Annotated in this window: 60 protein-coding genes (1 of these 60 cut by a window edge); 38 read left to right on the top strand and 22 right to left on the bottom strand. The window is 67.0% G+C overall.

Annotated features, from left to right (window positions below):
• Window positions 1–378, bottom strand: the 5' portion of a protein-coding gene (locus P1J78_RS11325; protein WP_275567466.1) for a CoA pyrophosphatase. The gene continues 222 nt to the left of window position 1, outside the view; the window shows 378 of its 600 coding nt (coding positions 1–378); its start codon is at window positions 376–378; its stop codon lies off the left edge, out of view.
• On the bottom strand, window positions 365–1363 hold the full coding sequence (gene hslO / locus P1J78_RS11320; RefSeq protein ID WP_275567465.1) for an Hsp33 family molecular chaperone HslO: 999 nt from the start codon (window positions 1361–1363) through the stop codon (window positions 365–367). The genes P1J78_RS11325 and hslO overlap by 14 nt, the downstream gene beginning before the upstream one ends.
• Window positions 1364–1442: 79 nt before the next feature.
• Between hslO and P1J78_RS11315 the strand changes: the two genes are divergently transcribed.
• Complete coding sequence (locus P1J78_RS11315; protein ID WP_275567464.1) at window positions 1443–1877, top strand: NUDIX hydrolase; 435 nt, start codon at window positions 1443–1445, stop codon at window positions 1875–1877.
• A 3-nt stretch (window positions 1878–1880) separates the two neighbouring features.
• On the opposite strand, the gene P1J78_RS11310 is transcribed toward P1J78_RS11315, so the two are convergent.
• Both P1J78_RS11310 and P1J78_RS11305 read right to left on the bottom strand, forming a co-directional pair.
• A complete protein-coding gene (locus P1J78_RS11310; RefSeq protein ID WP_275567463.1) occupies window positions 1881–2564 on the bottom strand; it encodes a PP2C family protein-serine/threonine phosphatase in 684 nt (227 codons plus the stop codon).
• A 42-nt stretch (window positions 2565–2606) separates the two neighbouring features.
• Window positions 2607–3116 (bottom strand): response regulator, encoded by a 510-nt coding sequence (locus tag P1J78_RS11305; protein WP_275567462.1) that lies wholly within the window; start codon window positions 3114–3116, stop codon window positions 2607–2609.
• A 157-nt stretch (window positions 3117–3273) separates the two neighbouring features.
• Here P1J78_RS11305 and P1J78_RS11300 point away from each other — a divergent pair, with 157 nt between their 5' ends.
• On the top strand, window positions 3274–3606 hold the full coding sequence (locus P1J78_RS11300) for an Hpt domain-containing protein (RefSeq protein WP_275567461.1): 333 nt from the start codon (window positions 3274–3276) through the stop codon (window positions 3604–3606).
• 3 nt (window positions 3607–3609) lie between these two features.
• Here the strand turns inward: P1J78_RS11300 and P1J78_RS11295 are convergent, their stop codons facing one another.
• Window positions 3610–4035, bottom strand: coding sequence for an acyl-CoA thioesterase (locus P1J78_RS11295; RefSeq protein WP_275567460.1), 426 nt, complete (start codon window positions 4033–4035; stop codon window positions 3610–3612).
• Between the two features lie 119 nt (window positions 4036–4154).
• Between P1J78_RS11295 and P1J78_RS11290 the strand changes: the two genes are divergently transcribed.
• From P1J78_RS11290 to msrA, 3 genes are all read left to right on the top strand, one after another.
• Window positions 4155–5381 carry an argininosuccinate synthase gene (locus P1J78_RS11290; RefSeq protein WP_275567459.1) on the top strand — a complete coding sequence of 409 codons (1227 nt, stop codon included), beginning with the start codon at window positions 4155–4157 and terminating at the stop codon, window positions 5379–5381.
• Between the two features lie 13 nt (window positions 5382–5394).
• Window positions 5395–6165: a sulfotransferase family protein gene (locus tag P1J78_RS11285; RefSeq protein WP_275567458.1), complete on the top strand. Its 771-nt coding sequence runs from the start codon at window positions 5395–5397 to the stop codon at window positions 6163–6165.
• A gap of 94 nt (window positions 6166–6259) precedes the next feature.
• The gene (gene msrA / locus P1J78_RS11280) at window positions 6260–6889 is read left to right on the top strand and encodes a peptide-methionine (S)-S-oxide reductase MsrA (protein WP_275567457.1); all 630 of its coding nucleotides are present in this window, start codon (window positions 6260–6262) and stop codon (window positions 6887–6889) included.
• A gap of 133 nt (window positions 6890–7022) precedes the next feature.
• Here the strand turns inward: msrA and P1J78_RS11275 are convergent, their stop codons facing one another.
• Together P1J78_RS11275 and P1J78_RS11270 are read right to left on the bottom strand one after the other, a co-directional pair.
• Complete coding sequence (locus P1J78_RS11275; RefSeq protein ID WP_275567456.1) at window positions 7023–8198, bottom strand: acetyl-CoA C-acyltransferase family protein; 1176 nt, start codon at window positions 8196–8198, stop codon at window positions 7023–7025.
• A gap of 36 nt (window positions 8199–8234) precedes the next feature.
• Entirely contained in the window at window positions 8235–8666 is a 432-nt protein-coding gene (locus tag P1J78_RS11270) for a MarR family winged helix-turn-helix transcriptional regulator (RefSeq protein WP_275567455.1), read from the bottom strand.
• A 158-nt stretch (window positions 8667–8824) separates the two neighbouring features.
• Here P1J78_RS11270 and hmgA point away from each other — a divergent pair, with 158 nt between their 5' ends.
• Entirely contained in the window at window positions 8825–10186 is a 1362-nt protein-coding gene (gene hmgA, locus P1J78_RS11265) for a homogentisate 1,2-dioxygenase (RefSeq protein WP_275567454.1), read from the top strand.
• An 81-nt stretch (window positions 10187–10267) separates the two neighbouring features.
• A complete protein-coding gene (gene fahA / locus P1J78_RS11260; RefSeq protein ID WP_275567453.1) occupies window positions 10268–11536 on the top strand; it encodes a fumarylacetoacetase in 1269 nt (422 codons plus the stop codon).
• Between the two features lie 41 nt (window positions 11537–11577).
• Here fahA and P1J78_RS11255 read toward each other — a convergent pair whose 3' ends face one another.
• Window positions 11578–12135 (bottom strand): DUF2585 family protein, encoded by a 558-nt coding sequence (locus P1J78_RS11255; protein ID WP_275567452.1) that lies wholly within the window; start codon window positions 12133–12135, stop codon window positions 11578–11580.
• A gap of 56 nt (window positions 12136–12191) precedes the next feature.
• Between P1J78_RS11255 and P1J78_RS11250 the strand changes: the two genes are divergently transcribed.
• From P1J78_RS11250 to P1J78_RS11235, 4 genes are read left to right on the top strand one after another with little or no spacing between them, the layout of a single operon-like run.
• Window positions 12192–13142 carry an MBL fold metallo-hydrolase gene (locus P1J78_RS11250; RefSeq protein WP_275567451.1) on the top strand — a complete coding sequence of 317 codons (951 nt, stop codon included), beginning with the start codon at window positions 12192–12194 and terminating at the stop codon, window positions 13140–13142.
• Between the two features lie 16 nt (window positions 13143–13158).
• Window positions 13159–13311, top strand: a complete 153-nt coding sequence (locus P1J78_RS11245) for a hypothetical protein (protein WP_275567450.1) — start codon at window positions 13159–13161, stop codon at window positions 13309–13311.
• On the top strand, window positions 13301–14851 hold the full coding sequence (locus P1J78_RS11240; protein WP_275567449.1) for an FAD-dependent oxidoreductase: 1551 nt from the start codon (window positions 13301–13303) through the stop codon (window positions 14849–14851). The genes P1J78_RS11245 and P1J78_RS11240 overlap by 11 nt, the downstream gene beginning before the upstream one ends.
• Window positions 14848–15048, top strand: a complete 201-nt coding sequence (locus P1J78_RS11235) for a DUF2783 domain-containing protein (protein WP_275567448.1) — start codon at window positions 14848–14850, stop codon at window positions 15046–15048. Before P1J78_RS11240 ends, P1J78_RS11235 begins: the two co-directional genes overlap by 4 nt.
• A 4-nt stretch (window positions 15049–15052) precedes the next feature.
• On the opposite strand, the gene P1J78_RS11230 is transcribed toward P1J78_RS11235, so the two are convergent.
• The 3 genes from P1J78_RS11230 to P1J78_RS11220 form a co-directional block, all read right to left on the bottom strand.
• Window positions 15053–15802: a metallophosphoesterase family protein gene (locus P1J78_RS11230; protein WP_275567447.1), complete on the bottom strand. Its 750-nt coding sequence runs from the start codon at window positions 15800–15802 to the stop codon at window positions 15053–15055.
• 6 nt (window positions 15803–15808) lie between these two features.
• Window positions 15809–17398: a phosphoglycerate dehydrogenase gene (gene serA, locus P1J78_RS11225; protein ID WP_275567446.1), complete on the bottom strand. Its 1590-nt coding sequence runs from the start codon at window positions 17396–17398 to the stop codon at window positions 15809–15811.
• A gap of 101 nt (window positions 17399–17499) precedes the next feature.
• Window positions 17500–18657 (bottom strand): phosphoserine transaminase, encoded by a 1158-nt coding sequence (locus P1J78_RS11220; RefSeq protein ID WP_275567445.1) that lies wholly within the window; start codon window positions 18655–18657, stop codon window positions 17500–17502.
• 228 nt (window positions 18658–18885) lie between these two features.
• On the opposite strand from P1J78_RS11220, the gene serB reads away from it, so the two are divergent.
• From serB to P1J78_RS11155, 13 genes are all read left to right on the top strand, one after another.
• A complete protein-coding gene (gene serB / locus P1J78_RS11215) occupies window positions 18886–19770 on the top strand; it encodes a phosphoserine phosphatase SerB (RefSeq protein WP_275567444.1) in 885 nt (294 codons plus the stop codon).
• A 297-nt stretch (window positions 19771–20067) separates the two neighbouring features.
• Window positions 20068–20595 (top strand): invasion associated locus B family protein, encoded by a 528-nt coding sequence (locus P1J78_RS11210; RefSeq protein ID WP_275567443.1) that lies wholly within the window; start codon window positions 20068–20070, stop codon window positions 20593–20595.
• Window positions 20596–20640: 45 nt separating this feature from the next.
• The gene (gene tsaE / locus P1J78_RS11205; RefSeq protein ID WP_275567442.1) at window positions 20641–21141 is read left to right on the top strand and encodes a tRNA (adenosine(37)-N6)-threonylcarbamoyltransferase complex ATPase subunit type 1 TsaE; all 501 of its coding nucleotides are present in this window, start codon (window positions 20641–20643) and stop codon (window positions 21139–21141) included.
• Window positions 21134–22144 carry an aminoglycoside phosphotransferase family protein gene (locus P1J78_RS11200; protein ID WP_275567441.1) on the top strand — a complete coding sequence of 337 codons (1011 nt, stop codon included), beginning with the start codon at window positions 21134–21136 and terminating at the stop codon, window positions 22142–22144. The genes tsaE and P1J78_RS11200 overlap by 8 nt, the downstream gene beginning before the upstream one ends.
• Window positions 22131–22817: a nucleotidyltransferase family protein gene (locus P1J78_RS11195; RefSeq protein ID WP_275567440.1), complete on the top strand. Its 687-nt coding sequence runs from the start codon at window positions 22131–22133 to the stop codon at window positions 22815–22817. Before P1J78_RS11200 ends, P1J78_RS11195 begins: the two co-directional genes overlap by 14 nt.
• Window positions 22810–25761, top strand: a complete 2952-nt coding sequence (locus P1J78_RS11190) for a PD-(D/E)XK nuclease family protein (protein WP_275567439.1) — start codon at window positions 22810–22812, stop codon at window positions 25759–25761. The genes P1J78_RS11195 and P1J78_RS11190 overlap by 8 nt, the downstream gene beginning before the upstream one ends.
• Window positions 25758–29132, top strand: coding sequence for a double-strand break repair helicase AddA (gene addA / locus P1J78_RS11185; RefSeq protein ID WP_275567438.1), 3375 nt, complete (start codon window positions 25758–25760; stop codon window positions 29130–29132). The genes P1J78_RS11190 and addA overlap by 4 nt, the downstream gene beginning before the upstream one ends.
• Before the next feature lie 59 nt (window positions 29133–29191).
• Window positions 29192–29512, top strand: coding sequence for a thioredoxin (gene trxA, locus P1J78_RS11180; protein ID WP_275567437.1), 321 nt, complete (start codon window positions 29192–29194; stop codon window positions 29510–29512).
• Between the two features lie 114 nt (window positions 29513–29626).
• The gene (gene hslV / locus P1J78_RS11175) at window positions 29627–30181 is read left to right on the top strand and encodes an ATP-dependent protease subunit HslV (protein ID WP_275567436.1); all 555 of its coding nucleotides are present in this window, start codon (window positions 29627–29629) and stop codon (window positions 30179–30181) included.
• Entirely contained in the window at window positions 30178–31263 is a 1086-nt protein-coding gene (locus P1J78_RS11170; protein ID WP_275567435.1) for a hypothetical protein, read from the top strand. The genes hslV and P1J78_RS11170 overlap by 4 nt, the downstream gene beginning before the upstream one ends.
• The gene (gene hslU, locus P1J78_RS11165) at window positions 31264–32571 is read left to right on the top strand and encodes an ATP-dependent protease ATPase subunit HslU (RefSeq protein WP_275567434.1); all 1308 of its coding nucleotides are present in this window, start codon (window positions 31264–31266) and stop codon (window positions 32569–32571) included.
• A 202-nt stretch (window positions 32572–32773) separates the two neighbouring features.
• Window positions 32774–33859 carry an alpha/beta hydrolase gene (locus P1J78_RS11160; RefSeq protein WP_275567433.1) on the top strand — a complete coding sequence of 362 codons (1086 nt, stop codon included), beginning with the start codon at window positions 32774–32776 and terminating at the stop codon, window positions 33857–33859.
• Window positions 33860–33911: 52 nt separating this feature from the next.
• Complete coding sequence (locus P1J78_RS11155; protein ID WP_275567432.1) at window positions 33912–35135, top strand: MFS transporter; 1224 nt, start codon at window positions 33912–33914, stop codon at window positions 35133–35135.
• Here the strand turns inward: P1J78_RS11155 and P1J78_RS11150 are convergent.
• From P1J78_RS11150 to P1J78_RS11140, 3 genes are read right to left on the bottom strand one after another with little or no spacing between them, the layout of a single operon-like run.
• Complete coding sequence (locus P1J78_RS11150) at window positions 35118–35708, bottom strand: Smr/MutS family protein (protein WP_275567431.1); 591 nt, start codon at window positions 35706–35708, stop codon at window positions 35118–35120. The two genes, P1J78_RS11155 and P1J78_RS11150, sit on opposite strands and share 18 nt — an antisense overlap.
• Complete coding sequence (gene mltA / locus P1J78_RS11145; RefSeq protein WP_275567430.1) at window positions 35705–36745, bottom strand: murein transglycosylase A; 1041 nt, start codon at window positions 36743–36745, stop codon at window positions 35705–35707. Before mltA ends, P1J78_RS11150 begins: the two co-directional genes overlap by 4 nt.
• Window positions 36742–37401 (bottom strand): Tim44/TimA family putative adaptor protein, encoded by a 660-nt coding sequence (locus tag P1J78_RS11140; protein ID WP_275567429.1) that lies wholly within the window; start codon window positions 37399–37401, stop codon window positions 36742–36744. The genes mltA and P1J78_RS11140 overlap by 4 nt, the downstream gene beginning before the upstream one ends.
• A gap of 106 nt (window positions 37402–37507) precedes the next feature.
• On the opposite strand from P1J78_RS11140, the gene P1J78_RS11135 reads away from it, so the two are divergent.
• Together P1J78_RS11135 and secB are read left to right on the top strand one after the other, a co-directional pair.
• Window positions 37508–38005, top strand: coding sequence for an FxsA family protein (locus P1J78_RS11135; RefSeq protein WP_275567428.1), 498 nt, complete (start codon window positions 37508–37510; stop codon window positions 38003–38005).
• 57 nt (window positions 38006–38062) lie between these two features.
• Window positions 38063–38590, top strand: a complete 528-nt coding sequence (secB, locus tag P1J78_RS11130) for a protein-export chaperone SecB (protein ID WP_275567427.1) — start codon at window positions 38063–38065, stop codon at window positions 38588–38590.
• A gap of 51 nt (window positions 38591–38641) precedes the next feature.
• On the opposite strand, the gene dnaQ is transcribed toward secB, so the two are convergent.
• From dnaQ to P1J78_RS11110, 4 genes are read right to left on the bottom strand one after another with little or no spacing between them, the layout of a single operon-like run.
• Window positions 38642–39334, bottom strand: coding sequence for a DNA polymerase III subunit epsilon (dnaQ, locus tag P1J78_RS11125; RefSeq protein WP_275567426.1), 693 nt, complete (start codon window positions 39332–39334; stop codon window positions 38642–38644).
• Window positions 39294–39920, bottom strand: coding sequence for a dephospho-CoA kinase (coaE, locus tag P1J78_RS11120; protein WP_275567425.1), 627 nt, complete (start codon window positions 39918–39920; stop codon window positions 39294–39296). Before coaE ends, dnaQ begins: the two co-directional genes overlap by 41 nt.
• A complete protein-coding gene (locus tag P1J78_RS11115; protein WP_275567424.1) occupies window positions 39917–40753 on the bottom strand; it encodes a shikimate dehydrogenase in 837 nt (278 codons plus the stop codon). Before P1J78_RS11115 ends, coaE begins: the two co-directional genes overlap by 4 nt.
• On the bottom strand, window positions 40750–41349 hold the full coding sequence (locus tag P1J78_RS11110; protein WP_275567423.1) for a Maf family protein: 600 nt from the start codon (window positions 41347–41349) through the stop codon (window positions 40750–40752). The genes P1J78_RS11115 and P1J78_RS11110 overlap by 4 nt, the downstream gene beginning before the upstream one ends.
• A 414-nt stretch (window positions 41350–41763) precedes the next feature.
• Here P1J78_RS11110 and hemJ point away from each other — a divergent pair, with 414 nt between their 5' ends.
• The 7 genes from hemJ to P1J78_RS11075 all read left to right on the top strand — a co-directional run bounded on the left by hemJ (window position 41764) and on the right by P1J78_RS11075 (window position 49137).
• Complete coding sequence (gene hemJ, locus P1J78_RS11105) at window positions 41764–42216, top strand: protoporphyrinogen oxidase HemJ (protein WP_275567472.1); 453 nt, start codon at window positions 41764–41766, stop codon at window positions 42214–42216.
• Between the two features lie 128 nt (window positions 42217–42344).
• Complete coding sequence (rho, locus tag P1J78_RS11100; protein WP_275567422.1) at window positions 42345–43616, top strand: transcription termination factor Rho; 1272 nt, start codon at window positions 42345–42347, stop codon at window positions 43614–43616.
• 28 nt (window positions 43617–43644) lie between these two features.
• Window positions 43645–44925, top strand: a complete 1281-nt coding sequence (gene mnmE / locus P1J78_RS11095; protein ID WP_275567421.1) for a tRNA uridine-5-carboxymethylaminomethyl(34) synthesis GTPase MnmE — start codon at window positions 43645–43647, stop codon at window positions 44923–44925.
• Window positions 44926–44937: 12 nt separating this feature from the next.
• Complete coding sequence (mnmG, locus tag P1J78_RS11090) at window positions 44938–46806, top strand: tRNA uridine-5-carboxymethylaminomethyl(34) synthesis enzyme MnmG (RefSeq protein WP_275567420.1); 1869 nt, start codon at window positions 44938–44940, stop codon at window positions 46804–46806.
• On the top strand, window positions 46806–47429 hold the full coding sequence (gene rsmG, locus P1J78_RS11085) for a 16S rRNA (guanine(527)-N(7))-methyltransferase RsmG (protein WP_275567419.1): 624 nt from the start codon (window positions 46806–46808) through the stop codon (window positions 47427–47429). The genes mnmG and rsmG overlap by 1 nt, the downstream gene beginning before the upstream one ends.
• Entirely contained in the window at window positions 47422–48231 is an 810-nt protein-coding gene (locus P1J78_RS11080; protein WP_275567418.1) for a ParA family protein, read from the top strand. Before rsmG ends, P1J78_RS11080 begins: the two co-directional genes overlap by 8 nt.
• Window positions 48232–48243: 12 nt before the next feature.
• Window positions 48244–49137, top strand: coding sequence for a ParB/RepB/Spo0J family partition protein (locus P1J78_RS11075; RefSeq protein WP_275567417.1), 894 nt, complete (start codon window positions 48244–48246; stop codon window positions 49135–49137).
• Here the strand turns inward: P1J78_RS11075 and hemW are convergent.
• From hemW to rph, 3 genes are read right to left on the bottom strand one after another with little or no spacing between them, the layout of a single operon-like run.
• On the bottom strand, window positions 49134–50306 hold the full coding sequence (gene hemW, locus P1J78_RS11070; protein WP_275567416.1) for a radical SAM family heme chaperone HemW: 1173 nt from the start codon (window positions 50304–50306) through the stop codon (window positions 49134–49136). The genes P1J78_RS11075 and hemW overlap by 4 nt on opposite strands.
• On the bottom strand, window positions 50284–50892 hold the full coding sequence (rdgB, locus tag P1J78_RS11065) for an RdgB/HAM1 family non-canonical purine NTP pyrophosphatase (protein ID WP_275567415.1): 609 nt from the start codon (window positions 50890–50892) through the stop codon (window positions 50284–50286). Before rdgB ends, hemW begins: the two co-directional genes overlap by 23 nt.
• Window positions 50892–51602 carry a ribonuclease PH gene (gene rph, locus P1J78_RS11060; protein ID WP_275567414.1) on the bottom strand — a complete coding sequence of 237 codons (711 nt, stop codon included), beginning with the start codon at window positions 51600–51602 and terminating at the stop codon, window positions 50892–50894. The genes rdgB and rph overlap by 1 nt, the downstream gene beginning before the upstream one ends.
• Window positions 51603–51719: 117 nt before the next feature.
• Here rph and hrcA point away from each other — a divergent pair, with 117 nt between their 5' ends.
• The 5 genes from hrcA to P1J78_RS11035 all read left to right on the top strand — a co-directional run bounded on the left by hrcA (window position 51720) and on the right by P1J78_RS11035 (window position 54718).
• A complete protein-coding gene (hrcA, locus tag P1J78_RS11055; protein ID WP_275567413.1) occupies window positions 51720–52784 on the top strand; it encodes a heat-inducible transcriptional repressor HrcA in 1065 nt (354 codons plus the stop codon).
• 9 nt (window positions 52785–52793) lie between these two features.
• Complete coding sequence (locus tag P1J78_RS11050) at window positions 52794–53360, top strand: nucleotide exchange factor GrpE (RefSeq protein WP_275567412.1); 567 nt, start codon at window positions 52794–52796, stop codon at window positions 53358–53360.
• A gap of 172 nt (window positions 53361–53532) precedes the next feature.
• A complete protein-coding gene (locus P1J78_RS11045; RefSeq protein ID WP_275567411.1) occupies window positions 53533–53907 on the top strand; it encodes a hypothetical protein in 375 nt (124 codons plus the stop codon).
• Between the two features lie 345 nt (window positions 53908–54252).
• Window positions 54253–54558, top strand: a complete 306-nt coding sequence (locus P1J78_RS11040) for a hypothetical protein (RefSeq protein ID WP_275567410.1) — start codon at window positions 54253–54255, stop codon at window positions 54556–54558.
• A 4-nt stretch (window positions 54559–54562) separates the two neighbouring features.
• Window positions 54563–54718, top strand: a complete 156-nt coding sequence (locus tag P1J78_RS11035; RefSeq protein WP_275567409.1) for a hypothetical protein — start codon at window positions 54563–54565, stop codon at window positions 54716–54718.
• Here the strand turns inward: P1J78_RS11035 and P1J78_RS11030 are convergent.
• Window positions 54715–55345 (bottom strand): IS1595 family transposase (locus P1J78_RS11030; RefSeq protein WP_275567408.1); only part of this gene is annotated, 631 nt, incomplete at its 5' end. The genes P1J78_RS11035 and P1J78_RS11030 overlap by 4 nt on opposite strands.

Raw genomic sequence — 55345 nt, 5'->3', positions numbered from 1 at the left:
CAGGAACGGCACCATTTCGAAGCCGGTCACCGTCTCGTGCCCCGGCAGTTGTCCCAGGATTTCCACGTTCGCGGGGTCGAGCCCGATCTCCTCGCGCGCCTCGCGCAGTGCGGCGGCCTTGGTATCGGCGTCACCGGCATCGACCTTGCCGCCGGGAAAGGCGATCTGGCCGGGATGGTGCATCAGCGCAGAGGACCGCTTGGTCAGGATCACCTGCAGACCGCGCGGCGTGTCGATCAGCGGCACCAGCACGCCGGCGGGGCGGTATCGCGTCCCCGCCGGCGGCCGAAAATCGGGGTTCAGGTCGAAGTCGGAGGAATCCGTGCCCGATCCGTCCAGGGCCGCCACGATCCGGGCGAACGGGTCACTCGCCGTCACCGGGGGACTCCTCGGCCTCGAACCCCAGCGTCTTGGGGTCGAACTCGTAATGCGCGCCGCAGAACTGGCAGTCGGCGGTCACGATGCCGTCCTCCGTGGTCATGTGGCCGATGTCCTTGGCCGAGTAGATCGACAGGCTTTCGCGCACCCGGTCGGCCGAGCAGGTACAGCCGAACTGCACCGGCTGCGGATCGAAGACGCGGGGCTGTTCCTCGTGGAACAGGCGCACCAGAAGGTCGGTGGACTGCACGGTGGGGCCGACCAGCTCGATCAGCTCGACCGTCTCCAGCAGGGTGTTCGCCCGCATCCAGTTCTCTTCGTCCTCGCCCTCGACGATATCCTGCGCCTCCAACAGCCCGCCCTCGCCCGAGCCGCCGCCGGTGGCGAAGGGCGAAGCCTTGGGCATGTGCTGCAGCATGACGCCGCCGGCCCGCCAATGGTCGGGCTGGCCGGGTTCCTGTGCGCGGCCGAAGCCCAGCGCGAAGCGGGTCGGCAGTTGTTCGGATTGCGCGAAATACGTCTCTGCACAGGCCGCCAGAGACCCGCCGGCGATGGGCGTGATGCCCTGATACGGCACCATGCCGCTGCCCTGGTCGATCAGGATGGCGAAATAGCCCTTGCCGATCTGCGAGAACGGCGCGGCGTCGGGGTCCAGCCGGTCGGCGTCGAAGCTGGCATAGGCGCGCACCCAGGCCGGCTCGCCCTCTTTCGACGGTCCGTAATAGTCGGTCGCGATCAGGCGGGCCGGGCCGTCGCCGCGCACCTGCAGCGACAGTTTCCAGCGCAGCTTGATGGTCTGGCCGATCAGCGCGGTCAGCAGCGCCGTCTCGGCCACCAGCGCCTCGATCGGGCGCGGATAGTTGTGCTGGGCCAGCAGCTCGTCGAGCACGCCGTCCAGCCGGGCGACCCGGCCACGGATGTCCGAGCGGTCGAGCTGAAACGGCAGGATGGTGTCATCCCAGGCGATCTGCGATCCAATGGTCATGGGGTTTCCTTGCGCCTCGCGTGTGGCATACCGCGTCCATATAGGTACGACAACCGCACAGCAAAGGCAGGGGGCGGCGATGATCCCGCGTTACGGCGAGACAGTGAGACCGGGCATACGCTATACGCCGCGGCCCGGGGTCTATGCGGTGCTGCCGCGCGGCGGCCGGGTGCTGGTGACCCATCAGGTGGAGCCGCGGCCCGAATATCAGCTGCCCGGCGGCGGCATCGACCCGGGCGAATCGCCGGTCGCCGCGCTGCATCGCGAGGTGTTCGAGGAAACCGGCTGGCGCATCGCCGCGCCGCGCCGGCTGGGCGCCTATCGGCGGTTTACCTATATGCCGGAATACGACCTCTGGGCCGAGAAGATCTGCCATATCTACCTCGCCCGGCCGGTGCGCCGCCACGGCCCGCCGGTCGAGGCGGGGCACACGGCGTGGTGGCTGGACCCCGGCGACGCACTGGGGCTGCTGGCGAATTCCGGCGACCGGGCCTTTGCGGCGCGGGTTCTGTGACGCTCAGCTGAAATCCAGCAGGATGGCCGAGACGTCGTCGGCGAAGTCGCTGTGCCCCATATGGCCCGCCAGCCTGTCGATCAGGCGGTCGAACAGGGCCTGCCCGCGCGACATCGCGTGATCGCGCAGAAAGGCCCGCAGCCCGGCATCGTCGAACATCTCGTGACCCGGCGACATGCATTCCGTGATCCCGTCGGAGCCGATCAGGATGCGATCGCCGGGCCGAAGCTGCAGCTCGGTGTCCGAGAAGCCGGCCGCGGGCAGAAGGCCCACGGGCATGCCGCCGTCGCCGGCAGACTCCACCGCGCCGTCGGCCCGGTGGATCATCGGGTGCGGATGGCCGGCCTGGGTCAGCGTCACGCGGCCGTCGTCCAGCGCGATCCGGGCCAGGATCAGGGTCAGATACTGCTCCGTCTCCATCTGGTTCAGGACGATGTCGTTGAGGCGCGCCACGGCCGCGCTGGGATTGCGCATCACCGGCTGACCGTCGCGGTCGCGGGTGATCGCGATATTCGTGCCCGGCGTGGTGCCCGCGAAATGCGCCGCCAGCCGCGCCGTCATCAGGGCCGAGGCGATCCCGTGCCCGGACACATCCAGCGCGAACACCCCGATCTCGCGCGCGTTCACCTCGAACATGCCGACGAGGTCGCCGCCGACGCGCCCCGCCGGCCGCAGGAGGAGGGACACGTCGACCCCCGGAAAGCTGCGGTCCCGGTCGCGCAAGAGGGATTACTGCAGTTTCTGAGCCTCGACCAGGTCGCGGTCGATGACGGCGTGCAGCTGTTTCATCTCGTCCAGCGCCAGGTTCAGCTCCCGCTCCATCCGGAGGACGCGCTGACCGGCCCGGATCCGGGCGCGCAGCTCGGCCGCATGCACGGGTTTCGTCAGGAAGTCGTCGGCCCCGGCGTCGAGGCCCACCGCGACCTCGTGCTTTTCGTCGTTCGACGTCAGCAGCACGAAATAGCCGTACCTGTCCCCGCGCATCGCCCGGAAGGCGCGGCAGAACGCCAGCCCGTCCATCCCGGGCATCACCCAGTCGCTGACGATCAGGTCCGGCTGTTCGATCTGACAGAGGGTCAGCGCCGCCTCGCCGGACGGTGCCTCGACCACGTTCAGACCCATCTTCTTGAGATAGGTCGCCAGCAGGCGCCGCTGCGCGCGGCTGTCGTCCACGACCAGCACGGTCGCGGGCGGCGCCGGTCGCTGACCCAGCCGGAGGATTTCGTTCTGTGCGGTCACGCCGGTCACACTCTGCCCGATCGGTTTGCCGCGGTTGAAGCAGGCCCGGCTTAACAGGCCGATAAGCAGCGCATTTTAAGAAGATGCCCGCCGGGATTAACCCGAGGCTCAATCGGCCCGTGTATCGTGGCCCTCCGCATCGATATGGGAGCGGCGGATGATCGACTGGCAGCGTGTCGACGAGTTGCGGCAGGAAATCGGCGCCGAGGAGTTCCTGGAGGTGGTCGAGATGTTCGTCGAGGAATCCGACGAGGTGGTGGCCGAATTGGAGACGTGCCAGGGGCCCGACGGCCTGAAGGAGCGTCTTCACTTCCTGAAGGGCAGCGCGCTGAACCTTGGATTTCAGCAGATGGCCGAAATCTGCCGCCAGGGCGAACGCCTGGCCGCCGCGGGGCAGCCCGAGCGAATCGACCTCGCCGCCCTGCGAGCGCTTTACGCCGACTCCCGCGCCGCGCTCGTCGCGCGTCTGCAGGCGTTCCCGGCCGCCTGACCGCTAGCCGGTCAGCTGATGCGCTTCCAGCTTGGCGCGGACCTCGGGGGGAATCGTCGCGGAGGACCGGGTTTCGGGATCGAAGAACACCTCCACGAGATCGTAGGTCGCGTGCAGCGCCCCGGTATCCGCGTGCAGCATCCGCAGGTGGAACGTCACGCTCTTGCCGCCGATCCGGGTGACGGCGCCGTCGATCCGGATCAGATCGCCCGCCACAAGTTCCTTGATGAAGGTCGTGGTCGCGGTGCCCGACACGGTATGCACCCCGTGCTCGGCCTGCATCTCGGAATAGGCCAGGCCCAGCAGGGTCCACATGTGATAGGTCGCGTCGTCGAAGAACGGCGCATAGTGGCGCACGTTCATATGCCCGAAATGGTCGTGGTGCCACGGATGCACCACCCCGCGAAACAGCTCCAGCCTGTCGCCCATCGTCCTCTCCTGTCCTGACCCGGTTCAGCCAAGCACCGGGCAGCGCCGGCCGCAACCCCGCCTTGCCGACCGGCATCCCCCGCGTTAAACGCGCTTCGACCATCAGACGGAGCCCGTACATGTCCGACGCACCCAGGAAAGTCGTCCTCGCCTATTCCGGCGGCCTCGATACCTCGATCATCCTGAAATGGCTGCAGACGGAATACGGCTGCGAGGTCGTCACCTTCACCGCCGACCTGGGCCAGGGCGAAGAGCTGGAACCCGCGCGCAAGAAGGCCGAGATGCTCGGGATCGCGCCCGAGAACATCTATATCGAGGACCTGCGCGAGGAATTCGTGCGCGACTTCGTCTTCCCGATGTTCCGCGCCAATGCCGTTTACGAGGGACTGTACCTGCTGGGCACCTCCATCGCCCGGCCGCTGATCTCCAAGCGGCTGATCGAGATCGCGGCGGAGACCGGGGCCGACGCCGTCGCCCATGGCGCGACCGGCAAGGGCAACGACCAGGTGCGGTTCGAACTGGCCGCCTATGCGCTGAACCCCGACATCAAGGTCATCGCGCCGTGGCGGGAATGGGACCTGACCTCGCGCACCAGGCTTCTGGATTTCGCCGAGCAGCACCAGATCCCCATCGCCAAGGACAAGCGCGGCGAGGCGCCGTTCTCTGTCGATGCGAACCTGCTGCACACCTCGTCCGAGGGCAAGGTGCTGGAAGACCCGGCACAGGACGCGCCCGATTACGTCTATCAGCGCACCACGAACCCCGAGGACGCGCCGGACACGCCCGAATACGTCGAGATCGGGTTCGAAAAGGGCGACCCCGTCTCGATCAACGGCCAGGCGATGTCGCCGGCGGAGATCCTGACGAAGCTCAACGAGCTGGGCGGCAAGCACGGGATCGGCCGGCTGGACCTTGTCGAGGGCCGCTTCGTCGGCATGAAATCCCGCGGCATCTACGAGACCCCGGGCGGCACCGTCCTTTTGGAGGCGCATCGCGGCATCGAGCAGATCACGCTCGACCGCGGCGCGGCGCATCTGAAGGACGAGCTGATGCCGCGCTATGCCGAGCTGATCTATAACGGTTTCTGGTTCTCGCCCGAGCGCGAGATGCTGCAGGCGCTGATCGACCGCAGCCAGGAGCACGTCACCGGCACGGTCCGGCTGAAGCTCTACAAGGGTCTCGCTCGCACGGTCGGCCGCTGGTCCGAGCACAGTCTCTATTCCGAGGCGCATGTGACCTTCGAGGACGATGCCGGCGCCTACGACCAGAAGGACGCGGCGGGGTTCATCAAGCTGAACGCGCTGCGCCTGCGGCTGCTGGCGGATCGCAAGCGGCGCATGACCTAGCGCCGCGCCGCAGATGACCTTCGCGCAGTACGACAACCGGCTGGTCGACGCGCTCAGCCGGTCGGTCAATCACGCGGTCAACCGGCTCAGCCCGTTCTACCGCGCCAATCCGTATCGCGGCCCGCTGTGGATTACCGAAGTCGATATGCGCGTGGCCGTCAGCCTGAGCCACGGCTTCCTGTTCAACCGCCTGCCGAAGAACGCCAACTCGACCGTCACGGCGATGCTGCACGACTATGCGTTCGGCGGCCAGGGCGACGCGATGGCCCGGACGGCGAAGCATGCCTTCGGGCGGCCGGTCTTCCTGGGCCGTCGGGGCGTCGCGGCGCTGGCCGATTGCTTCAAGTTCTGCATCGTCCGCGATCCCTACAGCCGCACCCTGTCGGCCTATCTCGACAAGATCGTCGGCCGCCAGCGGCAGTCCCGGCGGCCGCTTCGGCTCTTGCGCGACAAGCACGGGACCGATGCCCCGACATTCGAGCAGTTCTGCCTGTATCTCGCCGAGGGCGGGCTTTACGACGACAACCACTGGGCGCCGCAGGTGGCGGGCCTGGTCCTGCCGCCCGAGCGCTTCGACCATATCGGCCGGTTCGAGCGGCTTGACGAGGAACTGGACCTGATCGCGCGCCGCATCTTCGGCCGGGGATATGCCAGCGAGCGTCGCTACGGGCCGGCCAGCACCGACGCCGCCGCGCAGCTGGAGGCGCATTACACCCCGCGGGCGCGCGAGATCGTGCAGACCCTGTTTCGGCCCGATTTCGAGACGTTCGGCTACCCGGTCTGACCGAACGGCCGCCGCGCCGGGTGACGGATCACGCGACCGTGCCTTGCCCCACGGAGACTATGCGCCACTCTGGGGCGCAAAGAGGAGGCCCGATATGAGACTTGTTCTGACAGCCCTCGCGGTCACGCTCGCCGGCGCTGCCGCGCAGGCCGAGACCAGGACCGCCCTGTTCGCCGGCGGCTGCTTCTGGTGCGTGGAGGCCGATTTCGAGAAGGTCGACGGCGTGATCGAGGCCGTCTCCGGTTTCGCCGGTGGCACGGTCGAGAACCCGACCTACAAGGAAGTGACCCGCGGCGGCACCGGCCACCTGGAGGTGGCGCAGATCCGCTACGACGACGAGAAGGTGGGCTATGAGCGGCTGGTCGAGCTGTTCTTCCGCTCCATCGACCCGACCGACGCGGGCGGCCAGTTCTGCGACCGGGGCGAAAGCTATACCACGGCCATTTTCGTCTCTAACGCGGAGGAACGCCGCATCGCCGAAGCGGAGAAGGCGGAGGCCGAGGAAGAGCTGGGCCAGGAGATCGTCACGCCGATCCGCGACGACGCGACGTTCTACAAGGCCGAGGAGTACCATCAGGACTACTACAAGAAGAGCGACCTGATCCTGTCCCGCTTCGGCCCGATCTCGAAGGAGAAGGCGTATGAGCGCTACCGCGACGGCTGCAACCGCGACCAGCGCGTCCGCGAGCTCTGGGGCGACGACGCGCCTTTCGTCGGGGGCTGAGCGCCCGCGCCTTTTTCTGGCCGGACATACGCCAGGAGGCGTCGTCCTTGGTGCGCCATTGTGCAAGCACAATGGGCGACAGGGGGGACGTCGCCCCCCCAAGCGGATCGGACCGCCGAAGGCGGTTCGACCCTCAGAGGCGCTCGAAGGCCAGCGCGATCCCCTGGCCGCCGCCGATGCACATGGTCACCAGCGCCCGCTTGCCGCCGATCCGCTCCAGCTCGTACAGCGCCTTGACGGTCAGGATCGCCCCGGTGGCGCCGACCGGGTGGCCCAGCGCGATGGCGCCGCCGTTCGGGTTCACCTTGTCGGGGTTCAGGCCCAGCCCCTTGTTCACGGCCAGCGCCTGCGCCGCGAAGGCCTCGTTCGACTCGATGACGTCGAAATCCTCGGCCGACAGGCCGGTCTTCTCCAGCAGGCTCTCTACCGCCGGAACCGGGCCGATCCCCATGACCTCGGGCCGCACGCCGGCATGCGCATAGCCCAGCACCCGGGCCCTCGGCGTCAGCCCCGCCTTCTCCGCGGCGTCGGCCCGGGCCAGCACGATGGCCGCGGCGCCGTCGTTGATGCCCGAGGCATTACCGGCTGTCACGGTGCCGTCCTTCTGGAAGGCCGGGCGCAGACCCGCGAGCTTGTCCAGGCTGGTCTGCTTGGGGTGCTCGTCGGTCTCGAAGGCGACGGTGTCGCGCCTTACCTTCACCTCGACCGGCACGATCTGGTCCTTGAACCGACCCTCCGAGATGGCGCGCGCGGCGCGGTCCTGGCTTTGCATCGCGAAGGCGTCCTGCTCTTCGCGGCTGATCTGGTGCTCGGCCGCGACGTTCTCGGCCGTCACGCCCATATGCCCGGTGCCGAACGGGCAGTTCAGCGCGCCCAGCATCATGTCCTGCGCCGAGATATCGCCCATCTTCGCGCCCCAGCGCGCCTGCGGCAGGATATAGGGCGCGCGGCTCATGCTTTCCGCCCCGCCGGCAAGGCCGAACTCGGCGTCGCCCAGCGCGAGGGACTGGACCACCGAGACAACGGCCTGCGCGCCGGAGCCGCAGAGCCGGTTAACGTTCATCGCCGGTGTGGTGTCGGGAATCCCCGCCTCGATCGCCGCGGCGCGGGACAGGTACATGTCGCGAGGCTCGGTGTTGATGACGTGGCCGTACGAGACGTGGCCGATCTGGCCGCCCTCGACCCCGGCGCGCGCCATCGCCTCTTTCGCAACGGTCCCGCCCAGCTGGATCGGCGGGGTGCCGGCCAGCGCGCCGCCGAAGGTGCCGATGGCGGTGCGGGCGCCGTCGAGAATCACGATATCGTCCATGGTCTCCTCCTTTGTCCGGGGCCCGTAATACGCGGGTCAGGCACCGTTGTCCTGCGTCAATTTCTGCACTGCGGCGAGAAAGGTTGGCGCGTCGGTGCCCAGCCTGTCCAGCACCTTCGCCTCGTAGGCGCGGGCGAGCGGGGCCATATCCTCCATCAGCGCGACGCCCTTGTCTGTCAGGGCGAGCGAGACGAGGCGCTTGTCGGTCTCGTTCGCCTTTTTAGTCACGTATCCCGCCTTCTCCAGCCGGGTCGCGGCGCGGCTGACCTTCGGCTTGTCCAGTTCGGCCTGTTCGCTGATGTCGCGCACGCTGACCGCCTTGGCCTGGCTCAGATGCGCCAGGACGCGCCATTCCGCCCGGCTGATGCCATAGCGGGCACGGTAGATGGCGGCGAATTCGCGGCTCACCCGCTCGGACACCACGGCGAGCTGATACGGCAGGAATTGGCTGAGGTCGAAGTCGAGCATGGGCGGCCCTTTGATTGCATGCGCCATGTTCCACGGGAGCCGGGCGCGATCAACTTTCTAGCCGGCCCTTGACTTCATTTCAACTGCAACGATATGGGTGCCGCAAGCGTCGGGGCCTGTCCCTCTGCCCGATTCCCCGATGCCGCACGGAGGATCTGATGAACAAGCAATCCACACCCCGCGACATGGTGCGTGCCGCGAGCACTGTCGGCATCCACGAAGGCTATATGCCCGGCTTCGGCAACGACTTCGAAACCGAGGCCCTGCCCGGCGCGCTGCCCGAAGGAATGAACAGCCCGCAAAAGTGCAATTACGGTCTCTATGGCGAGCAATTGTCCGGCACGGCCTTCACCGCGCCCAGCCACCAGAACGAGCGTACGTGGTGCTATCGCATCCGGCCGTCGGTGAAGCATTCGCATCGCTACGAGAAGATCGACGTGCCGTACTGGAAGTCGGCACCTTGCGTGGACCCGGACGTGATCTCGCTGGGCCAGTACCGCTGGGATCCGGTGCCGATGACGGACGAGCGGCTGACCTGGATCACCGGCATGCGGACGATGACCACCGCCGGCGACGTGAACACGCAGGTGGGGATGGCATCGCATATCTACCTGGTGACCGAGTCGATGGTGGACGAGTATTTCTACTCGGCCGATTCCGAGCTTCTGGTGGTGCCGCAGGACGGCCGTCTGCGGTTCTATACCGAGCTGGGGATCATCGACCTGGAGCCCAAGGAGATCGCCGTCATTCCGCGCGGGCTGCTCTACCGGGTCGAACTGGTGGACGGGCCGGCGCGCGGATTCGTCTGCGAGAATTACGGCCAGAAGTTCGAGCTGCCGGGCCGCGGGCCAATCGGCGCCAACTGCCTGGCGAACCCGCGGGACTTCAAGACGCCGGTGGCGGCTTATGAGGATCGCGAGGTCGACTCGACCGTGACCATCAAGTGGTGCGGCCAGTTCCACGTCACCAAGATCGGCCATTCGCCGCTGGACATCGTGGCGTGGCACGGCAACTACGCGCCGTGCAAATACGACATGCGCAACTACTGCCCCGTCGGCGCGATCCTGTTCGACCATCCCGACCCGTCGATCTTCACGGTGCTGACCGCGCCGTCCGGCGTGCCGGGCACGGCGAATATCGACTTCGTGCTGTTCCGCGAGCGCTGGCTGGTGGCCGAGGACACGTTCCGCCCGCCGTGGTACCACAAGAACATCATGTCCGAGCTGATGGGCAACATCTATGGCCAGTACGACGCCAAGCCGCAGGGCTTCGTGCCGGGCGGTCTGAGCCTGCACAACATGATGCTGCCGCACGGGCCGGACCGCGAGGCGTTCGAGGGGGCGTCCAACGCCAATCTCGGGCCCGAGAAGCTGGAAAACACGATGTCCTTCATGTTCGAGACCCGGTTCCCGCAGCATCTGACCCCCTTCGCCGGAAACGAAGCGCCGCTGCAGGACGACTACATCGACTGCTGGGAGAGCCTGGAGAAGAAGTTCGACGGCACACCCGGCAAGAAGTGACTGGTTGCGATGCGCTGACGGCGCGCCCTACACAGACGTAGGGTGCGCCTGTCGCGCGCCGCAACGAACCGGAGAGACGACATGCCCCTGATGCGCAGCTGGGTCGAGAGCGCCAACGCGCCCGACACGGAATTCCCGCTGAACAACCTGCCCTACGGGTCGTTCTATGACGATCCCGAAGACCTGCCGCATTGCGGCGTGGCGATCGGCGACATGATCCTGGACCTCACGCAGATGGAGGAGGATCAGGTTCTCGACGTGCCCGAAGAGATGGAGATGGTGTTCTTCTCGGGCGTGTGGAACGAGTTCATGGCGATGGGCCCGGCCGTCTGGGATGCCTTCCGCACGCTGCTGGTCGAGATGCTGCGCGAGGGCGCGGCGGATGCGGCGGTGTATCGCGACTATCTCGTGCCGCAGGCCGACGTCGAGATGGCGCTGCCCTTCGTGGTGGCGGAATACACCGACTTCTACGCGGGCAAGCACCACGCCACGAATGTCGGCACGATGTTCCGGGGGGCGGAGAACGCGCTGCCGCCGAACTGGCTGTCGATCCCCATCGGGTATAACGGGCGCGCGTCGTCCGTGGTGGTCAGCGGTACGGATGTGCGGCGGCCGTGGGGGCAGCTGAAGGCGCCGGATCAGGATCTGCCGGTCTTCGCCCCGTGCAAGCGGTTCGACATCGAACTGGAGATGGGCGCCATCGTCGGCGTGCCCTCGGACGGGCCGGTGACGGTGCAGGAGGCCGACGACATGATCTTCGGCTACGTTCTGGTGAACGACTGGTCGGCGCGGGACATCCAGGCCTGGGAATACCAGCCTTTGGGACCGTTCCAGGCGAAGGCCACCGCCACCTCGATCAGCCCCTGGATCGTGACAAAAGCCGCGTTAGAGCCGTTTCGCTGCAACACGCCGGAGCGCGAGCGCGAGCTTCTGCCTTATCTGCAGGAGCCGGGGCCGATGCTGTACGACATCCCCCTGTCCGTCGCGATCCAGCCCGAAAACGGCGAGAAAACGGTGCTGTCGCGGACCAACTACAAGGAGATGTACTACTCCTCCGCCCAGCAGCTGGCGCATCACACCACCGCCGGGTCGCCGATGAATGTGGGCGACCTGCTGGGCTCCGGCACGATCTCCGGTGTCACGAAGGACGAGCGCGGCAGCCTTCTGGAGATCTCCTGGGGCGGGAAGGAACCGATAGAGCTGCCCGGCGGCCAGACGCGGAACTTCATCGAGGACGGCGACACGCTGACCCTGTCGGGCGCGGCCGCGGGCGACGGCTACAGGATCGGGTTCGGCGATTGCGTGGGCAAGGTGATTGCCGCGCTGGACGATCCCTACAAGCGGGACTGATGACCGCGCGCCCTGCATATCGCGGAAACGGCCAGGCGGGTCTAACCCGCCTGCTGCCATTGCAGGATGGCGTCGAGGGGCCAGAGCAGCATGACGACGTTCAGCACCAGCCCGTCGCGGATCAGGTAGGCCGTCAGAAGCTCGAACCCGATCACGAGGGCAACGCTGGCCCAGACCGGAATGACTCTCGCCAGGGCGAAGCCCACGACCATCGCCACGATATCGGCGAGCGCGTTGACGATGCTGTCGCCGTTATAGTCGAAGGATACGGTGACCGAGCGATAGCGCTCGATCACCCAGGCGGAATTCTCGACGAGCTCCCAGCCGCATTCGACCAGCATGGCGATGGCGAAGCGCCACGAAATCGGCATCCGGGGGGCCACCAGCCACAGCGCGGCATAGAACAAAAGGCCGTGCAGCAGGTGGCTGGGGGTGTACCAGTCGGCGATGTGCTGGCTGCTTTGCTCGGGCGGCGCGTCGCCGGCCCAGAGTTCGACATATCCGCAGGGGCAGATCAGATCGCGCCCCATCAGATAGAGGATCACGCCCGTCCCGAGAAACAGGGCAAGCGAGATCCAGTATGGCGTGGCGCGGGTCATGCCGCCCACGCAAGCACCGAAACACACGCGCGTCCAGAGACTTGAAAGGAACCGGAATGGCGAAGGCATTCGCATCGCAAGGCGACATGGAAGAAAAGCAGGTCAGCTTTACCCAGATCGGGGAGGGCCTGTACGCCTTTACCGCCGAGGGCGACCCGAACTCGGGCGTCATCATCGGCGACGATTCGGTGATGATCGTCGAGGCGCAGGCGACGCCGCGGCTGGCGAACAAGGTGATCGAATGCGTGCGCTCGGTGACCGACAAGCCGATCACGCATCTGGTCATGACGCATTATCACGCGGTGCGGGTGCTGGGCGCCTCGGCGTTCCAGGCACCGACGATGATCATGTCGGAAAAGGCCCGGTCGATGGTGGTCGAGCGCGGGCAGGAGGACTGGGACAGCGAGTTCACGCGCTTCCCGCGCCTGTTCCAGGGGCACGAGGACATCCCGGGGCTGACCTGGCCGACCACGACGTTCAACGGGCGGATGAGTGTCTATCTCGGCAACCGGCGGGTCGATATCATGCAGCTGGGCCGCGCCCACACGGCCGGCGACGCGGTGATCTACGTGCCCGACCAGAACGTGATGTTCACCGGCGATATCGTCGAGTACAAGTCCGCCTGCTACTGCGGCGACGGGCATTTCCACGACTGGCCCGGCACCATCGAGAACATCCGCGCCTGGGAGCTGGACGCCATCGCACCGGGCCGCGGCGACGCGCTGGTCGGGACCGAGATGGTGAACGCGGCGCTGGATTCCACGACCGATTTCGTGAAGTCGACCTATGCGCCGGCGGCCAAGGTCGCGCTGGGCGGCGGCTCGCTGAAGGAAGCGTGGGACGCGGTGCGGGCGGAATGCGACCCGAAGTTCAGCGACTACGCGATCTACGAGCACTGCCTGCCCTTCAACGTTGCCCGCGCCTATGACGAGGCGCGCGACATCGACACGCCGCGCATCTGGACCGCCGAGCGGGACGCGGAGCTGTGGGAGCAGTTGCAGGGCTAGGCCCTGTGCCGGAACGATGGTGCTGGTTCGGTTCGCATCGCCGGTTCTGGGGGATCCCCTGGAGCAACTGCTGCGGTTCCTGCGACTCGTCGCGATCTTCTATGCCGCCGGGCATGTGGTGCCCGGCGTGACCATCTGGCTGATCGGGAGGACGGCCCATGCCTTATGACTATCAACCCTTTCCCTACACCGCCCCGCCGGGCCTGACCGCGCCGGAGCCGCGGCACAAGGTGGTCATCGTGGGGGCCGGGCCGATCGGCGTGGCGATGGCGCTGGAGCTGGCGAATTACGGGGTGCCGTCCGTGGTGCTGGACGACAACAACGTGGTCTCGGTCGGCTCGCGCGCGATCTGCTGGTCGAAGCGGAGCCTGGAAATCCTCGATCGCCTGGGGATCGGCGACAAGTCGGTCGAGAAGGGCGTGACCTGGAAGGTCGGGCGCACGTTCCACCGCGACAAGGAGGTGTTCAACTTCGACCTGCTGCCGGAAGAAGGGCACAAGATGCCCGCCTTCGTGAACCTGCAACAGTATTACGTCGAGGAGTTCCTGGTGCGGGCCGCCCTCGACAACGATCTGGTGGACGTGCGGTTCAAGAACGAGGTGGTGGAGGTCGACCAGACTGCCGAGGCCGCGACGGTGCGGATCGAGACGCCGGATGGCGAATACAGTCTCGAAACCGAGTACCTGATCGCCTGCGACGGGGCGAAGTCGCCCATCCGCGAGATGATGGGGCTGGATTTCGCGGGCGAGCTCTTTGAGGAGCGGTTTCTGATCGCCGATATCGAGATGACGGCCGATACGCCCTCGGAGCGGTGGTTCTGGTTCGAGCCCACGTTCCATCCCGGCCAGTCGGCGCTCTTGCATAAACAGCCGGACAACATCTATCGCATCGACCTGCAGCTCGGCTGGGACGCCGACCCGGTCGAGGAGAAAAAGCCCGAGAAGGTGATCCCGCGGATCGAGAAGGTCGTGGGGCATTCGGATTTCAAGCTGGACTGGGTCAGCGTCTATACCTTCCAGTGCCGGCGGCTGGAGCGCTTCGTGCATGACCGGGTGCTGTTCGTGGGCGACAGCGCGCATGTCGTGTCGCCCTTCGGTGCGCGCGGCGGCAACGGCGGGCTGCAGGACGTCGACAACCTGGGCTGGAAGCTGGCCGCCGTGCTGGAGGGTCGCGCGGATTCGGGCCTGTTAGAGACGTATAACACCGAGCGAACCTACGGCACGGACGAGAACATCCTGAATTCGACCCGGTCGACGCGCTTCATGACCCCGGCCGACGGGGCCGAACGGTTGTTCCGCGACCAGGTGCTGGCCCTGGCCGCCAAGGCGCCTTTCGCGCGGAGCTGGGTGAATTCCGGCCGGCTGTCAGTGCCCTGCGTCTATCCGGTGAACGGCGCCGACGACAAGGCGCTGCCGCGCGTGTCGCGGCCGGGCGCCGTGGCGCCGGATGCGCCGATGGGCAACGGCTGGCTGCTGAATGCGCTGGGCGGCCGTATGGTCGTGCTTGCGCTGGGGTGCCAGGCGCCGGAGGTGGCGGGCGCCGAGGTGCTGACGCCGGAAATCACCGACGAGATTCGCCGCCGCTACATGGGCGAGGCCGAGAAGACCGTGTATCTGATCCGGCCCGACCAGGTGATCGCGGCGCGCTGGCCCTATGTCGACCGCACCGCCGTCGAGGCCACCATCGAGGCAATCTGGAGGGGCGAATGACCGCATTGATCGACACGCCGAACCTGGCCGATCACGACGGGTTCTACGAGGAGCTTCTGGCCACGCATAAGGGGCTGAGCGAGGCGGAGAGTCAGGCTCTGAACGCCCAGTTAGTGATGATTCTGGCGAACCATATCGGTGACCGGACCGTGCTGAGCGAAGCGCTGGCCCTGGCGCGGAAGACACCGCTGGGCTGAGCGGCTACAGATCCCAGATCAGCGGCAGCCGCGTGCGGCCGTTGTCGGTCAGGATGAAAGGCTCGCGTCCTTCGAAAACGGCGGCGGTCAGCGGACGGCCATAGCCAGCGCCGGTGTCCAGGTTGATCCGGTTGCCGTGGTTTTCCGGGGCTTCGGCCGGCGTGTGGCCGTGGACGACCAGCCGGCCGTGGTCGCGGGTGCTCTCCAGGAATTCGAAGCGGATCCAGACCAGGTCGTCCGGATCCTGCCTGTCCAGCGGGATGCCGGGTCGGATGCCGGCATGGACGCAGATCAGGTCTTCGGTCTCATGGACGTACGGCATGTTTTCCAACAGCGCACGGTGGGATTGAGGCACCGCCGCGCCGGCATCGGCCTGCACCGCTTCCAGATCGCGGCGCGGGTCCGGGTCGACGCCGTAGGAGGCCATCGTGGCGGAGCCGCCGAGATTCGGCCGCAGCCAGTAGAGCGCCGTGTCGCGGCGGGGGTCGTCCTCGCCCTCGAAGCTGAGGAAATCGAGGAACAGCTGATCGTGGTTGCCGCGGATGACGTGCCACGGCTCGCCTTCCGCGATGCCGCGCACCAGATCCTCGATCACGCCCCGGGAGTCCGGCCCCCGGTCTGTCAGGTCACCGAGATGGACGAGCGGCGCGTCGACGTCGCCGCACCGCCTCCGGTCGGCCGCGACACGCGCGTGGGCAGCGCGAAGCATGTCGCGCTGCCCGTGGATGTCACCGATGGCATAAAGCCGTCGCATCCGTCCCTAAGCCACCTCGAACTGCAGCGGGCGCACCTGCTGGAACAGCCCGGTGTTGCGAAGCGCGGTCAGCACGCCGTTGTCGGGCTGCTCGTCGAGATACAGCAGCGCGATGGCGTCGCCGTTCCTCCGGCCGAGCGTGAAATTGGCGATGTTCACGCCATGGGTGCCCAGCGTCTGACCCAGCGTGCCGATGATGCCCGGCACGTCCTTGTTGGTGGTATAGAGCATGTGCTGCCCCACCTCGGCGTCGATGTTGATGCCCTTGATCTGGATGAAGCGCGGCTTGCCGTCCGAGAACACGGTGCCGGCGATAGAGCGTTCCCGCGTGGGCGTCTTCACCGTCAGCTTGACGTAGCCATCGAACACGCCGCTCTTCGTCTGCGTGGTGGACGAGATGTCGATATCCCGCTCCTTCGCGACGACGGGGGCAGAGACCATGTTCACGTCCGGGTTGGTGGCGGTCATGATCCCGGCGATCGCCGCGGAGGACAGCGCGGCGGTGTTCATCTCGGCCGCGACGCCGTCATAGAGAATGTTGATCGCCTCGATCGGCTCGTCGGTGAGCTGCCCCGCGAAATCGCCCAGATACTCGGCGAGCTTGATCCAGGGGCCCATCACCTTGGCCTCTTCCGCGGTCACCGACGGCATGTTCAGCGCGTTCTGCACCGCGCCGGTCAGCAGGTAATCCGACATCTGCTCGGCCACCTGCAGGGCGACGTTCTCCTGCGCTTCCGAGGTGGCGGCGCCCAGATGCGGGGTGCAGACGACGTTCGGCAGGCCAAACAGCGGGTTCTCCTTCGCCGGCTCCTCGGCAAAGACGTCCAGCGCGGCCGAGGCGATGTGGCCGGACTGGATCATCTCGGCAAGCGCGGCCTCGTCCACCAGGCCGCCGCGGGCGCAGTTGATGACGCGGGCGCCCTTCTTCATCTTGCCGAGATTCTCGCGCGACAGGATGTTGCGGGTCTTGTCCGTCAGCGGCACGTGCAGCGTCACGAAGTCGGCGCGGGACAAAAGCTCGTCCAGCTCCACCTTTTCCACGCCCAGCTTGTCCGCGCGCTCCTGGCCGAGGAACGGATCGTAGGCGATCACCTTCATCCGCAGGCCGTGCGCCCGGTCGATGACGATGGAGCCGATATTGCCGGCGCCGATCACGCCCAGCGTCTTGCCGGTCAGCTCGACACCCATGAAGCGGGACTTTTCCCACTTGCCGGCCTGCGTCGAGGCGTTCGCCTCGGGGATCTGGCGCGCCGTCGACATGATCATCGCGATGGCATGCTCGGCCGTGGTGATCGAGTTGCCGAAGGGCGTGTTCATGACGATCACGCCCTTGCGGGACGCGGCCGGGATGTCGACGTTGTCGACGCCGATGCCGGCGCGGCCGATCACCTTCAGGTTGTCGGCCTTCTCCAGCAGCTTGTCGGTCACCTTGGTGGCCGAGCGGATGGCGAGGCCGTCATACTGGCCGATCACCTCGGCGAGCTTGTCCTTGTCCTTGCCGAGATCAGGCTGAAAGTCGACGTCGATGCCGCGATCGCGGAAGATCTGCACGGCGGTTTCAGAGAGCTTGTCGGAAACGAGTACCTTCGGGGCCATTTCGGGCGATTCCTTCGAATAAGAGACTGCGCGCCCCGGGTCCGGCCCGGGGCCTCATGGCTTTCTTCGGGAGGGCCCCGGCGCGGACGCCGGGACGGATATCACGCGGTTTCGGTCTGCGCGGCGATCTCGGCCTCGAAGGCCCATTCGATCCACGGCAGCAGCGCCTCGATGTCCGAGGTCTCGACCGTGCCGCCGCACCAGATCCTGAGGCCCGCCGGCGCGTCGCGATAGGCGTTGATATCGTAGGCCACGCCCTCGGATTCCAGCCGCTTGGACACGGCCTTGGCGAAGGCCGCGCCGTCGCGAATGCGGTCGTCGGTGAACTTCAGGCAGACGCTCGTGTTCGACCGGATCGCCGGGTCGGCGGCAAGGAAGTCGATCCAGTCATGTGTCTCTACGAAGGCGGCAATCGCGGCGGTATTGGCATCGGCCCGCTTCTTCAGGCCGGGAACGCCGCCCACCGATTTCGCCCAGTCGAGCGCGACGAGGTAATCCTCGACGGCCAGCATCGACGGGGTGTTGATCGTGGCGCCCTCGAAGATGCCCTCGTTCAGCTTGCCGCCCTTGGTCATGCGGAAGATCTTGGGCAGCGGCCAGGGCGGGGTGTAGCTTTCCAGCCGCTCGACGGCGCGGGGGTTGAGGATCAGCATGCCGTGCGCGGCCTCGCCGCCCAGCACCTTCTGCCAGGAGAAGGTGGCAACATCCAGCTTGTCCCACGGCAAGTCCTGCGCGAAGGCGGCGGAGGTCGCGTCGCAGATGGTCAGGCCGGCGCGGTCGGCCGGGATCGCGTCGCCCGAGGGCACGCGCACGCCCGAGGTGGTGCCGTTCCAGGTGAAAACGACATCGGTGTCGAAGTCGATCTCGGCGAAATCGACGATCTCGCCGTAATCCGCTTCCTTGATCTCGGCGTCGATCTTCAGCTGCTTGACCACGTCGGTCACCCAGCCGGCGCCAAAGCTTTCCCAGGCGACCATCGTCGCCTTGCGGGCGCCCAGCATGGACCACATCGCCATTTCCACGGCGCCGGTGTCCGAGGCCGGGACGATGCCGATGCGGTAGTCGGCGGGGATGCCCAGCACCTCGCGGGTCGTCTCGATCGCGTCCTTCAGCTTGCCCTTGCCGATGGCGGCACGGTGCGAGCGGCCGAGCGCGGCGTCGGACAGCTTGTCGAGCGTGAATGTCGGGGGTTTGGCACAGGGGCCAGAGGAAAAACGCGGGTTTCCCGGCCGCTTCGCCGGTTTCGTCGGGTCTGACATGGTATCCTTCCAGATATACGCCCCTCGTTGGGGAGGGGTGTCCCGCCGCCGGACATACGCCCACCGCGACCTACCGGCAAGACGGCACATGCGCCGCGGTCCGGAAAAATGCGCATGATGATTATGAGCGGGAGCCGATAGCTCTCGGACACGGTCCCCTGCGTTGCCTTTCACATCGAATTCAGGACGGGTAAGGGAGCCGCAAGCAGACCATTTCCGGAACCCGCCATGCACGTCGCCACCCTCATCGCCTCTCCCGACCGCCGGACCCTCGACCCCGCGCTGTGCGACTCGCTGCGCAACGCCTGGGGCGGCGGGGATCTGCAGTGGCTGTCGCCGGACGAGGCGGCGGAGTTCGAGCTGCCCGAGGTGCCGGCGAATCGCTGGGAGGTCTGGGAAGAGTGCCAGCGGATGGGCGTCGACCTGGCGGTGCAGCCGGCCGAGGGGCGGCGCAAAAGGATGCTGCTGGCGGACATGGATTCGACCCTGATCCGGCAGGAATGCATCGACGAGCTGGCCGCCGAGGCCGGGATCGGGCCGCAGGTGGCCGAGATCACCGCCCGCGCGATGAACGGCGAGCTGGAATTCGAGGGGGCGCTGCGGGAACGGGTCGCGCTGTTGAAGGGGCTGCCGGAATCGATCGTCGACACGGTGCTGGCGAATCGCATCACCTACATGCCCGGCGGCCGCGTGCTGGTGGCGACGATGAAGGCACACGGGGCCTTCGCCATGCTGGTCTCGGGCGGATTCACGGCCTTTGCGGCGCGCGTGGCCGCGGCGCTTGGATTCGACGCGCACCGGGCCAACGACCTGATCGTCGAGGACGGCACCCTCACCGGGCGGGTCGCCGAGCCGATCCTGGGACGCGACGCGAAGGTCGAGGCGCTGGAGATGCAGACCGGGCGGCTGGGCATCGCGAAGGCGGATGTGCTGGCCGTCGGGGACGGGGCCAACGACCTTGGAATGCTTGGGCTGGCCGGCATGGGCGTGGCGCTGCATGCCAAGCCGACCGTGCAGGAGAAATGCGAGCTGCGCGTGAACCATGGCGACCTGAGCGCCCTGCTGTTCCTGCAGGGCTACGCGCGCGACGAGTTCGTCACTGATCCGGCCTGAAATGCCACATCACCCAGGCGGCGTTCGCCAACCGCGGGGCTACAGCGGTTCTTCGCCGGCGGGGTCCGGCGCCGCCTCGGTGACCCCGCCGCGCCGGGCCGCACCCAGCCGTTCCGCATTGCCCTTTCCCGCTTCCTCAATCCTGCGCGATTTCTTGCCGCCGGGACTTTAACAATTCGGCAGATTTCCGTTAGTGTTGCCCTGTACGATTGTGGATCGCAGGCCCGCCACGGAAGGTCACGCGAGATGACCCGCGCGGAGCGACAGAGGCAGAAACGGCTGGAGGCTGTGGGATAGATGAAAACACGTCTTGGTCTGGGCGCGCTGTGCGCCGTCCTGATCTGGGCCCCGCTGAGCAGCGGCGCACAGGAATCCCGGAACCGCGTGGCGGCGCATACCGACTGGAGCGTGTTCGAGGCGCAGGATCCCGCCCAGTGCTGGAGCGTCTCCAGCCCAAAGGAAACCGTGAACACCCGCGACGGGCGCGTCGTGGCGGTGCGCCGCGGCGATATCCTGCTGTTCGTGTCCTACATCCCGGATTCCAACGTGGCCGGGCAAGTCTCCTTCACCGGCGGCTATCCGTTCCGCGAGGATTCGACGGTGTCGCTGACCATCGGCGACGAGGAGTTCGACCTGTTCACCCAGGGCGAGATGGCCTGGGCCAAGGACGAGTCGGCCGATGCCCGCATCGTCGCGGCCATGAAGGCGGGGGCCGAGGCGGTTCTGGTCGGCATGTCCTCGCGCGGGACGCGGACCGAGGACACCTTCTCGCTCTACGGCTTCACGGCCGCGGTCGAAGAGGCGCAGGAGCGCTGCAGCAGCTAGGCGGCCGCCCTTGATGCCCATGGCCGGGAGGGCCAGACTGCGCCCATGACCCCGGCGTTTTCCCGTACCGTCCGTTTCGGATCCGAATCCGAAACGTCGCGTTTCGCGGCGGCGCTGGCGCCTGCACTGGTGCCGGGCGACACGCTGTTGCTGCAAGGCGGGCTGGGCGCCGGTAAGACGCATTTCGCCCGGGCGCTGATACAGGCGCGGCTGGCGGCCGTCGGCCTGGCCGAGGACGTGCCCTCTCCGACCTACACGCTGGTGCAGGTCTATTCCGACCGCGCAGCGGAGATCTGGCATTGCGACCTCTACCGGCTGAGCGGGCCCGACGAGGTGGCGGAGCTGGGGCTCGACGAGGCCTTCGCGCGGGCGATCTGCCTGGTGGAATGGCCGGAACGGCTGGAGGACTTGCGACCGAGCGGCGCGCTTCGTGTCGGGCTGCGGATGACCGACGATCCGGGGGTCCGGTTCGCCACGTTCGAGAGCGCCGACAGCACCTGGCAGGACCGGCTGGCCCCGCTTCTCGCGGATCGCGTCGATGGCTGATCGGTCGGCCCTGATACAGGAATTCCTCGACAGGGCGGGCTGGGGCGCGGCGGACCGTCTGCCCCTGGCCGGCGATGCGTCGGCGCGGCGATACCTTCGGCTTGCGTCCGAGGGCCAGAGCGCCGTGCTGATGGACGCGTCGCCCGAGGCCGGGCAGGACGTGCGGCCGTTCCGGCACCTGGCCGGCCATCTGCGCGCCGCGGGCCTCAGCGCGCCAGAGGTCTTTGCCGCCGACGACGCCGCCGGGTTGCTCCTGCTGGAAGACTTGGGGGACGCCGTCTTCGCGCGGCTGATAGAGACGGATGCCTCGGTCGAGGACGGTCTCTATTCCGCCGCGATCGACATGCTGGTCGCGCTGCGCGACGTGCCGGTGCCCGACGGTCTCGTGACCTTCACGCCGGAGCATATGGCCGGGATGATCGACCCCGTCCTCGACTGGTATGTCGCGCCGACGGGCCGGACCGTGCCCGAGGCGGAACGACAGGCGATCCGCGACGCGCTGCAAGTAGCACTGGCCGAGTGCGTCGACGCAGAGACGGTTCTGTGCCTGCGCGACTGCCATGCCGAGAACCTGATCTGGCTGCCGGAGCGCGACGGCATGGCACGGGTCGGGATCCTCGATTTCCAGGACGCTGTCGCCGCGCATCCGGCCTATGACGTCGTCTCCCTGCTGCAGGATGCCCGGCGGGATCTGCCGGCGGCACTGACAGACCGGATGATCGACCGCTACGTTTCGGCGAGCGGTTCCGATCCCGCAGCAATTCGCGCGGGCATGGCGGCGCTGGGCGCCCAGCGCCACCTGCGGATCATCGGCATCTTCGGCCGCCTGTCGCTGCAATTCGGCAAGACGCGCTATCTGGCGTTCCTGCCGCGCGTCTGGGACCACCTGCAAACCTGCCTCGCCCACCTTGCCCTGTCGGACCTTTCCGGCGCGCTGGCCGACGTTGTGCCTGAGCCCACGGAACCTCTATTGAATAGACTGAAGCCACATGTCCCGGCCTGACTCCGCCCTTCTCTTCGCCGCCGGTCTCGGCCTCCGGATGCGGCCGCTTACCGACACCGTGCCGAAGCCGCTGGTGGAGGTGGCGGGGCGGCCGCTCTTCGACCACGCCCTCGATCTGCTTCGGCGGGCGGGGATCGGGACCATTGTAGCGAACACGCATTACCTGGCCGACCGGATGGCGGCCCATCTGGCGCGAAACGGCGTGGCCGAGAGCCGAGAGCCCGAGCTTCTCGACACCGGCGGCGGGCTGAAGGCGGCGCTGCCGCTGCTCAGGCCCGGGCCGGCGATCACGCTGAACACCGACGCGGTGTGGACCGGCACGAACCCGGTGGAAACGCTCTGTCATGCCTGGGATCCCGGCGTGATGGACGGGCTGATGGTAATGGTCCCGCGCGACGCGGCGGCCGGGCATGGCGGCAACGGGGATTTCTCGATGGACGCCAAGGGACGGCTGAAGCCGGGGACCGACCTTGTCTATACCGGTTTGCAAATCCTGAAGACCGGCCCGTTTCGGGACGAGATAGAGACGTTTTTCAGCATGCACCGGGTCTGGGGCCAGATGCTGGCCGACAGCACGCTGCACGGCGTGATCCATGGCGGCGGCTGGTGCGACGTGGGCCGGCCGGAAAGCATCGCGCTCGCCGAGGCGATGCTGGAGGGCGCGCGTGTTTGAGCCGGCCGACGGCCCGCGCGTCTTCGGCCTGCCCCCCGGCGCCGACTTCCCGCGCGCGGTGGTGGCGGGGCTGACCGAGCGGATGCGGGGCCGACCGCCCGAGGACATGGCGCGAGTCGAGGTTTTCGTGAACACCCGCCGGATGCAGCGGCGGATGAAGGCGCTGTTCGACGAGGGGCCGGCGATGCTCTTGCCCTGCATCCGGCTTGTCACCGACCTCGCCCGCGACGTCTCGATGGCCGATGTGCCGCCACCCGTGCCGCCGCTCCGACGGCGGCTGGAGCTGACACAGCTCGTCTCCACCCTGCTGGACCGGCAGCCCGATCTGGCGCCGCGGGCGGCGCTGTTCGACCTCGCCGACAGTCTTGCCCGGCTGATGGACGAGATGCAGGGCGAGGGGGTGACGCCGGAGGCGCTGGAAGGGCTGGACGTGTCGGACCAATCCGGCCACTGGCAGCGCAGTCTCGCCTTCGTGACGCTGGTGGAGCGGTTCCTGCAGGCCGACACCGACGCGCCCGATACCGAGGCCCGGCAGCGCATGGTCGTCGAACGCCTCGCCGCCCGGTGGCGGGATGCGCCGCCGGGTCACCCGGTGATCGTGGCCGGCTCCACCGGGTCCCGCGGCGCCACCGCCGCCTTCATGCGCGCCGTCGCCGGGCTTCCGCAGGGCGCGCTGATCCTGCCCGGCTTCGACTTCGACCTGCCCGGCGCCGTCTGGGACATGCTGCGCGATCCGATGAGCGCCGAGGATCACCCGCAGTTCCGCTTCGCCAGGCTGATGCGGGACCTGGAAAGCACGCCGGCCGAGGTGCGATCCTGGACGGCGGAAACAGAGCCTAACCCGCCCCGAAACCGCCTCGTCTCGCTCGCGCTGCGACCGGCGCCCGTCACCGACCAGTGGATGACCGAGGGCGCGGCGCTGACCGGGATCGGCACCGCCACCGAGGCCATGACGCTGGTCGAGGCGCAGTCCTCGCGGGAAGAGGCCGGCGCCATCGCGCTGATCCTCCGCGATGCGGCCGAACGGGGCAAACACGCGGCTCTGATCACGCCCGACCGGATGCTGACCCGGCAGGTGACAGCCGCGCTGGACCGCTGGGGCATCATTCCCGACGACAGCGCGGGGCGCCCCCTGCCCCTGACCGCTCCGGGCCGGTTCCTGCGCCACGTCGCGGCCCTGTTCGGCGAGAAACTGACCGCCGAGGCGCTGCTGACCCTGCTGAAACACCCGCTGACGAATTCCGGCGCCGGGGCGCGCGGCCCGCACCTGCTGCATACCCGGGACCTGGAACTGTCGCTGCGCCGGAACGGGCCGCCCTTCCCGGGCCGCGCGGACCTCCTCGCATGGGCCTCCAAGGGCAGTGCCGAGCGGCGCGCCTGGGCCGATTGGCTCGGCGGGCTGCTGGACGGGCCGGAACATGTGGGGACGCGCAGCCTTCGGGCGCATGTGGAGGATCACATCCGGCTGGCCGAGGCGCTGGCCGCGGGACCGCTGGGCGAAGGCACCGGCGCGCTGTGGGAGGAGGAGGCCGGGCGCGAGGCGCGGCGCTGGATGGATGCGGTCGCGCGAGAGGCCGAACACGGCGGCACGCTGTCCGCCGGCGATTATCAGTCCCTGATTCACGCCGTTCTGCAGAGGGGCGAGGTGCGCGAGGCTGTCGGCACGCATCCCGGCATCATGATCTGGGGCACGCTGGAGGCCCGGGTTCAGGGCGCCGACGTGGTCGTCCTGGGCAGCCTGAACGAAGGCACCTGGCCCGAGATGCCCAGCCCCGACCCGTGGCTGAACCGCCGGATGCGCCACGACGCCGGCCTTCTCTTGCCGGAACGGCAGGTGGGGCTGGCCGCGCATGACTTCCAGCAGGCTGTCGCCGCGCCCGAGGTGGTGCTGACCCGCAGCATCCGCGATGCCGAGGCGCAGACGGTGCCGGCCCGATGGCTGAACCGCCTGACGAACCTGATGGACGGGCTGGAGGGCGAGAGCGCCGCGGCGTTGCAGGCGATGCAGGCCCGCGGGGCCCGGTGGTGCGCACTGTCCCGCAGGCTGGATGCCCCGACCGAGGAGATGCGCACGGCGACGCCCCCTGTCCCGCGCCCCGCGCCGCGCCCGCCTTTGGACGCGCGGCCCGCAGAGCTGTCGATCACCGAGATTCAGACACTGATCCGCGACCCTTACGCGATCTACGCCCGCCACGTGCTGGGGCTGCGCCGGCTGGACCCGCTGCGACAGGTGCCGGACGCACCTCTGCGGGGGACGATCCTGCACAAGATCCTGGAGCGGTTCATAGAGGACGGGCCGCTGGAGGACATGGACAGCGCCCGGCGCCAGCTGATGGAGGTGACGGACAGCGTGCTGGCGGACACAGCGCCGTGGCCCGCCGCGCAACGGATTTGGCGCGCACGGATGCTGCGCGTGGCGGATTGGCTGCTGGAGGGCGAGTTCGCGCGGCAGGCGGAGCGCGAGGTGGTCGCGCTGGAGCGCCGCGCCCGGATGGAGTTCCCGCATCTGCCGATGACGCTGAAGGGCAAGATCGACCGGATCGACCGGCTGCCCGACGGGGCGCTGGCGATCTACGACTACAAGACCGGCAATCCCCCCACCCGCGACGTCCAGGAGCATTTCGACAAGCAGCTCGCGCTAGCCGCGATGATGGCGGAGCAGGGCGCGGTGACGGATGTGCCCGCCGCGACGGTGGGCGAGACGGCCTATATCGGGCTGGGCACCACCCCGAAGATCGAGACGAAAGGCTGGATCAGTGACGATATTGCCGAGGTCCGCGCCGGGTTCGAGAGGCTGATCGCCTCCTACCGCGACCGGTCGCGCGGCTACGTCTCGCGCCGCGCGGTAGAGCAGCAGCGGTTCGGCGGCGACTACGACCACCTCGCCCGGTTCGGGGAATGGGACCAGAGCGACGAACCGGCACCGGGCGAGGTCGGCGAATGAAGCTCGACGCCGCCACGATCCGCCAGAACCAGGCGGCCGCGCCGGGCACGTCCACCTGGCTGTCGGCCAACGCGGGGTCCGGCAAGACGCGGGTGCTGACCGACCGGGTTGCGCGGCTCCTGCTGCGGGGCGTGTCGCCGCAGAACATCCTTTGTCTGACCTACACCAAGGCCGCCGCGTCCGAGATGCAGAACCGGCTGTTCCGGCGGCTGGGCGACTGGGCGATGATGCCCGACGGCAAACTCGCCGAGCAGCTGCAGAAGATGGGCGAGACCGACATCGGCGCCCCGGAGCGGCTGGCCGAGGCGCGGCGGCTCTTCGCGCGGGCGATCGAGACGCCCGGGGGGCTGCGGATCCAGACGATCCATTCGTTCTGTTCGTCCCTGTTGCGGCGTTTTCCGCTGGAGGCCGGCGTCTCGCCCTCCTTCGTCGAGATGGACGACCGCGCCGCCGACCGCCTGCGCGAAGCCGTGGTAGAGGACCTCGCCGATGGCGGGGACGTGGCGGCGGTGGACGCCGTGGCCGCCCATTATTCCGGCGACGACCTGGGGGCTCTGACCCGCGCGGTTGTGGCAAGCCAGGCCGCATTTCGGCCTCCGGCGGAGTGGCAAGACATTCTCCACTGGTTCGGGCTGGCGCCGGATACGGGTTTCGACGACGTGGTGGCGACGGCTTGCGACGGCACCGAGCCGGACCTTGTCGCGCGGCTGCTGCCTCTCGCCGAAAGCCAATCCAAGACTTACGCGGAGTTCGGCAGGACGCTGGCGGCGCTTGACCTGGAGGAGCCCGGCGAGGAGGTCTATCGCGAGCTTTGCAGGCTGTTTCTCTATGCATCCGGCGACAAGCAAGGCCAGTCGAAGTCGGTCAACTTCCCGCAGTCGAACCACAGGAAGGCAGTAGAGGCATTCGAGCCTATCCTGCCCGAACTGCACGCCTTCATGGACCGCGTGGCCGAGGCGCGCGCGATCGAGGTCGCGCTGAACGCCGCCGAGAAGACCGCCGCGCTGCACCGTTTCGCCGCTGCCTTCCTGCCCGCCTACGAGGCCCGCAAGCTGGCGCATGGCTGGCTGGATTTCGACGACCTGATCCTGAAGACGCTGGCCCTGCTGTCAGACCCGAAGGTGGCGGACTGGGTGCTATATCGGCTCGACGGCGGGCTCGATCACATCCTGGTGGACGAGGCGCAGGATACCAGCCCGGTGCAATGGCAGGTGATCGAACGGCTGGCGCAGGAGTTTACCGCCGGGCTGGGCGCCCGCGACGAGACGGTGCGCACGATCTTCGTGGTGGGTGACAAGAAGCAGTCGATCTACTCCTTCCAGGGCGCCGACCCGCGCGAGTTCGACCGGATGCGCGACCACTTCCGCGACCGGCTGGAGGGCGCGGGGGGACAGCTGCAGCGGCTGGAGCTGGAATACTCGTTCCGGTCGTCGGACGCGGTGCTGCGGCTGGTCGATACCGTCTTCGGCGACGTGCCCGAGGCGCGGATGGAGATCGACGCGGCGCACCGGGCGTTCCGCGAGGAGATGCCGGGCCGGGTGGACCTGTGGCCGCCCGTCCCCAAGGCCGAGCCGGCGGACAAGCCGCACTGGTACGACCCCGTCGACATCAAGCGCGAGAGCGACTGCGACGTGGTTCTGGCGCGGAAGATCGCGGCGGATATCCGCAGAATGGTCGCATCAGAGACGATTCCGACGGCCGAGGACGGGCGGCGCAGGGTCACGCCGGGCGATGTCCTGATCCTTGTGCGGCGACGGTCGGACCTGTTCGCCGAGATCATCCGCGCCTGCAAGGCCCAGGGGCTGCCGGTGGCCGGGGCCGACCGGTTGAAGCTGGGCGGCGAGCTGGCGGTGAAGGATCTGGCCGCCGTCCTGTCCTTCCTGGCGACGCCGGAGGACGACCTGTCGCTGGCCGCGGCGCTGCGCTCGCCGCTCTTCGGCTGGACCGAGGCCGACCTCTACGATCTCGCCGCCGGGCGCGGCGACCGCTATCTCTGGCAGACCCTGCGCGACCGGGCCGGGGACTGGCCGGCGACGATGACCATCCTCGACGACCTGCGCGGGCAGGCGGACTACTTGCGGCCCTACGACCTGATCGAGCGCATCCTGTCCCGCCACGACGGCCGCCGCGGCCTTCTCGCGCGGCTGGGGGCCGAGGCGGAGGACGGGATCGATTCGCTGCTGGGTCAGGCGCTGGCCTATGAGCGGATGGAGGTGCCCAGCCTCACGGGGTTCCTGACATGGCTGGAAACCGACGACGTCGAGGTGAAGCGGCAGATGGACAGCGCGGGCGACCAGATCCGCGTGATGACCGTCCACGGCGCCAAGGGGCTGGAATCGCCCATCGTGATCCTGCCCGACACGGCCAAGCGCCGGCCGCTCCCGGGCGGCGAAATCGTAACGCTGGAGAACGGCCAGGCGGTCTGGAGAACCTCCGCCGGGGCGCAGCCCGATGTCATGAAACAGGCTCTGGACCGGCGGAAAGCGGACGAGGCGGACGAGGCGCTGCGGCTGCTCTATGTCGCGATGACACGGGCGGAGACCTGGCTGATCGTGGCCGCTGCCGGGGAGGTGGGAGAGGCGGGCGACAGCTGGCACGACCTCGTGCGGCAGGGGATGGAACGGCTCGGCGCCCTGCCGCTGGAAACGCCGGTCGGCGAAGGACTGCGCCACGCCTATCGCAACTGGGACGCAGGGCCGCTGACCGGGGCGGATGCGGAAGACGCCGCCACGCCCGCTCTGCCCTCGTGGATCGACCGGCACCTGCCCGCGCCGGACAAGACCACGGTGCTGAGCCCCAGCGATCTCGGCGGCGCCAAGGTTCTGCCGGGCGAAAGCGACGGCGACACCGAGGCGGCGCTGCGGCGTGGTCGGCAGATGCACCTGCTGTTCGAACACCTGCCCGGAACGCCGGAGGCGGACTGGCCCGCCATCGCCGGCGCGCTGTTCGCAGAGGGTGAGGACGCCGCAAACGAGGCCGAGTTAGAGACGCTTCTTCACGACGCGAGCCGGATCATCAAGGGGCACGCCTTCGACTGGCTCTTCGCGCCCGGCGTGCTGTCCGAGGTCGACATGTCCGCCGCCCTGCCCGCCCTCAACGGCCAGCGCATCCACGGGACCATCGACAAGCTGCTCGTTGAACCCGATCGGGTGCTGGCCGTCGACTTCAAGACCAACCGCCTGGTCCCCGACCGGCCCGAGGACGTGCCCGAGGGCCTGCTCCGCCAGATGGCCGCCTACGAGGAAGGCCTCGCCCGGATCTACCCCGACCGCACCGTCGAAGTGGCGATTCTCTGGACAAGCCGCCCGAGCCTGATGCCGCTACCGCGCGATATCGTGAGGGAATCGTTGCATTCCTACGCCACATCTTGACCCTTCCCGGGCGCCTGCATACCTTCCACGCTGAACTTCAGATGCCAAGGAGAACAGGCATGGCTACCGTTGCCGTCACCGACGACACGTTCGAGACCGAGGTCGTGAATTCCGACGTCCCGGTCGTCGTGGACTTCTGGGCCGAATGGTGCGGCCCCTGCAAACAGATCGGCCCCGCGCTGGAAGAGCTGGCGGAGGAGTACGGCGACAAGATCAAGATCGCCAAGGTCAACGTGGACGAGAACCCGTCGTCGCCGGCGCAGCTGGGCGTGCGCGGCATCCCGGCGCTGTTCCTGTTCAAGGGCGGCCAGGTGGTGTCGAACAAGACCGGTGCCGCGCCGAAGGCCGCGCTGAAGGGCTGGATCGACGATTCGGTCTGATCACCGGGACCGATCCGGATGGCACGGGGCGTCTTCGGGCGCCCCTTTGCTTTGGCGGGCTTGCCCTTCTCCGGCCCGGCTTCCATATGAGGGCGGACCAAAAAGGAGGCCCCCATGGCGCAAGAGGAGTTCCCCGGCTGGCACGGCACCACGATCATCGGCGTCAAGAAAGGCGGCGAGGTGGTGATCGCGGGCGACGGCCAGGTGAGCCTGGGCAATACCGTGATCAAGGGCACCGCCCGCAAGGTGCGCCGGATCAGCCCCGGCGGGTTCGACGTCCTGGCCGGGTTCGCGGGGTCGACGGCCGACGCCTTCGCCCTGCTGGAGCGGCTTGAGGCCAAGCTCGAGGCGACGCCGGGGCAACTGCAGCGCGCGGCGGTGGAGCTGGCGAAGGACTGGCGCACCGACAAGTACCTGCAGAAACTGGAGGCGATGCTGATCGTCTCGGACGGCAAGCAGATGTACGTCATCACCGGCGCGGGCGACGTGCTGGAGCCCGAACATGACGTGACCGCCATCGGCTCGGGCGGCAACTATGCGCTGGCGGCCGGCCGCGCGCTGATGGACAGCGACATGTCGGCCGAAGAGATCGCGCGGCGGTCGATGGCCATCGCGGCCGATATCTGTGTCTTCACCAATGGCAGCCTGACCGTGGAAACGCTCAGTTGATCGGACCCGACGACATCCGCGCCGCCGTCAATTCCGGTCTTCTGACCGAGCGGCAGGCGGCCGCGCTGACGGCGCTGGCCCACAGCCGCCGCGGCGCGCGCGAGGAGCTGTCCGTCGGCGACGAGCCGTTCGAGCTGTTCCGCGGGTTCAACGAGATCTTCATCATGGTGGGTCTCGTGATCCTGGGCGTCGGCTATGTCGCGGTCGTCGCGTTCTTCATCGGCGGCCGGATGGAGACCTGGCAGACCACGCTTCTGTGGGTCAGCATCGCGACCGCCGGCTTCGTCTGGCTCTTCGCCGAGTATTTCATCCGCCACCGCCGCATGGTCGGCCCGGCGATGCTTCTGACCTGCATGTTCGCCGCGGTCGCGGCCTTCGGCTTCGGCAACTGGCTGGCGCAGGTCTTCATGATCGCGCAGGAGGATTACGAAAGCCTGATCGCGCCGGGGCTGCTGGCGACGGCGGCGGTGTTGGTGTTCTGGCTGCGGTTCAAGGTGCCCTTCGCGCTGGCCGTGGTGGCGCTGGGGCTGTTCGCGACGGCGCTGTTGGCGGCGGCGACGCGCAGCGGGACGCCGGAAAGCATCGAGGACATCTTCCTGCTGTCCGAGGGCAGCGGCTTCGGCTGGATCACCCTGGCGCTGGGGCTCGTCACCTTCGCCGTCGCCATGGCCTTCGACGCGAGCGACCCGCATCGGGTGACGCGCCGCGCGTCGCAGGGCTTCTGGCTGCACCTCGTCGCCTCGCCGATGATCATCAACACCGTGGCGCTGTCGCTGCTGTCGTCCGAGGCGGACGGGGCGAACACCACGATCCTTGTCCTGATGGGCGGCTTCGCGCTGATCGCCGTGGTGATCGACCGGCGGTCTTTCCTGCTGGCCGCCATCGCCTATGTGGTCGGCGTGATCACCACGCTGTATCCCATCACCGAGGGCGGCAACTTCGGCTGGCTGATCCTGGCGCTGGGCGTGTTCCTGGTGCTCTTGGGCGCGTTCTGGGCGCGGATCCGGGCCGGCCTGTTGCGCCTGCTGCCGCTTGGCGGGCTGCGCGCCTATCTTCCACCCGCTCATCAAGAAGGGCTCTGAATGACCGACCTGACCCCCCGCGAGATCGTCAGCGAGCTGGACCGGTTCATCATCGGCCAGAAGGACGCCAAGCGCGCCGTGGCCGTGGCGCTGCGCAACCGCTGGCGGCGCAAGCAGCTGGATCCCGAGCTGCAGGAAGAGGTCTATCCGAAGAACATCCTGATGATCGGGCCCACCGGCGTCGGCAAGACCGAGATCTCGCGGCGGCTGGCGAAGCTGGCGCGCGCGCCCTTCATCAAGGTCGAGGCGACGAAGTTCACCGAGGTCGGCTATGTCGGGCGGGATGTCGAGCAGATCGTGCGCGACCTGATGGATTCCGCGATGGTGCAGGTCCGCGAGTATATGCGCGAAGAGGTGAAGTCGGCCGCGCATCAACGGGCGGAGGACCGGGTGATCGAGGCTATTGCCGGCGAGAACGCCCGCGAGCAGACGCGCGAGATGTTCCGGAACAAGCTGAAGCGGGGAGAGCTGGACGACACGGTGATCGAGCTGGACATCGCCGACAATTCGAACCCGATGCAGCAGTTCGAAATCCCGGGCCAGCCGGGGATGAACATGGGGGCGATGAACCTGGGGGATCTGTTCGGGAAAGCGTTCGGCGGCCGTACGGTGCGCAAGAAGATGACCGTGGCCGAGAGCTACGAGACGCTGATCGGGGAAGAGGCCGACAAGCTTCTGGACGACGAGGCCGTCAAGCACGCGGCGCTGCAGGCGGTGGAGCAGAACGGGATCGTCTTTCTCGACGAGATCGACAAGGTCTGCGCCAAGAGCGACGCGCGGGGCGGGGATGTCAGCCGCGAGGGCGTGCAGCGGGACCTGCTGCCGCTGATCGAGGGAACCACGGTCTCGACGAAGCACGGGCCGGTGAAGACGGACCATATCCTGTTCATTGCCTCGGGGGCCTTCCACATCGCGAAGCCGTCGGACCTGTTGCCGGAGCTTCAGGGGCGGCTGCCGATCCGGGTGGAACTCCGGGCGCTGACCGAGGAGGACTTCGTGCGGATCCTGACCGAGACGGACAATGCGCTTACCCGGCAGTACACCGCGCTGATGGAGACGGAGAAGGTGAGCGTCGCCTTCACCGAGGACGGGATCGCGGCGCTGGCGAAGATCGCGGCGGACGTGAACCAGTCGGTCGAGAATATCGGGGCGCGGCGGCTTTATACGGTGATGGAGCGGGTGTTCGAGGAGCTGTCCTTCCACGCGCCGGACCGGGCCGGAGAGACCGTGACCGTCGATGGGGATTTCGTGGAGGAGAACCTCGGCGAATTGACCCGCTCGGTGGATGTGAGCCGGTACGTGCTGTAGGTGTCCAAGGTTGGACGGGGGTCCAACTTGTTGATTTTATTACCGATAGCGCTAACTGGACCGATCCGTCCGCGCTGTCCGACCACGACGCCGCGACGGAACCTGACCTGGCCTTCCGGGGCTGCGGCCGCGCGAACGCGAAGTTGACTGGAACGGGCCGGGCGCGCGCTGTAGCGTCTGTCGCAGACCGAGGGATAGTCCTGTGCGCCGCCTGATTCTTCTTTGCCTTTTCGTGACGCTCTCGGCCTGTGCCCCGCGGGCCAAGCTGATCTTTGCCCCCGAGATGGCGGCCGACCTGCCGACACGGTCGATCTTCGTCGTGACCACGCGCGAGATCGAGGGCGGCAGCTTTGGCGACGGGCGGTCGACCGCGCCGCTGTTCCTGAGCTACGACCTGTCGATCCCGCCCAAGCGCGAGATCGGCTCGGTCACCTATCCCGGCGCCGAGCTGGACCCCGAGACGCAATTCCTGGCCAAGGGCCGGCACATCTATCCGAAGTCGGCGGATTTCCGGACAGCGGTCCGCGGCGCGCTGCGCGAGGAGGAGGTGCGCGAGGCGATCGTCTATGTCCACGGGTTCAACAACACCTTCGACGAAGGCGTGCTGCGAATCGCGCAGCTGGCCCAGGATTTCGGGATCCGCGGCGTCCCGGTCCACTATTCCTGGCCCAGCGCCGGAAGCGTGTTCGGCTATGCCTACGATCGCGACAGCGTGCTGTTTTCGCGCGACGGGATGGACCAGCTGATTTCGGAACTGAAGGCCGCGGGCGCGGAGAGCATCATCATCGTCGCCCATTCCGTCGGCTCGCATCTGGTGATGGAGACCCTGCGGCAACGCGCCATCGCCGAGCCCGGCTCGGTCTCTCGCGACATCGACGGCGTCGTCCTGATCTCGCCCGATATCGACGTCCAGCTGTTCCGCACCCAGGCGCAACGGATCGACAGGCTTCCCGACCCGTTCGGCATCTTCGTGTCCAAACGCGACCGGGCGCTGCAGCTCTCGGCCCGGCTGACGGGGCAGCGGAACCGGCTTGGCCGGGCGAGCGCCGCCGAGGTCTCGGATCTGGAGGTGACGCTGGTCGACGTCACCGACTTTTCCTCCGGGGCCGGGCATTTCACGGCCGGGGATTCGCCGGCGCTGATTTCGCTGTTCCGCAATGCCGGCAATTTCGAAGCGGCGTTCCGGGGCGACAGCGCGGGGCGTACGGGCCTGTTGTCGGGCACGGTGCTGACGGTGCAGGACGCCACCGAGATCATCCTGTCGCCGATCACGACGCTGGCGCAATAAAGCCGGATTCGGGGCTTTCCTTTTTCGCGCGGTAGAGCGATCAGTGGCGCACATGAGCCTGCTGACATTCCTGCGCACCAACGCGCCCTTCCTCGGGGCCGGCGCGATCCTGACATTCTGTTCCAGTTTCGGGCAGACCTTCTTCGTGTCGGTCTTCGCGGGCGAGATCCGCGCGGCCTATGACCTGAGCCACGGGGCCTGGGGCGGCATCTATTCGGTGGCGACGATGTGCTCCGCCGCGGTGATGCTGTGGGCCGGCGGGCTGACCGACCGGTTCCGGGTGCGCGGGCTGGGGCCCTTCATGCTGGCGCTGCTGGTGCTGGCCTGCCTGATCATGGCGGCGTCGCCGGCGGTCTGGACGCTGGTTCTGTCGATCTTCCTGTTGCGGTTCCTGGGGCAGGGGATGATGAGCCATATCGCCTTCGTCGCCATGGCCCGCTGGTTCGTGGCGACCCGGGGGCGGGCCATCGCCATCGCGGCGCTGGGGTTTTCCTTCGGCGAGGCGGTGCTGCCGGTGTCCTTCGTGGCGCTGATGACGGTGGTCGACTGGCGCTGGCTGTGGGTGCTGGCGGCGGTGCTGCCGCTGGCGGCGATCCCGGCGCTGCGGCATTTCCTGAAGCTGGAGCGCACGCCGCAATCCATCGCGTCGGAAAGCCCGGCGGTCGGGATGCACGGGCGGTTCTGGACCCGGGGCGAGGCGCTGCGCCATCCGCTGTTCTGGATGATGGTGCCCGCGCTTTTGGGGCCGCCGGCCTTCGGCACGGCGTTCATCTTCCAGCAGGTGCATCTGGCCGGGGTGAAGGGCTGGGCGCATATGGAGCTTGTGGCGCTGTTCCCGATCTACACGGTGACCGCCATCGTGACCGTCTTCGTCGTCGGCTGGCTGATGGACCGGTTCGGGGCAGGGCGGCTGTTGCCGTTCTACCAGTTGCCGCTGGCGGCGTTCTTCCTTTTGATGTCGGCGGTGACGACGCCGTGGCTCGCGGCTTTCGCGATGCCGCTGTTCGGCATGACGCAAGGGTCGCTGAACACGATTCAGACCGGGTTCGGGGCCGAATTCTACGGCACCCGTCACCTGGGCTCGATCAAGGCGGCGATCGTGGCGACAGGCGTCCTGGGCTCGGCGCTGGGGCCGGGGCTGTCGGGGTGGCTGATCGACTTCGGGATGGACTTCGAGCAGCAGATGCCGTGGATCGCGGGCTATCACATCGCGGCGTCGGTGCTGGTCTGGGTGGGCGTGACCCGCGCGCGGCGGACGCTACCGGCGCCGGCGTAGATAGACGTAATAGGCCCCGGTGCCGCCGTGTTTCATGTGCGCCTCGGTGACCTGAAGGACGAGCTGTCGCAGCGGCGGGGCGTGCAGCCATTGCGGAACCTGGTGTTTCAGCACGCCGCGGCGCTCTGGCATCGGGCCGTCGGCGCCGCCGGAGCGGCCCTTGCCGGTGATCACCAGGACAAGGCGGCGGTCCTGCGCGTGGGCGTTCATGATGAAGCGGGTCAGCGCCGGATGCGCGCGATCGAGCGTCATGCCGTGCAGGTCGATCCGCGCCTCGGGCTCCAGCTTGCCACGCCGCATCCGCGTGTGGGCCTTGCGGTCCATGCGGACGGGCTGTGCGTGCAGATGCTCGCCGATGCCGGGGGCGAGGTCGTGGGGCAGGGCGGTGTCGGTGCGTTTCTCGCCGATGCGGAAGGCGGGGATGCCGTTGGTTTGCGGCTGCGGCTTGGGCTGTTCCACGGCCTCGGCCGCGGTCTGCGTCTTGCGCTTGGGGTGGAGGGGGGCCGTCTGGTCTGCGATCCGGTTCCAGAGGGCCTGTTCGTCCGCGGTCAGCTTGCGCGGGCGTTTCGTCATCCTGCCCCCTCTGGCGCAAGGGCATAGGCACGCTGGATCGGCAGGAGCACGACCATGCGGCCCGGATCGCGCGTCTTGCCGGCGTCGATACCGGCGTCGTCGCCGGTGCCGAAGAAGATGTCGGCGCGCTGGGCGCCCTTGATGGCCGATCCGGTGTCCTGCGCGATCATCAGGCGGCGCATCGGGGTGTCGCCGGCCTTTTCGATCCAGACGGGGGCGCCGAGCGGCACGTAATCGGGATCGACGGCGAGCGAGCGCATGGCGGTGATCGAGCGGTTCATCGCGCCGAGGGGGCCGCGGCTGGGTGGCACCTGGCTGACCTCGCGGAAGAACACGAAGGAGGGGTTGTGCCAGAGGAGCTTGCGCCCCGCCTCGGGGTTGCGTTTCACCCAGTTGCGGATGACCTGGGCCGAGACCTGGTGGCGGGTGTAGATGCCGCGGCGGACCAGCTCCTGCCCGACGGAGCGGTAATCGTGGCCGTTCTTGTCGGCATATCCGACGCGCAGGTAGCTGCCGTCCTCGAACTTCACGCGGCCGGAGCCCTGGATGTGCAGGAAGAACACGTCGACGGGGTCGTCGATCCAGGCGATCTCCAGCCCCTTGTCGTCGAGCACGCCGTCCTCCTCGATCTCGCGGCGGGTGTAGTAGAGCTGTCCGTTCAGCTCGTCGGGCTTGCGGTAGAGCGGATAGCGGTATTTGTCCGTCCTCTCGCGCGAGCCGTTCAACTCGGGCTCGTAATAGCCGGTGAAGAGGGTGGGGGTGCCGTCCTCGATCAGGACGGGGCGGAAGAACAGCTCGAAGAAGGTGCGGGCGTTCTTCTGGTTGGTGGCCAGGGCGCAGAGCGATAGCCAGTCGGGGTCGCGCATGTCGGGGCAGGTTTCCTTGAACACGTCGAGCGCGGCGGCGTGGTCGTCGTGTTCCCAGCCTTTCAGCTCGTCGAAGCTGAGGACCGTATAGCTCGGGTCGTCCGCCGCCCGGGCGGGTTCCGTCACGGCGAGACCCGCGACGACGGCCAGCACCCGGGCAAGACCGGTCATTCCCCGGTGGCGACCAGTTTCCAGTTGGGGTCGTCCGCGCCCATGACGCGGGCAAACGTCCAGCTGTCCTTCTGGCGCTTGATCTGGTTGGGATCGCCCTCGATGATCTCGCCGGCCTTGTTGCGGACCACATAGGTCAGCTCGCCGACGAAACGCACGGTGATCTCGGCCTCCTGGCTGTCGCGGTCGAAGGAGGCGTGGGTCAGCGCGACATCGCGGACGCCGACGAAATTCGCCTCGATCGTCAGGCCCTGATCCTCGCGCTCGCCGATGACGTCGACGAAGGCCTGGTGAACCTCATCCGAGAGGAACGGCGCGACCTGCTCGATCTCGCCCCGCTCGAAGGACATCAGGATCATCTCGTAGGCGCCGCGCGCGCCCTGCAGGAATTCGGTCACGGAAAAGCCGGGTTCGACCAGCTTCATCGCGGCCAGCGCGCGGGCATCGTCGGAATCGTCCTCGACATGGTCGGTGATGTCGCGGTCCGGGCCGCCCTCGATCACTTCGAGGTCGGGGACCTGGCGACGCTCGGTGCTGGAAACCGGGGCCGGGGGCTTCTCATAGCCTTCGCGGGTCCCCAGCACACTGCGCAGACGCAGAATGAGGAAAACCGCGATACCGGCCAGGACCAGAAGCTGAATGATGGCGGAACTCATCGGACCTCTTTCGTGAGCGCTGGTGGCATTCGCCACATGTCGGACATATGTAAGGGCTGGCGGTCGGCAAGTCCACCGCAGCAACGGGCTGGTACACGAGGATATCATGTGGCTTTTCGCGCTTTTCGTCGCGGTTCCCCTGATCGAAATCGCGCTGTTCATCCAGGTGGGCGGGCTGATCGGATTGTGGCCGACGCTGGCCATCGTGGTGATCACCGCGCTGCTGGGCACATGGCTGGTGCGGCAGCAGGGGGTGCGTGCGCTGAATGACGTGAAACGCTCCTTCAACGAGCTTGACGATCCGTCCGAACCGCTGGCGCATGGCGCGATGATCCTGTTCTCGGGCGCGCTGCTGCTGACGCCGGGGTTCTTCACCGACGCCGTCGGCTTCGCGCTTCTGGCGCCGCCGGTGCGCGCGGCCGTCTATCGGTTCATCCGAGCCCGCGTAAAGGTGCAGCACTTCGAGGTTCGCGGCGCCGATCCGGCCCGGCGTCCGCCGCGGCCCGGGACGCGCGGACCGGTCATCGACGGCGATTACGAAGACGTGACCCCGGAGACCGGGCGCCCCTCGCGGCCCGGCAACTCGGGCTGGACGCGGCATTGAGGCTTGCATGGCAAGGTGCTAATGGGCACCGAGCCTTTTTACCCGAGGAGAGACGACATGGCGGAGACCGGCGACAACGCCCCCGCAGGTAACGGCGAGGCCGCGCCGCAGCAGCAACAGTCGGGGCCGCAGATGCGCATCCTGGCGCAGTTCGTGCGCGACCTGTCCTTCGAGAACATCCTGTCGCAGAAGGGCCTGTCCGGCGAGGTCAAGCCGCAGGTCCAGGTGCAGGTGGGCCTGGACGCCAAGAAGCGTCAGCAGGAGCATCAGTACGAGGTCTCGACCAAGTACACGGTGACGTCGAAGAACCAGGGCACGGACGACACGCTGTTCGTGCTGGAGATCGACTATGCCGGTCTGTTCCACGTGGACAACGTGCCCGAGGACCAACTTCACCCGTTCCTGATGATCGAGTGCCCGCGGATGCTGTTCCCGTTCGCGCGGCGGATCGTCAGCGACATGACCCGCGACGGCGGGTTCCCGCCCGTCAACCTGGACACGGTGGATTTCGTGGCGCTCTACCGTCAGCAGCTGCAGCAGCGGATGGCGGCGCAGCAGTCGCAGGGCGAGCAGCAGCCGAGCTGACGGCCGGGCGAGTCCGCGTCCCGGATCCGCTCCGGGATGCGGTGGGCCGCGTCACTTGTATTTCGACCAGACGGACTCCGGCCCCAGCGCCTCGATGAAGGCCGCGTGCGCGGCGGCCTCGGCCTCGGTGATCCGCGGCGGCAGGGGCTCGGGCCGCGGGCGCGGGCGCCAGGCACTGCCGTCGCCCCCGTCGGCGCCGCGCATCGGGCCGGAGGCCAGCACGAGGCCGGGCTGCCGGCCGCCGATCAGCTCCAGATAGACCTCCGCCAGGATCTCGCTGTCCAGCAGTGCGCCGTGCAGCGTGCGGGCGGAGTTGTCGATGGCGAAGCGGCGGCAGAGCGCGTCGAGCGAAGCGGGCGAGCCGGGAAACTTCTTGCGCGCCATCATCACGGTGTCGATCGCCTGATCCAGCGGCAGGGGCGCGCGGCCCATCCAGTGCAGCTCGGCATTGAGGAATTTCATGTCGAAGGGCGCGTTGTGGATCACCAGCTTGGCGTCGCCGACGAAGTCGATGAAGGCGTCGCCGATCTCGCCGAATTTCGGCTTGTCGGAGAGGAATTCGGTCGAGAGGCCGTGAACCTGGAACGCCTCGTCGGGCATGTCGCGTTCGGGGTTGATGTACTGGTGATAGGTGCGGCCCGTCGGCACGTGGTTGAACAGTTCCACGCCGCCGATTTCCACGATCCGGTCGCCGGTATCGGGTTCAAACCCCGTCGTTTCCGTGTCGAGCACGATTTCCCGCATTGGCCTGCCTCCGGATGTCCCGCAGACAGGTTTGCACCTGCGCGCGCGCGTCTTCAAGAGTCCGCGTCTCGATGACGTGGTCGGCGCGGGCGCGTTTTTCGGCATCGGGCATCTGTTTGGCGAGAATCGTCTCGAATTGCGCCTCTGTCATCGTCCCGCGCGACAGCACGCGGGCGCGCTGGACCTCGGGCGGGGCGGAGACGACGACGACCGTGTCGACCCTCGCCTCGCCGCCGCCTTCGAGCAGGAGCGGGATATCGACGAGCACGATGGGCGCGTCGCTGTCCGCGATGAACCGCTGGCGGTCCCGGGCGACGAGCGGGTGGACGACGGCCTCGATCTGCCGCAGCGCGTCGGGGTCCTCGGCGATCCAGTCCTTCAGCGCGAGCCGGTCGACGGCGCCGTCGCGGATCGCCTGCGGGCGGAGCGCGCGGATCGGCTCGACGGCGTCGCCACCCTCGGCATACAGCCGATGCACGGCGGCATCGGCATCCCAGACCGGCACGCCCTGATCCGCGAACATTTTCGCGGTCGTGGTCTTGCCCATGCCGATCGAGCCGGTGAGGCCGATGACGAAGGGTTTCACGCCAGAACGACCTGCCGCGCTTCCTCGTCCACCTCGGGGCGGACGCCGAAGAACCGCTCGAAGGCAGGCGCGGCCTGGTGCAGGAGCATCCCCAGCCCGTCGACCGTGACACAGCCCATATCGGCCGCGCGGCGCAGGAACGTCGTTTCCAGCGGGTTGTAGACGAGATCGTTGACCACGGCGTCCGGGGCGAGCGCGTCGAGCGGCACACGGAACTCCGGCTTGCCCACCATGCCGAGCGACGTCGTGTTCACCACGGTCGCGGCGTCTTCGAGGATGTTGCCGGCCTGCACCCATTCGAAGACCGTCACCTTGTTGCCGAAATCGCAGCGCAGCGCATCGGCGCGGGTGCGGGTGCGGTTGGTGATGCGGATCTCGGGCGCGCCGGCCTCGATCAGCGAGGCGACGACGGCACGGGCGGCGCCGCCGGCGCCGATGACGGCGGCCGGGCCACCGCGCGGGTTCCAGTGCGGTGCGTTCTGGCGCAGGTTTTCGATGAAGCCGTAGCCGTCGGTGTTGTCGGCGTGGATCTTGCCGTCATGCCGGAAGATCAGCGTGTTCGCCGCCCCGATCAGCGCGGCGCGGTCGGTGACCAGATCGGCGACCGAGAGCATCAGCTCCTTGTGCGGGATCGTGACGTTGACGCCGACGAACCCGAGCCGGGGCAGCAGATGCACCGCCTCGTTCAGGTCGGCATGGGCGATGTCCATGGGGATGTAATGCCCCTGCAGCCCGTAGCGGTGCAGCCAGTGCGCGTGCAGCACCGGCGACTTGCTGTGCGCGACGGGCGATCCGATCACCCCGGCCAGCGGTATGCGTTGCAGGTCAGTCATCCCGGAAGAATCCCCCTAGTCGTCAGATAGCCCAGGATTTCGATGAGTGGCAGCCCCAGCACGGTGAAATAATCGCCATCGACCCGGGTGAACAAGCGGATGCCTTCCTCTTCCAGCTTGTATCCGCCGACGGAGCTCCGGATGCTTTCCCAGTTTCGCGCGACATAGTCGTCCAGGTACGTCTCCGACGGCTGGCGCATCTGCATTCTTACCACGCCGATATGGCGCCATTGCGGTTCGCCGTTCTCGTAGATCACGGCCGCGGAAAGAAGCTGATGACGCTTGCCGGCGAGCGCGTCCAGCTGGGCCCGGGCCTCGGCCGGGCTGTCCGGTTTCGTCAGAAGACGGCCGTCGAAGTTCAGCACCTGATCGCATCCGATCACCAGCGCATCCGGGTGCCGGGCGCTGCCGCGGCGCGCTTTCGCTTCGGCGAGGGCATCCGCGATGTCGCGGGGCGCGGCGCCGTCGGCCTGCATGGTGTCACGAATCGTGTCCTCGTCCACGCGGACCGGATCGGCGTCGAACGGGACGCCGGCGTTTTCCAGCAGCTGGCGGCGGATCGCGGAACCCGAGGCAAGAATGATCGGTTGCGGCATTGGGGGCAATTATGTGGATGACACGTGTGTGACGCAGGGGACGGGGTTTGGGTAACAGCCGCGTGACGGCGTGTCACGGGAAGACCGGGCGGGTTCGCCGGCACAGCCCCCTCGTTCTTCAACGTGCGCAACGCAGTTCGGGGTGCTGGGGATTGCGGCTTCGGTATCGAGTATTACCCAGAGTTGTTCACAGACTTCCGTAGCGGCAGGTTAAGGTTTAACTATCTGAAAACATTTGACTCTTTCCGCACAACACAGCGTTGATCCGGGGCGGGCTGGACGAGTTTCCCCCAGGGGATAACAGGGTGAATAAACCAATAATCCCCACTATCCCCAGCCCCTACAAACACATCAACTTTTCTTTTCTATATATTTTCTTATGAAGGGGGCCCGGACCAAGGAGGCGACCACGTGATTTACGATTTCCTGTTCTGGTTCTACCCGTGGACCAAGAGCCTGCACGTGATCTCGGTCATCGCCTGGATGGCGGGGTTGTTCTATCTGCCCCGCCTGTACGTCTATCACACCGAACAGGTCGAGGCCGGGTCGGGGACCGACGAGATGTTTCAGACCATGGAGCGGCGGCTGCTTCGGGCGATCATGAACCCGGCGATGATCGCGACATGGGTCTTCGGGCTGATGCTGGTCTTCACCCCCGGCATCGTCGACTGGAGCGCGGTCTGGCCCTGGACCAAGGCGGCCGCGGTGCTGGTGATGACATGGTTTCATCATTGGCTGGGCTACCGGCGGAAGGACTTCGTTAGCGGCGCCAATAGCCGGACCGGCCGGACCTTTCGCATGATGAACGAAGTGCCGACGCTGCTCCTGATCGTCATCGTGGTCTCGGTCATCGCTCGCCCGTTCTGACGCGGCGATTGACTTCGCCGCATCGCTTCCTTATGTGACCGCCAAGCGTGGCCGTCCGGCTGCATCGCATCTCCCACCCGACACCTGACCGTGCGCCGCCCTGCGGCCGGTCCGATGGATGTATTCCCATGAGCATAGAACGTCTGAACCTGTCCGACCTGAAGGCGAAGAGCCCGAAGGACCTCCTGTCCATGGCCGAGGAGCTGGAGATCGAGAACGCCTCGACCATGCGCAAGGGCGACATGATGTTCCAGATCCTGCGCGAGCAGGCCGAGGACGGATGGGAGATCGGCGGCGACGGCGTGCTGGAAGTGCTGCAGGACGGCTTCGGCTTCCTGCGGTCGCCCGAGGCCAATTATCTGCCCGGGCCGGACGACATCTATGTGTCTCCCGACATGATCCGGCAATTCTCGCTGCGCACCGGCGATACCGTGTCGGGCGTGATCCGCGGACCGTCCGAGAACGAGCGGTACTTCGCCCTGACCAAGGTCGAGGATATCAACTTCGAAGAGCCGGAGCGGGCGCGGCACAAGGTGGCCTTCGACAACCTGACGCCGCTTTACCCGGACGAACGGTTGCGGATGGAGATCGACGACCCGACCATCAAGGACCGATCGGCCCGCGTCATTGACCTGGTCTCGCCCATCGGCAAGGGCCAGCGCTGTCTGATCGTGGCGCCGCCGCGGACGGGCAAGACGGTGCTGCTGCAGAACATCGCGCATTCGATCGAGGCGAATCACCCGGAGTGCTACCTGATCGTTCTGCTGATCGACGAGCGTCCCGAGGAGGTGACCGACATGCAGCGCTCGGTGAAGGGCGAGGTGATTTCCTCGACCTTCGACGAGCCGGCGTCGCGCCACGTGGCCGTGTCGGACATGGTGATCGAGAAGGCGAAGCGTCTGGTCGAGCACAAGCGCGACGTCGTGATCCTGCTGGACTCGATCACCCGCCTGGGCCGGGCGTTCAACACCGTCGTGCCGTCCTCGGGCAAGGTGCTGACCGGCGGCGTCGACGCCAATGCACTGCAGCGGCCGAAGCGGTTCTTCGGCGCGGCGCGGAACATCGAGGAAGGCGGCTCGCTGACCATCATCGCGACGGCGCTGATCGACACCGGTTCGCGCATGGACGAGGTGATCTTCGAGGAATTCAAGGGCACCGGCAACTCCGAGATCGTGCTGGACCGCAAGGTCGCGGACAAGCGGGTCTATCCGGCGATGGACATTCTGAAGTCCGGAACCCGGAAAGAGGATCTGCTGGTGGAAGGCAAGGACCTGCAGAAGACCTATGTCCTGCGGCGAATCCTGAACCCGATGGGGACGACGGATGCCATCGAGTTCCTGCTGTCCAAGTTGAAGCAGACCAAGAACAACGGCGAGTTCTTCGATTCGATGAACACCTGACTTGTTGTTTCGAACAATGAGTTGATCCATGGATACGATCTTTGCCCTCGCAACGGCGCGCGGGAAGGCGGGCGTTGCGGTGGTGCGCGTGTCCGGCCCGCGCGCCTTTGCCGTGGTCGAAGCGATGTGCGGCGACGTTCCGCCGCCGCGCCAGGCGTCGATCCGCGCGGTCCGCGACGGCGACAGGGCGCTGGTGGACGAGGCGCTGATTCTCGTCTTCGCCGAGGGGCACAGCTTTACCGGCGAGGCGGTGGCGGAATTCCATCTGCACGGAAGCCCGGCCATAGTTGCGTCTGTCCTGCGGCGATTGGGGGAGTTCGACGGGCTGCGGCTGGCGGAGCCGGGCGAATTCACGCGCCGCGCGCTGGAAAACGACCGGCTGGACCTTGCCCGGGTCGAGGGGCTGTCGGACCTGATCGAGGCGGAGACCGAGGCGCAGCGCGTGCAGGCGATGCGGGTGTTCTCCGGGGCGCTCGGCGAGAAGGTGGAAGCCTGGCGGGCCAAGCTGATCCGGGCCTCGGCCTTGATCGAGGCGACGATAGATTTTGCGGATGAAGAGGTTCCCGAAGACGTCACGCCGGAAGTGTCGGCCTTGCTGGCCGAGGTTCGGGCGTCCTTGCGGGAGGAGCTGGACGGATCGCAAGTCGCCGAGCGGATCCGGGACGGGTTCGAGGTGGCGATCGTCGGCGCGACGAATGCCGGAAAGTCGACCTTGCTGAACCGCCTTGCGGGGCGGGACGCGGCGATTACGTCGGAGGTGGCCGGGACCACGCGCGATGTGATCGAGGTGCGGATGGACCTGAAGGGCCTGCCGGTGACGGTTTTGGATACCGCCGGGCTGCGCGAGACCACGGATGTCGTGGAAACCCTGGGAATCGACCGGGCGCGGCAGCGGGCGGAGCGGGCGGACCTGCGGGTTTTCCTGTTGTCCGCTCCGGGCGAGGAGCCGGGCCTGTCTCCGCAAGGGGACGATATCGTGGTGGTCGGGAAATCGGATTCGGGCGTGGGCGACGTTTCGGGTAAGACGGGGGCCGGCGTGGACGGCTTGGTCGACCGGATAACGTCGGTGTTGGAGCGTCGGGCCTCCGGCGTGGGCGTGGCGATACGGGATCGGCACCGGCGCGCCTTGGCGGAGGCGGTGGCCTTTCTGGATGGGACGATGGCGGAGTTGAGTTCGGGGATCGAAACGGCGGATATGGCGGCGGAACGAATGCGGTTGGCGATTGTTGCGTTGGATTCCCTTGTCGGGCGCGTTGACGTGGAGCATATACTCGACGAGATCTTCGCGAACTTCTGTCTTGGAAAGTGAGGGGTGTTTCACGTGAAACATTCTGACATCGACGTTGCCGTGATAGGCGGAGGCCATGCGGGTGTCGAAGCCGCCCTGGCCTCTGCGCGCTCGGGGGCGCGTACGGTCCTGGTGTCGCTGACCCGCGACGGGATCGGCGTGATGTCCTGCAATCCGGCGATCGGTGGGCTGGGCAAAGGGCACCTGGTCCGCGAGATCGACGCCATGGACGGGATCATGGGCCGGGCCGCGGATGCGGCAGGCATCCAGTTCCGGCTGCTCAATCGGCGCAAGGGGCCGGCGGTTCAGGGGCCGCGGGCGCAGGCGGACCGGCAGCTGTATCGCGCGGCCATTCAGTCTGCTGTGGACCGGCAGGAGAACCTCACGCTCGTCTATGGCGAAGCGACGGACCTGTTGATGACGGATAATCACGTGACAGGTCTCGAACTCGCCGACGGCAGCCGCATCGCATGCGGTGCGGTCGTGTTGACCACGGGCACCTTCCTGCGCGGCGTCATTCACATGGGCGAGGAGTCGCGTCCCGGCGGACGGATCGGCGACAAGCCGTCGGTGCGTCTTGCCGAACGGATCGACGGTTTCGGTCTGCCTATGGGGCGGTTGAAAACCGGCACGCCGCCGCGGCTGGACGGGGAGAGCATCGATTGGAGCATCCTCGACAAGCAACCCGGCGACGATGCGCCGGTGATGTTCTCCTTCCTGTCCAAGGGTCCGCAGGTGCCGCAGGTCTCCTGCGCGATCACCCATACCAATGCGCGGACGCATGATCTGATCCGCGCGAACCTGGACAAGTCCGCGATGTATGGCGGGCGCATCGACGGCGTCGGTCCACGGTATTGCCCCTCCATCGAGGACAAGGTGGTTAGGTTCGCCGACAAAACATCGCACCAGATCTTTCTGGAACCGGAAGGTCTGAACGACACGACGGTCTATCCGAACGGCATTTCGACCTCGCTGCCCGTGGATGTGCAGGAGGCCTATGTTCGGTCGATCCGCGGGCTGGAGAATGCGCGGATCCTGCAGCCGGGCTATGCCATCGAATACGACTACGTCGATCCGCGCGCCCTCGATCGGACCTTGGAGGTCCGGGATGTGCCGGGGCTGTATCTGGCCGGGCAGATCAACGGCACGACGGGGTATGAAGAAGCGGCGGGGCAGGGGCTCGTCGCCGGGCTGAATGCCGCGCGCGCTACGCGCGGTTTGGGTCCGGTGCGCCTTGGGCGCGAGCAATCCTATATCGGCGTGATGATCGATGACCTGGTGACGCGCGGCGTTTCGGAACCTTATCGCATGTTCACGTCTCGGGCGGAATTCCGGCTGTCGCTGCGGGCCGACAACGCGGATCAGCGCCTGACCCCGCTCGGGCTGGAGCTGGGATGCGTGTCGGAGGACCGGCGGATCGGCTTTCAGACGAAGATGGATGCGCTGGAGAATGGGCGGAAGACGTTGGAGCAATTCGACTTGTCGCCGTCCGAGGCGCGGAAGCGGAACCTGCCGGTTGGGCAGGACGGTCGACGCCGGAACGGGTTCGAACTTCTGGCCTTTCCGGACATCTCTTTCGAGGATCTGATCGCCGTCGATGACGGGATAGCCGAGATCGCGCCGGAGATCCGCGAGCAGCTTGCGCGGGATGCGTTGTACGCCAACTATATCGAGCGGCAGAAGAAGGACGTCGAAACGATCCAGAGGGATGAGGAAAAGGAGATTCCGCGAGATTTCGGCTACGACAACCTGCAGGGCCTGTCCAACGAGCTGCGCGCCAAGCTGAAAGCGACGCGACCCGAGACGCTGGCGCAGGCGGGGCGCGTGGATGGGATGACTCCGGCCGCAATGACATTGATCCTGGCGAAGATCCGGCAAGGCCAGCGCCAGAAGTCGGCGTGATGTCCGGCATCGAGGCGTTCTGCGACCGGGTGAGTGTTTCACGTGAAACACTGGACAAGCTGTCAGCCTACGCTGCGCTCCTAGAGAAATGGAATCCGACGATCAACCTCGTCGCGGCCTCGACGCTGCCCGAGCTCTGGACGCGGCATTTCCTGGAATCCGCGGCCGCCTTCGAGGCCGCGAACCAATCAGACGGCGCATGGGTCGACCTAGGAACCGGCGGCGGGTTCCCCGGCGCCGTTGTCGCGATCCTGGCGCAGGAGAAGGCGCCAGACCTCAAGGTCACCTGCATCGAGGCCGATCTGCGCAAGGCCAGCTTTCTGCGAAGCCTCAGCGCCACCGTCGGAACGCCGTTCCATATCCTGTCGCGCCGCATCGAGGACGCACCGCCGCAACAGGCGCAAATCGTTTCCGCCCGCGCGCTCGCGCCGTTGCACCGCCTCCTCGACCACGCGCTGCGCCACCTGGTGCCGGACGGCCGCGCGATCTTCCTGAAAGGCGAGTCCTGGCGCGCGGAAGTCGAAGAAGCGCTTGAAACCTTCCGGTTCTCGGTCGAAAACAGACCAAGCCCCACCCATCCCGGATCTGCGATTCTCGTTGTCGGAGACATCTCGCGTGCTTGACGCCATTCGCCCCAAGGCCCCCAAGATCATCGCCATTGCCAACCAGAAGGGCGGCGTCGGCAAGACGACGACGGCCATCAACCTCGGCGCGGCGCTTGTCGACGACGGTTATCACGTTCTGCTGGTGGATCTCGATCCGCAGGGCAACGCCTCGACGGGGCTGGGAGTGGAGCCGGCCGACCGCGAGTTGACGACATACGACCTGCTGCTGGAGGACGCCGACCTCAACCAGGTGATCCGGACGACGAATATCGACGGGCTCTGGATCACGCCGGCGACGACCGATCTCAGCTCGGCCGATATCGAGATGGTAGCGAACGAAAAGCGCAGCTATCTCCTGCACGATGCCTTGCGGCAGACGGCGATCGACAAGTACGATCTGGATTTCATTCTGATCGACTGCCCGCCATCGCTCAGCCTTCTGACGGTCAATGCCATGGTGGCGGCGCATTCCGTGCTGGTCCCGCTGCAATCGGAATTCTTCGCGCTGGAAGGCCTGTCGCAGCTGATGCTGACGATTCGCGAGGTTCGGCAATCGGCGAACCCGAACCTGCGGATCGAGGGGGTCGTCCTGACGATGTACGATGGCCGGAACAACCTGTCGCAGCAGGTCGAGAACGATGCGCGCGACAATCTCGGCGAGCTGGTCTTCCGGACGGTCGTGCCCCGGAACGTGCGGGTCAGCGAGGCGCCGTCCTATGCGGTTCCCGTGCTGGAATACGATCCCGGATCCAAGGGAAGCCAGGCGTACCGCGCGCTGGCGCAGGAACTGGTGAAAAGAAACCTCGCGGTCACGAGCTAGAAGGGTCAGGGAATGTCGGAGAAAAAGGCCGAACGGCGCGGATTGGGGCGGGGTCTGTCGGCGCTGATGGCGGATGTCCCGACCGCCCCGGCGGACTCGGACGCCCCGGCGCGGCCGCCGGCGCCGGACCGCATGGTGCCGGTCGAGCAGATCCGGCCGAACCCGAACCAGCCCCGGAGGCAATTCGCCGAGGAGCGGCTATCGGAACTGGCGCAGTCCATCGAGGAAAAGGGGATCATCCAGCCGCTGATCCTACGGCCGGTGGATGACGGGATGTACGAGATCGTCGCCGGCGAACGCCGCTGGCGCGCGGCCCAGATGGCGCGGCTGCACGAAGTGCCCGCGCTGATCCGCGAATACGACGACACCGAGGTCCTGGAAGTCGCGATCATCGAGAACATCCAGCGGGCGGACCTGAACCCGGTCGAAGAAGCGACCGGCTATCGCCAGCTGATGGACCGGTTCGGCCATACCCAGGAGAAGATCGCAGACGCGCTGGGCAAGAGCCGCAGCCATATCGCGAACTCCCTGCGTCTGCTGTCCTTGCCGGAGGAAGTGCAGGAGATGCTGGGCGAGGGCAAGCTGACCGCCGGGCATGCGCGCGCGCTGATCACGACGGAAAAGCCGCTGGAGCTGGCGCGGACGGTCGTGGCCAAGGGCCTGTCGGTGCGCGAGACCGAAAAGCTGGCGCGGAAGGTCGAGCACCCGGCGCCGAAGAAGCCCGCGGCTCCGGCGACGGAGAAGGACGCGGATACCAAGGCGCTGGAACAGGATCTCTCGGCGGCCATCGGGCTGAAGACGCGGATCGACCACAAGTCCGGCGGCGAAAGCGGGCGGGTGACGATCGAATACGGGTCGCTCGACGAGCTGGACGAGCTGTGCCGTGTCCTGTCGCGGGGACGCTAGGCGAGCAGTTCCCGAAGGATCGCGTTCAGGAGCGGCCGGCCCTTGCGGGTGACGCGCAGCGTCGCGTCCGACGTCTCGATCAGGTCGAGCTCCGCGAGGCGGGCGAGGGCCGTGTCCGAGATATCCTGCCCGGCGATCCGGCGATAGCGGTCGCGGTCGATCCCCTCGGACAGCCGTAATCCCATCATGGCGTATTCGAGGGCCTGCTCGTTGGGCGGCACGACATCGCGATTGGCCTCGCCGCTGCCGGTGCGCGCGACCCGATCCAGCCACGCCCCGGGCGCGAGCGGCGTATCGGTGGCGTAGCGCGTGCCGGAGAAGGTCATGCGGCCGTGCGCGCCGGGGCCGATGCCGATGTAATCCCCGCCGCGCCAGTAGATCAGGTTGTGCCGGCTCTCTGCGCCCGGACGGGCGTGGTTGGAGGTCTCGTAGGCGGACAGGCCGGCGGCATCACAGATATCCTGCGTGGCAAAGTACATGTCGGCAGCGACATCGTCGTCGGGCAGGCCGCGCAGCAGGCCGCGATCGTGGCGGGCGCCGAAGGCGGTGCCGGGCTCGATGGTAAGCTGGTAGAGCGAGAGATGGTCCGCGGCCATCGATAGCGCCTCGGTCAGCTCGGCCTGCCAGCCGGAGAGCGTCTGGTTCTGGCGGGCATAGATTAGGTCGAAGCTGACGCGCTCGAAGGTGGCGCGCGCAATGTCGAGCGCCGCGCGCGCTTCGGCGACGGAGTGCAGGCGGCCGAGGGCGCGAAGGTCCGGGTCGTTCAGCGCCTGGACACCGAGAGAGACGCGGTTGACGCCGGCCTCGCGGAAGCCGCGGAAGCGGGCGGCCTCGACGGAACCGGGATTGGCCTCCAGCGTGATCTCGATATCATTCGCCGGGGTCCAGGTATCGAAGATCGCCTCCAGCACCGAGGCCACGACATCCGGCTGCATCAGGCTGGGCGTGCCGCCGCCGAAGAACACGGTGCCGAGAACGCGGCCGGAGGTTTCGGCGCCCGCGCGGCGGATTTCCGAGATATAGGCATCGCGCCAGCGGGTCTGGTCGATACGCTCGGCCACATGCGAGTTGAAGTCGCAATAGGGGCATTTCGACTGGCAGAACGGCCAGTGGATATAGAGCCCGAAGCCGCCCTCTTGCCAGGGCTCAGGCGAAACAGGCGTGGACAAGTTTGCGGAAAGCGTCGGCACGGTGGCTCATCGCGTGTTTGCGGGCGGGGTCCATTTCGCCGAAAGTCTCGGTTTCGCCATCGGGCAGGAAGACGGGATCGAAGCCGAAGCCCTGATCGCCGCGCATCGGCCAGACGACCTGGCCCCGGACCTTGCCCTCAAACATCTCGTCATGCCCGTCGGGCCATGCAAGGCATAGCGTGCAATTGAAGGCGGCGCGGCGCGGGGTAGGGGCATCGCGCTCTTCCAGCAGGGTCCAGACCTTTTCCATCGCCATCGGGAAGTCGCGGCCGTTCCCGGTTTCGGCCCAGTCGGCGGTATGCACGCCGGGGGCGCCGTCGAGCGCATCGACGGTGATGCCGCTGTCGTCGGAGAGGGCCGGAAGGCCGGAGCCTTTCGCCGCATGATGCGCCTTGATCCGGGCGTTGCCGGCAAAGCTGTCTTCGGTCTCTTCCGGCTCGTCCAGGCCGAAATCGGCGGCGGAGGCGACCTCTACCCCGAACGGCTCCAGGAGCGCCCGAATCTCGCGGATCTTGCCGGCGTTATGCGAGGCGATCACCAGCTTGTCGCCCTCGAACCGGCGCATCAGGCGACGGCTGCCTTCTGCGCCGCCACCAGCTCGCCGACGCCTTTCGATGCGAGGCCCAAAAGCTCGCCCATCTCCTCGGTGGAGAAGGTCGCCCCCTCGGCCGCCATCTGCACCTCGATCAGCCGGCCGGATCCGGTGAGGATGAAATTGCCGTCGACCCCGGCCTCGCTGTCCTCGGGATAGTCGAGGTCGAGGATCGGCTGGCCGGCATAGATGCCGCAGGAGACGGCGGCGACGTGATCGGTGAGCGGGTCGGAGATCACATCTCCCGATTTCATTAACTTGTTCACGGCAAGGCGCAAAGCGACCCAACCGCCGGTGACCGAGGCGCAGCGGGTGCCGCCATCGGCCTGGATTACGTCGCAGTCGATGGTGATCTGCCGCTCGCCCAGCGCGACGCGGTCGACGCCGGCGCGCAGGGCGCGGCCGATCAGTCTCTGAATCTCCTGCGTGCGGCCCGACTGACCGTTCTTCGCCTCGCGCCGCATCCGGGTGTTGGTCGCGCGCGGCAGCATCCCGTATTCCGCCGTGACCCAGCCGAGGCCGGTATTCTTCAGGAAGGGCGGAACGCGCTCTTCCAGCGAGGCGGTGCAGAGCACGCGGGTGGCGCCGCAGGAGATCAGGCAGGATCCTTCGGCATGGCGCGTGTAATCGGTTTCGATGGTTATCTCGCGCATCTGATCGAGCGCTCTGCCAGAGGGTCGCATTCGGTTCCTTCCATTCGGGTCGGGCGATGCTTACCTGTGGCCCATGACGAGACGCAAGCCCGATTGACGCGGCGCCGCAATCCCCTTTAATACCGACGGTTCCTCGACATGACCGAGATGACGGACACATCGCGTATCCTTTCCGAGATGAACGACCGCAGCCGCGAAGTCTTTCGCCGGGTGGTCGAAGGCTATCTGGAAAGCGGCGAGCCGGTGGGATCGCGGACGCTGACGCGGACGATGAGCGAAAAGGTCTCGGCCGCGACGATTCGCAACGTCATGCAGGACCTGGAATATCTGGGCCTGCTGGACAGCCCGCATGTGTCGGCCGGGCGGATTCCGACGCAGACGGGGCTGCGCATGTTCGTCGACGGGCTTCTGGAGGTCGGCGAGCTGGATTCGGACGTGCGCGACAAGATCGACTCGACGCTCGGTTCCAATCAACAGGACGTGACCGCGCTTCTCGACAAGGTGGGCAGCGCGCTGTCGGGCGTGACGAGCGGCGCGAGCCTGGTGCTGGCGCCGAAGCACGAGGCACCGATCAAGCATATCGAGTTCGTGTCCTTGCAGCCCGACCGGGCGCTGGTCGTGCTGGTCTTCGCCGACGGGCATGTGGAGAACCGCGTGTTCCATCCGCCGGTGGGCCAGACCCCGTCGTCGCTGCGCGAGGCGGCGAATTTTCTGAACGCGATCGCCGAGGGGCGGACCCTGACCGAGCTGCGCGCGGGGTTCGAAGCCGAGATCGTCAAGCGCCGGCAGCAGCTGAACGACCTGGCCCGCGATCTGGTCGAGAACGGGCTGGCGATCTGGGAGAACGAGGGCGACCGCTACGAGCGGCTGATCGTGCGCGGGCGGGCGAATCTGCTGGGCGAGGAACAGGAGGCCGAGGACCTGGAGCGCATCCGCAACCTGTTCGACGACCTGGAGCGGAAACGCGACATCGCCGAATTCCTCGAACTGGCCGACGAAGGCGAGGGTGTGCGCATTTTTATCGGCTCGGAGAACAAGCTTTTCTCACTTTCGGGTTCCTCTCTGGTGGTGTCTCCTTATATGAACGCTGACCGAAAGATCATCGGCGCCGTTGGCGTGATCGGGCCGACGCGGCTGAATTACGGGCGCATCGTGCCGATCGTGGACTATACGGCGCAACTGGTCGGGCGACTGATTTCCGACCGCGGGTAAGAGGGTAACATGGCAGAGCAGAAACGCGACGATATGCCGGACGAGGACCTGAGCACGCTGGACGAACTGGCGGCCGAAGAGCCCCACGAGGATGAGCTTGTCGCCGCCGACGAGCTTCACCAGCTGCGGGCCGAGCGCGACGACATGCGCGAGCGCTTCATGCGGGCGCTGGCGGATGCCGAGAACGCGCGCAAGCGCGGCGAGCGCGACCGGCGCGAGGCCGAGAAATACGGCGGATCCAAGCTGGCGCGCGACATGCTGCCGGTCTACGACAACCTCGCACGCGCCCTGGAGGCGGCGGACGAGGCGACGCGCGCCGAAAAGAAGGCGCTGATCGAGGGGATCGAGCTGACCATGAAGGAGCTGCTCAACGTCTTCTCGAAGCACGGCATCGAGATCGTGCAGCCGGCGGTGGGCGACAAGTTCGACCCGCAGCTGCACCAGGCGATGTACGAGGCGCCGGTGCCGGACACCAAGGCCGGCGACATCATCCAGGTCAGCCAGGTGGGCTTCATGATCCACGACCGGCTGTTGCGGCCGGCGCAGGTGGGCGTGAGCTCGACGCCGGCGAGCTGACCGGCGCGTTTCACGTGTGACATCGGCCGCGGAAGCGAGGGGCCAGCCCCTCGCGCTCCCCGGGATATTTTCGGCCTTATGTAGCAAACGCACCAACTGAATTATACCTGCGTGACGTGCGACAGGCTAAGGTATGGCTCGTATATTCAAGATAGCATCCATACACAGGCCCATGCAGGACAAGACGATCAACAACGCGCTGCTGGCGCTGCGGCGGCAGATCGACAGGGACAACCTGGACGGCATGGATCACGTTGAGGCGCTGCTATCCCTGCGCGGTGTCCCCATTCCTCGTCTGTCGCCCGCCAGAAAACCGGACGTGGCCGGTAAGGGCGTCATGGCGCGCATGATCATAGAGGCTCTGCAAGCCGGCCACAGCACACAGAGCGGGGTAACGGCCCATGTGGCCGCGCGGCGGCCGGACCTCAGCGAGTGGGACGCGTACCGGCGCACGTCGCTTTGTCTGGCGAGGTTAAAGCGGTCGGGGAGGGTGGTGCGAGAGGGGCGGGCGTGGAGGCTTGCCAACAAGGGGGTAATTATGGCCTAGTCTCCCCTCGGGAGGACATTAACAAGTGGCGGCCATAGATATCGTTGGGCAAGTGACTGGCGCTGCAAGCGCGACTGCCGGATTAATTTTAGTTTTCTTGGGCGCAACGTCGTCTGCCTTTGAGGCCTATCAACCACAGGAGCGACGCGCTGTAGTGGGTAAGTACAAATGGCGCGCCCATGTCGCTTTCGCGAGCCTGCTTGTGGCCATTGCTGCAGCAATATTCTCCATAATCGCGGATTGGATGAACTCAGGAGCGTTGGCAGCTTGCGCGTTTGCGCTATTGGCTCTTTCTCTTCTTGGCGTTCTATGGGCTGCGTACATTTCGGTGAAGGAGATTAGATAATGGGCCTGACCCTTGAAGCTGAGCAGCGGATGGAGGACGTAGGTGTCACCGCATTTTTTGAGGAAGATAGGGCCACGTGGATCGCGGTAGTCAGAGAAACCCGTGAGTTCATTGTGAACCAATTTCCAGACGGCGCGTTGATCCGCCGAGACGATGTGGCGAAAGCGCTCGTTCCGGTCTTAGAGGTTCACGAAGACTTCAAAGACTATCGCAATGCGCAGAAGCTTCGTGCTAAATACTGGATCAGAGATTTTGCCGATCTTCTCGTGGATCGAGCGTGGGACCACATGGAGCAAAGGGAGTAGACGAATGACAAAATCACAAGAAAATATCAAACGTTCGCAAGAGTTTATTCAGCGCATCATGAAGGAGCGCTTCGGACAAGATGTCCCCGATGAGGATCTTGAGCGTGCGGCGCGCGATCTGTGTGACGCTATCCCCGGTCGGGAAAAGGAAGCAGCTTAGGCCGCCCGCTGCCAATACCCCTTCCAGTTCCGGCTAACCGGCGCATCCATCGCGTTCGCGACCACCTTGCGGGCCAGCGCGCCGTTGGACAGGCGATGGTTGTTCTCCAGCCACGCGGCTTGGTTCGCGTACTGGTGAAGGTGCTGTGGGCTGACGTGGTGGTGCTGGCCTTCGACCATCCGGCGCAGGCGGGAGGAGTAGCTTTCCGCTTGGTTGGTGCAGGCGCCATCGGCGCTGTAAGCCAGCGAGTGGTTGATGCGGTTCACGGCCCAGCCCGCGTGCAGCATATCCCAATGGCTGGCCTCGTCCGCTGACATGGACGCCATGCGGTCCACGTTCTCGTTCGCCAGCGCCACGCCTTCGGCTTCGGTCCGGGTAACGAACGGCAGGGTGCGGCCCTTGCGCTGACGGAAGGCGACGACGACGCGGCGCTTGCCGGTCTGATGCTCTTTCAGGCGGCGGTCCTTCCGGTCTTCCTTGCGGTTCTCCGGGCGGACGTGACCGCCAAAGTAGGCTCCGTCTACCTCAACGTGGGTAAGCGCCGGGCCATCACCCTCGTTGTTTGAGGCACCTTTTCGTCCGAGGTGACACCTGCACAGCAGGAGGTGTCTCATGGATGGCGACGTA

The organism is Psychromarinibacter sediminicola, assembly GCF_029168335.1.
GTDB classification, from domain to species: domain Bacteria; phylum Pseudomonadota; class Alphaproteobacteria; order Rhodobacterales; family Rhodobacteraceae; genus Psychromarinibacter; species Psychromarinibacter sediminicola.
Note: the sequence above shows the minus strand (reverse complement) of the source record. Positions and strands in the feature narration are given on the sequence as shown.

Coding starts and splice junctions, on each gene's coding strand:
- hslO (WP_275567465.1), bottom strand. CDS start 1,363: ATGACCATTGGATCGCAGATCGCCTGGGATGACACCATCCTGCCGTTT.
- P1J78_RS11315 (WP_275567464.1), top strand. CDS start 1,443: ATGATCCCGCGTTACGGCGAGACAGTGAGACCGGGCATACGCTATACG.
- P1J78_RS11300 (WP_275567461.1), top strand. CDS start 3,274: ATGATCGACTGGCAGCGTGTCGACGAGTTGCGGCAGGAAATCGGCGCC.
- P1J78_RS11295 (WP_275567460.1), bottom strand. CDS start 4,035: ATGGGCGACAGGCTGGAGCTGTTTCGCGGGGTGGTGCATCCGTGGCAC.
- P1J78_RS11290 (WP_275567459.1), top strand. CDS start 4,155: ATGTCCGACGCACCCAGGAAAGTCGTCCTCGCCTATTCCGGCGGCCTC.
- P1J78_RS11285 (WP_275567458.1), top strand. CDS start 5,395: ATGACCTTCGCGCAGTACGACAACCGGCTGGTCGACGCGCTCAGCCGG.
- msrA (WP_275567457.1), top strand. CDS start 6,260: ATGAGACTTGTTCTGACAGCCCTCGCGGTCACGCTCGCCGGCGCTGCC.
- P1J78_RS11275 (WP_275567456.1), bottom strand. CDS start 8,198: ATGGACGATATCGTGATTCTCGACGGCGCCCGCACCGCCATCGGCACC.
- P1J78_RS11270 (WP_275567455.1), bottom strand. CDS start 8,666: ATGCTCGACTTCGACCTCAGCCAATTCCTGCCGTATCAGCTCGCCGTG.
- hmgA (WP_275567454.1), top strand. CDS start 8,825: ATGAACAAGCAATCCACACCCCGCGACATGGTGCGTGCCGCGAGCACT.
- fahA (WP_275567453.1), top strand. CDS start 10,268: ATGCCCCTGATGCGCAGCTGGGTCGAGAGCGCCAACGCGCCCGACACG.
- P1J78_RS11255 (WP_275567452.1), bottom strand. CDS start 12,135: ATGACCCGCGCCACGCCATACTGGATCTCGCTTGCCCTGTTTCTCGGG.
- P1J78_RS11250 (WP_275567451.1), top strand. CDS start 12,192: ATGGCGAAGGCATTCGCATCGCAAGGCGACATGGAAGAAAAGCAGGTC.
- P1J78_RS11245 (WP_275567450.1), top strand. CDS start 13,159: ATGGTGCTGGTTCGGTTCGCATCGCCGGTTCTGGGGGATCCCCTGGAG.
- P1J78_RS11240 (WP_275567449.1), top strand. CDS start 13,301: ATGCCTTATGACTATCAACCCTTTCCCTACACCGCCCCGCCGGGCCTG.
- P1J78_RS11235 (WP_275567448.1), top strand. CDS start 14,848: ATGACCGCATTGATCGACACGCCGAACCTGGCCGATCACGACGGGTTC.
- P1J78_RS11230 (WP_275567447.1), bottom strand. CDS start 15,802: ATGCGACGGCTTTATGCCATCGGTGACATCCACGGGCAGCGCGACATG.
- serA (WP_275567446.1), bottom strand. CDS start 17,398: ATGGCCCCGAAGGTACTCGTTTCCGACAAGCTCTCTGAAACCGCCGTG.
- P1J78_RS11220 (WP_275567445.1), bottom strand. CDS start 18,657: ATGTCAGACCCGACGAAACCGGCGAAGCGGCCGGGAAACCCGCGTTTT.
- serB (WP_275567444.1), top strand. CDS start 18,886: ATGCACGTCGCCACCCTCATCGCCTCTCCCGACCGCCGGACCCTCGAC.
- P1J78_RS11210 (WP_275567443.1), top strand. CDS start 20,068: ATGAAAACACGTCTTGGTCTGGGCGCGCTGTGCGCCGTCCTGATCTGG.
- tsaE (WP_275567442.1), top strand. CDS start 20,641: ATGACCCCGGCGTTTTCCCGTACCGTCCGTTTCGGATCCGAATCCGAA.
- P1J78_RS11200 (WP_275567441.1), top strand. CDS start 21,134: ATGGCTGATCGGTCGGCCCTGATACAGGAATTCCTCGACAGGGCGGGC.
- P1J78_RS11195 (WP_275567440.1), top strand. CDS start 22,131: ATGTCCCGGCCTGACTCCGCCCTTCTCTTCGCCGCCGGTCTCGGCCTC.
- addA (WP_275567438.1), top strand. CDS start 25,758: ATGAAGCTCGACGCCGCCACGATCCGCCAGAACCAGGCGGCCGCGCCG.
- trxA (WP_275567437.1), top strand. CDS start 29,192: ATGGCTACCGTTGCCGTCACCGACGACACGTTCGAGACCGAGGTCGTG.
- hslV (WP_275567436.1), top strand. CDS start 29,627: ATGGCGCAAGAGGAGTTCCCCGGCTGGCACGGCACCACGATCATCGGC.
- hslU (WP_275567434.1), top strand. CDS start 31,264: ATGACCGACCTGACCCCCCGCGAGATCGTCAGCGAGCTGGACCGGTTC.
- P1J78_RS11155 (WP_275567432.1), top strand. CDS start 33,912: ATGAGCCTGCTGACATTCCTGCGCACCAACGCGCCCTTCCTCGGGGCC.
- P1J78_RS11150 (WP_275567431.1), bottom strand. CDS start 35,708: ATGACGAAACGCCCGCGCAAGCTGACCGCGGACGAACAGGCCCTCTGG.
- mltA (WP_275567430.1), bottom strand. CDS start 36,745: ATGACCGGTCTTGCCCGGGTGCTGGCCGTCGTCGCGGGTCTCGCCGTG.
- P1J78_RS11140 (WP_275567429.1), bottom strand. CDS start 37,401: ATGAGTTCCGCCATCATTCAGCTTCTGGTCCTGGCCGGTATCGCGGTT.
- P1J78_RS11135 (WP_275567428.1), top strand. CDS start 37,508: ATGTGGCTTTTCGCGCTTTTCGTCGCGGTTCCCCTGATCGAAATCGCG.
- secB (WP_275567427.1), top strand. CDS start 38,063: ATGGCGGAGACCGGCGACAACGCCCCCGCAGGTAACGGCGAGGCCGCG.
- dnaQ (WP_275567426.1), bottom strand. CDS start 39,334: ATGCGGGAAATCGTGCTCGACACGGAAACGACGGGGTTTGAACCCGAT.
- P1J78_RS11115 (WP_275567424.1), bottom strand. CDS start 40,753: ATGACTGACCTGCAACGCATACCGCTGGCCGGGGTGATCGGATCGCCC.
- P1J78_RS11110 (WP_275567423.1), bottom strand. CDS start 41,349: ATGCCGCAACCGATCATTCTTGCCTCGGGTTCCGCGATCCGCCGCCAG.
- rho (WP_275567422.1), top strand. CDS start 42,345: ATGAGCATAGAACGTCTGAACCTGTCCGACCTGAAGGCGAAGAGCCCG.
- mnmE (WP_275567421.1), top strand. CDS start 43,645: ATGGATACGATCTTTGCCCTCGCAACGGCGCGCGGGAAGGCGGGCGTT.
- rsmG (WP_275567419.1), top strand. CDS start 46,806: ATGTCCGGCATCGAGGCGTTCTGCGACCGGGTGAGTGTTTCACGTGAA.
- P1J78_RS11075 (WP_275567417.1), top strand. CDS start 48,244: ATGTCGGAGAAAAAGGCCGAACGGCGCGGATTGGGGCGGGGTCTGTCG.
- rdgB (WP_275567415.1), bottom strand. CDS start 50,892: ATGCGCCGGTTCGAGGGCGACAAGCTGGTGATCGCCTCGCATAACGCC.
- rph (WP_275567414.1), bottom strand. CDS start 51,602: ATGCGACCCTCTGGCAGAGCGCTCGATCAGATGCGCGAGATAACCATC.
- hrcA (WP_275567413.1), top strand. CDS start 51,720: ATGACGGACACATCGCGTATCCTTTCCGAGATGAACGACCGCAGCCGC.
- P1J78_RS11050 (WP_275567412.1), top strand. CDS start 52,794: ATGGCAGAGCAGAAACGCGACGATATGCCGGACGAGGACCTGAGCACG.
- P1J78_RS11045 (WP_275567411.1), top strand. CDS start 53,533: ATGCAGGACAAGACGATCAACAACGCGCTGCTGGCGCTGCGGCGGCAG.
- P1J78_RS11040 (WP_275567410.1), top strand. CDS start 54,253: ATGGGCCTGACCCTTGAAGCTGAGCAGCGGATGGAGGACGTAGGTGTC.
- P1J78_RS11035 (WP_275567409.1), top strand. CDS start 54,563: ATGACAAAATCACAAGAAAATATCAAACGTTCGCAAGAGTTTATTCAG.